Here is a 44,418-nt window from a genome sequence, read left to right as displayed (position 1 = left end):
GCTCGCTCCCACACGGGATTGCAGCGCCTCGAAGGTTCTTGTTTCCAAGGGTATGACCATGTCCCAAGACCGTCGCTACAGCTTCGAGTTCTTCCCGACCAAGACCGATGCTGGGCATGAAAAACTGCTCAACGTTGCCCGTCAGTTGGCAACGTACAATCCCGATTTCTTCTCCTGCACCTATGGCGCTGGTGGTTCGACCCGTGATCGCACCCTCAACACCGTTCTGCAACTGGAAAGCGAAGTCAAAGTACCGGCCGCACCGCACCTGTCGTGCGTCGGCGACAGCAAGGACGACCTGCGCGGCCTGCTGAACGAGTACAAGGCTGCCGGCATCAAGCGCATCGTTGCCCTGCGTGGTGACCTGCCTTCCGGCATGGGCATGACCAGCGGTGAGCTGCGTCACGCCAATGAACTGGTTGAGTTCATTCGTGAAGAAACCGGTGACCATTTCCATATCGAAGTTGCTGCGTACCCGGAGATGCATCCGCAAGCGCGCAACTACGGAGACGATCTGGCCAACTTCATTCGCAAGGCCAAGGCCGGCGCCGACAGTGCAATCACCCAGTACTTCTTCAACGCCGACAGCTATTTCTACTTTGTCGACCGTTTGCAGGCGCAGGGTGTGGATCTGCCGATCGTCCCGGGGATCATGCCGATCACCAACTACAGCAAGCTCGCGCGCTTCTCCGATGCCTGCGGTGCGGAAATCCCGCGCTGGATCCGCAAGCAACTGGAAGCCTACGGCGATGACACTCAGAGCATTCAGCGCTTTGGTGAGCAAGTCGTCAGCGAGATGTGCGAACGCCTGTTGCAGGGCGGCGCACCAGGGCTGCACTTCTATTCCATGAACCAGGCTGAGCCTAGCCTGGCGATCTGGAATAACCTGAAGTTGCCGCGTTGAAGCAGCTGCAAGCTTCAAGCTGAAAGCGACAAGCAAGATCAAGAGATCGCAGCCTTCGGCAGCTCCTGCAAGGGTTGTTGAAGTTGCGATTTTTTGCGTTTAAAGGCCCGAAACAGAGCTTGTGCAGGCACTTTCTGGCTCTTTCGCGTTTCTCGTCGTAATCTCAAGCCATGCCTTTGATCACGCAGTTATTCGCCGTGCTGGTTTTTGCTTGCCTGAGCTTCGCCGCTCGGGGCGAGAAGCTGCGTATTGTCACCGAGCCGTGGGCGCCGTACGTATATGAAGAAGGCGGCAAGAACCTCGGACTGGACTACGAAACCACAGCCATCGTCTTCAAACGTCTGGGCATTGAAGTCGAGTGGCAATTCCTGCCATGGAAGCGCTGTCTGTCGATGCTCGAGACCGGTCAGGCCGACGGTGCACTGGACATTTTTCACAGCGACGAGCGCGACGCCACCCTGCTTTACCCGGTCGAACCGCTGTCGGACGTCGAGTTCGTGATGTTCTATGCCAACGACCGGCCGCACCCGTTCAGCAAACTCGAAGAACTCAAAGGCCTGACCATCGGCACTTCGCCGGGCTATCTATACAGCCCGGACTTTCGCGAGTCGACGCTGTTTAACCGTGAACCGGCACCGACCCACGAAGCCAACTTCGGCAAACTGGTGCGTGGTCGAATTGACTTGCTGATCACTGATCGCCGCGTCGGTCAACATTTGCTCGATGAGCTGAACATTCGCGATCAGATCACTGAAAACCCCACCGTCATTAGCCGCCAAAGCCAGTTTCTGGCGGTTCGGCGCAATGCCGGCATGGATTTATTGGTGCAGCGATTCGGCGCCGAACTCAAGCGCTTCAAGCGCGAACCGGCCTACGCTGAGCTGAGCGCACGCTACGGTGCTGCACCCGACAGAAGCCCATCAATGAATTCAGCCACCGCCAACAGCAAAACCGTTGAGCAGCAGGAAAGCAGCGCGCAGTGATTGCTCTGTTATACTCCGGCGTTCCCGCCAGGCTCACGCCCGGACGCCCGGAACCGTAACAGGCCTCTCGACCCGCTACAGCGCAGCTTTGCAGCCCGCGCGAGCGCTCCAGACGTGCCTTCGGAACCGCAGCAGGACCGGACGGGATTGCGTCCTCTTAAACGCCATTCGCGCCAGGCAAGACTCCCATTGGGCCAAGCCCTAACTAAAACAGGATTACTCATGTCCTTTGCTTCCCTCGGTCTCTCCGAGGCTTTAGTCCGCGCCATCGAAGATGCGGGCTATACCGAGCCTACTCCGGTGCAACAGCGGGCCATTCCCGCCGTGTTGCAAGGTCGCGACCTGATGGTTGCGGCACAGACAGGTACCGGTAAAACCGGCGGTTTCGCCCTTCCGATCCTGGAGCGGTTGTTCCCCAACGGTCACCCGGACAAATCCCAGCGTCATGGCCCGCGCCAACCGCGCGTACTGGTCCTGACCCCGACCCGCGAACTCGCGGCCCAGGTTCACGAGAGCTTCAAGATCTACGCCCGTGACCTGAAATTCGTCAGCGCCTGCATCTTCGGCGGCGTCGGCATGAACCCGCAGGTTCAGGCCATGTCCCGTGGCGTCGACGTGCTCGTTGCCTGCCCGGGTCGTTTGCTCGATCTGTGTGGCCAGGGCAGCGTTGACCTGTCCCACGTGGAAATCCTCGTCCTCGACGAAGCCGACCGCATGCTCGACATGGGTTTCGTGCACGACGTGAAGAAAGTTCTCGCGCGTCTGCCGTCCAAGCGTCAGAACCTGCTGTTCTCGGCGACGTTCTCCAAGGACATCACCGACCTCGCCGGCAAGCTGCTGCACAACCCGGAACGCATCGAAGTGACGCCGCCGAACACCACGGTCGAGCGCATCGAACAACGCGTGTTCCGTCTGCCGGCCAGCCACAAGCGTGCGTTGCTGGCACACCTGATCACCGCTGGCGCGTGGGAACAGGTGCTGGTGTTCACCCGCACCAAGCATGGCGCCAACCGTCTGGCCGAGTACCTGGACAAGCACGGCCTGCCGGCTGTGGCGATCCACGGTAACAAGAGCCAGAACGCGCGGACCAAAGCGTTGGCCGACTTCAAGGCCAACCAGGTGCGTATTCTGGTTGCCACCGACATCGCCGCGCGCGGTCTGGACATCGATCAGTTGCCACACGTGGTCAACTTCGAACTGCCGAACGTCGATGAAGATTACGTGCACCGTATCGGCCGTACTGGCCGTGCCGGTCGTTCGGGCGAAGCGATCTCGCTGGTTGCCCCGGACGAAGAAAAACTGCTGAAAAGCATCGAACGCATGACCAAGCAGAAAATCGCCGACGGCGACCTGATGGGCTTCGACTCGAGCACCATTGAAGCCGAGAAGCCGGAAGTGCGTGAGCGTCCGGACGTGCGTAACCCGCGCAATCCACGTGGCCCACGCGGCGACGGCCCGAATGGCGGCGGCGGTGGTGGCGGTCGTAAAGACAAAGGCAAAGACAAGGGCAAGGAAAAACCGGCCGGTGAGCGTGGCGAGCGTCCTGCCCGTCAGCAGAAGCCGCGCGAAGGCACCCCAGCCCGCGAACAGCGTCCGAGCCAACCGCCACGTGCGGCAGCTGATCGCGCACCGGACGAGTTCCTCGACGACGACGTGGATAACTTCGGTAACCGCGTTGATTACGTGCCGAAGCCGGCTCCTGCTGGCGGCCGTGGTCGTCGTCCAGGCGCACCGGCTCAAGGTGCTGGCGCAGGTTCGGGCGCACCACGCGGCGGTCAGTCGCAAGGTCGTCAGAACGGTCCGCGCAACAGCAACGGTTCGAGCACCGGCACCCCGCCAGCCAAACGCAGCGGCCCGCGCAACGGCGCACCGCGTGATGGTCAGTCGGGTCGTCGCGACGAGTCCTCCTCGTCGTCGCGCAACCGTCGTCCAGCCCGTGACGACCAGCCACGCAGCGAGCCAGCCGTACAGAACCCGCGCAGCACCGGGCCGAAGATCATGCACAAGGAATCGAAAGCCGACCGCTTCCCGACGCCTGAGCAGCTCGATCAACTGCCAAGCCGCCCGCGTGGTGAAAAACCAGCACTGCTGACCCGCAATCGCTGATTTTACGCCGCAATAAAAAATGCCCCGACTCGCAAGAGCCGGGGCATTTTTTATGGCGCCACGAATCCCCCCTGAATCACCGCATATCCCGTGTGGGAGCGAGCCTGCTCGCGAAAGCGGTCATTCAGCCAACATCATTGCTGACTGACCCGCCGCCTTCGCGAGCAGGCTCGCTCCCACAGGGGATGTGTGTGACGCGCAATAAAAAACGCCCCCGGCCGTTCGACCGGGGGCGTTTTTATGTGGCGGGGGAAAGTTATTTAACTTTCACGCCTTCCAGCGAGATATCCAGATCCGCAGTTTGCGAGGTAGGACCTGGGCCTTTGATCCCGAAATCGTTCAGGTTGAGGGTGGTGGTGGCGTTGAAGCCAGCACGCTCGCCGCCCCAAGGATCCTTGCCTTCGCCGTTGAATGTGGCCTTGAAGGTCACAGGCTTGGTCACGCCGTGCAGGGTCAGATCGCCGGTCACGTCAGCAGTCTTTTCACCAGTCGATTTAACGGCGGTGGAGACGAACTTGGCATCAGCAAACTTGCCCACGTCCAGGAAGTCTTTGCTGGCGATGTGCTTGTCACGTTCAGCGTGGTTCGACCACAGGCTGGCGGTTTTCACATCTACCGAGATCTTGCTGGCTTCAGGCTTGGCCGAATCCCACGAGAACGTACCGTCGAAATCCTTGAAAGTACCGTGGATGAAGCTGTAGCCCAGGTGGCTGATTTTCCAGTCAACGAAGGCGTGCTGACCTTCCTTGTCGATTTTGTAGTCCGCTGCCATGGCCTGAGCCGAGAGCAGTGCAGAACCGATTGCCAGAGCGGCCAGAGTCTTTTTCAACATGCTTTCTTTTCCTTTGAGTCGAGGTTGAATTTCAGGCTTTGCGACCGAGCATTCGCGTCAGGGTCGCATCACGATCGATAAAGTGGTGCTTCAATGCTGCCAACGCATGGAGACCGGAAAAAATTACCAGCGCCCACGCCAGCCAGAGATGAATCACCCCAGCGGTATCTGCCTGATCCGGTAGCCCGGAAACCAGTGCAGGAACTTCAAACAGGCCAAACACCGGGATCCCGACACCGTCTGCGGTGGAAATCAGGTAACCGGCAAGCATCACAGCGAACAGCGCCAGATACAGAAACCCGTGGCCAAACTTTGCGCCGATACGGGTCATGCGGCTGTAGCTTTGCAGCGTCGGCGGCGGTGGGCTGATAAAGCGCCACAGCACCCGCAACACCATCACGGCCAGCAACACCAGACCGATGCTCTTGTGCAGATCCGGCGCCTCTTTGCGCCAGCTGCTGTAGTAATCCAGCCCGACCATCCACAGGCCCAGCGCGAACAGTCCGAAGACCACCAGCGCCACGCCCCAGTGCATGAAGATGCTGACCCAACCATAGCGCGAAGAAGAGTTACGTAGCTGCATTGCCCAAATCCTGTGAGAACTGCGAACCAAGACTAGCGAGTTATCTATCGAATTAAAGCGGAAAATTTTGCTTTGAAATATCGAGAAATACGATCAAGAGTCTGAAAGTGACGTGTTAAGGAAAGATTAAAGGCAGTTTTTCCGTACAACGCTCGGGCCATGCTACTCGATTCTCGCTGGCTGGGTCGGCGCTCCCCGGAGCAGGCATTGATCGCAGGAAGGTCGTCGACAGAGAAATGTTCAGTCGATAACTATGTATCGCTAGTTGTATGTCTGCACCTGTTCAAATGATGACTCAATCATTCTTTGAAAAGGTCAACAACATGGCTCTTCGTTACAGCCCCTTTCAAGCAAGTGGTACTTCCGAGTTACCGCCAAACCAGACTTTGACACCAGGCCAATACCTGCGATCCGAGAACGGTCGATTCCGCCTGATATTGCAGAGCGATGGAAATCTGGTGATCAAAGAAGGTGAAGCGGTAGTGTGGACTGCCGATAACCATCAGCCTTACAGTTTAACTTTGCACCCGAAAAAGATGCGTGAGCCGCTGCAGTTTGTCATCAGCAACAATGGCTTTCTCTACGACCCTTCCCGACGGCGTTTATGGATTGCTGAAAGCACGCACAGCCTCGACAAATCCCTGTGGCACAACACTTACATGACGATGCAGGACGATGGGAACCTGGTCATCTACGATCAGCGCAACGGGAATCTACGCTGGGCCCGCTCCGGATTTGTCCCTGGACGAATTCGAAAACCCAAGCAAAGATGGCTGAGGAAATTACCGAATGGAACAGAGTTCTTCAAATGGGACTTTTAACAAGCCTCAGTTATTTATTGATTAGTTGGTGAAAACCGCCGGCGGTTGCAAACAATCCGCGCTATACGGATCTATCTTGCATTGATGGGCAAGTTCAGAGTTATATCCTCCAGGAAAGAAACGCCCATTGGCACAACCGGAAAGTGTCATCAACAGAAGTATTACCGTAAGTCTTTTCATCGAGCGCCTCCAATTTCTTCAAGCATAAAGTTGGAGATCAGGCACCCGCTATCGTTTCGTTCTGATTGTGTTGTGGGAAGTGTCCTGCGCAGAGGTAAGCCTTGAGACTGCACCGGGAAGGATTGAAGTGCGCGCTTCCGGCAAAAAAAAACGCGGCCCGTATGGCCGCGTTCTTTATTGAAGCAAAGGCTTACTGCGCTTTGGTCTCAGTAGTGGCTGCCGGCTTGGCCGCTGGCTTCTTCGCCGGTTCGGCCTTTTTCGCTGCCGGTTTGGCCGGCGCCTTCTTCGCCTCGGTTTTAGCTGCAGGCTTCTTCGCCGCAGGCTTGGCCGCTGCTTTCTTCGCCGGTTCGGTTTTGACCGGAGCTGCAGGCTTCGGCGCTTCCACCGGAGCTGGCGCAGGTGCCGGAGTCGGCGCAGGTGCTGGCGCTACCGGAGCTGGAGCCGGCTCTGGCGCTTTCACAGGCTCTGGCTTCTTCTCGTCATCCGAACCACCGAACAGGTTGCTGAAGAAGTTGCCCTTCTTCGCCGCCACGGCACCCGCCGCGCCTGCCGCTGCAGCGGCCGGAACCACTTTGGCTGGTTCGAACGATTTGCCCGCCGCCAGATCTTCAACCTGACTGGCCGCACGCTGACCGGTGCGCAATGCACCTTCCAGCGTGCCCGGGTACAAGGTGTCGGTGTGTTCGCCGGCGAACGTCACGCGTTGCAGCGGACGTTCCCACAGGCGCCAGAACTTGCTGATCTGCCCCGGGCCGTAAGCCAGGTAAGCGCCGCCCATCGACGGGTCGGTGCTGTAGCGACGGATTTCATAACCGGTGAACGAGCCACGGGCCTGTGGATAAAACGCGTGCAGACGGATCAGCACCTGATCGACCATCTGCTTGTCGCCGAACGCCTGCATCACGCGGGCATTGTCGCCGGACAGGTTGATCACCACGTTGGCGCCGCCCTTGAGGGCTGGCTCGATCCAGAGCATGCCGAGACCGGTGTTGCTGTAGATCTCGCCGGACATGCGCGCCTTGCTTTCCCACACTGGCGTCTTGAATTTGAGCATGATCTGGTCGCGCCAGCCGTAGTTGGTGCCTTTGATCGCCGCCAGATGCTGGGCATCCAGCGCAGGCGTCAAAGCAATCTTGTTCAGGGCGCGCAATGGCACGGCCAGTACGACGTAATCAGCCTGGTAGCCAACACTGCCGACCTTGACGGTCACGCCGTCCTTGTCCTGATTGATCGCCGACACTGGCGAATTGGTCTTGATCGTCTTGATCTGTTTGACGAATGCCTGCGCCAGCACCTGGCTACCGCCGACCAGACGCGAAGCGCGCAGGTCACGGTCGGAAACGCCGCGATAGACACGGTTCTGCTGAGCGAAATACAGCAGCGACAGACGCGAAGGCTCGTCGTAATGAGTACGGATGTCCTGGTTGATCAACTGGCGCGCAGTGGCTGGCAGGTTCTGCTTGTCGAGCCAGCTCGATACGGTGATCTGGTCCAGCGCGTGCAGGGTGCTGGTCGCCGCCGGGTTCTGCGGGTCGTCGATCGAACGCGCCAGATCGTCGAGGGTTTTCTGATAGCGCTTCAAGGCGTCGGCGGTGGCCGGTTGCTTGGTCGCCAGATCGGCAGCGGAGAAATACTCGCCGTCGATCAGGTAACCCGGCGTACGCACGAATTCCGGAGCCGGCGTGGTGCCCAGCTTGAAGGTCGACACGTACTTGTTCAGCACCGGCTGCGTCTTGTCGTTGCCGATCCACTCGCTGGTGGCCATGCCGGAGCGACCGCCCATGCTCGGCTTGGCTTCCAGCAGGGTGACCTGCCAGCCTTTGTTTTGCAGCTCGTAAGCAGCGGTCAGACCCGACAGGCCGCCGCCGATCACGATTGCAGTTTTATCCTTGGCCAGCGCTGTAACGCTGAACAGCCCCAACATCACCAGCGCACAGGCGCGCAGCCAACCGACAGACATTCAGCGAACTCCGGAAATACACGTAGGAAAAAGCAGTTTTGCGGGTCAGACGACCCAAAGAACCGCGAAGAATACGTTAGCCATCAAAACGCCGCCAGCGACGTCTATCGGCTCATACAAAGTAGCTCAATCGACACAATGGGTTGTCCCCGCGCGACGCATTGCATAGGCTTGCGCGATTGTTTGCCCGCGCCTGTCGCGAGCCGCCTCGAGGAGACTGTAAATGGGCCTGAATAACCAATGGATGCAACGCGACCTCGCGGTGTTGTGGCATCCCTGCACCCAGATGAAAGACCACGAACAGCTGCCGCTGATCCCGATCAAGCGCGGTGAAGGCGTCTGGCTCGAAGACTTCGAAGGCAAGCGCTACCTCGACGCGGTCAGCTCCTGGTGGGTCAACGTGTTTGGCCACGCCAACCCGCGCATCAATCAGCGCATCAAGGATCAGGTCGATCAACTCGAGCACGTGATTCTCGCCGGCTTCAGCCATCAACCGGTGATCGAGTTGTCCGAGCGTCTGGTGAAGATGACGCCGGAAGGCCTGAACCGGGTGTTCTACGCCGATAACGGTTCGTCCTGCATCGAAGTCGCGTTGAAAATGAGCTTTCACTACTGGCTCAATCGCGGCCAACCGAATAAAAAGCGCTTCGTCACCCTGACCAACAGCTACCACGGCGAAACCATGGCGGCGATGGCGGTCGGCGACGTGCCGCTATTCACCGAAACCTACAAAGCGCTGCTGATGGACACCATCAAGGTGCCGAGCCCGGATTGCTACGGGCGCCCCGAAGGCATGAGCTGGGAAGAACATTCGCGCAACATGTTCGCCGCCATGGAACAGACCTTGGCCGAGAACCATGACAGTGTCGCGGCAGTGATCGTCGAGCCGTTGATCCAGGGCGCTGGCGGCATGCGCATGTATCACCCGGTGTATCTGACGTTGCTGCGCGAGGCCTGCGATCGCTACGGCGTGCACCTGATCCTCGACGAAATCGCCGTTGGTTTCGGCCGCACCGGGACCATGTTTGCCTGCGAACAGGCCGGCATTCGTCCGGATTTCCTCTGCCTGTCGAAAGCCCTGACCGGCGGCTATCTGCCGCTGGCCGCGTGCCTGACCACCGACGAGGTCTACAGCGCGTTCTACGACGACTATCCAACCCTGCGCGCGTTCCTGCATTCGCACAGCTACACCGGCAACCCGCTGGCGTGCGCGGCGGCACTGGCGACGCTGGATATCTTCGAGCACGACAACGTCATCGAGAACAACAAGGCGCTGGCTCAGCGCATGGCCTCGGCGACGGCGCATCTGGTCGATCATCCGAACGTCTCCGAAGTGCGCCAGACCGGCATGGTCCTGGCCATCGAGATGGTCAAGGATAAAGCCACCAAAGAGGCCTACCCTTGGCAGGAACGTCGCGGTTTGAAAGTGTTCCAGCATGCGCTGGAACGTGGCGCGTTGCTGCGCCCGCTGGGCAGCGTGGTGTATTTCCTGCCGCCGTACGTGATCACCCCGGAGCAGATCGACTTCCTCGCCGAAGTCGCCAGCGAAGGTATCGACATCGCTACGCGTGACAGCGTCAGTGTGGCCGTGCCGAAAGACTTTCACCCAGGGTTCCGCGATCCGGGCTGATTCAAAATTTGGGGCGCCTGAGCTACCGCTTTCGCGAGCAGGCTCGCTCCCACAGGGGAATGCATTTCAAATGTGGGAGCGAGCCTGCTCGCGAATGAAGTCGACACCGACCCACCTGATTCACATCTTTCCAGAGACCCGAAATGAGACTGTCCCGCTTCTTTATCGACGCCCCGCTGAGCACCGGCGAACACGAATTGCCGGAGGCCCAGGCGCATTACATCAGCCGCGTGCTGCGCATGGCCGAGGGCGATGCGGTGCAGTTGTTCGACGGTTCCGGCCATGAGTTTCGCGGCGCCCTGCTGGAAGTCGGCAAGAAGCGCGTGACCGTGCAGATCGACGAGCAATTCGCCGGCCAGGTCGAATCGCCGCTGCACATTCACCTCGGCCAGGGTCTGTCCCGTGGCGAGCGGATGGATTGGGCGATTCAGAAAGCCACCGAGCTGGGCGTGAATGAAATTACGCCGATCTTCAGTGATCGCTGCGAAGTCCGTCTCAAGGACGAACGCGCCGACAAACGCCTGCTGCACTGGCGTCAGGTGGCGATCAGTGCGTGTGAACAATGTGGTCGTTCGCGGGTGCCGGTGATTCATCCGCCGGTGTTGCTGGCGGACTGGATCAAGCAGACCGAAGCCGAGTTGAAACTGGTGCTGCATCCGGTGGCGGAGCCGTTGGTGAGTCATGCCAAACCGGCGACGCTGGCGTTCCTGATCGGGCCGGAAGGTGGTTTGACGGATGCGGAAGTCGAGCAGGCCAAAGGCAACGGCTTCCAAGCCGCCCGCCTCGGCCCACGGGTGTTGCGTACCGAGACTGCGCCAGTGGTTGCACTGGCGGTGGCTCAACAGCTTTGGGGTGATTTCTAAACCTTTTTGCCGAATTGATCGTTCCCACGCTCTGCGTGGGAATGCCGCCCGGGACGCTCCGCGTCCCAAACGGCGTGACGCAGAGCGTCACAGGAGGCGTTACCACGCAGAGCGTGGGAACGATCAGTCAGCCGGGCTAGAGGACATAAAACAGAATCGCGACAAAGTGCAGCAAACTCCCGGCGATCACGAACAAATGCCAGATCCCATGCGCATGCCGCAACCGGTGATCCAGGGCAAAAAAGATAATCCCCACCGTGTACAAAACCCCGCCCGACGCCAGCCAGGCAAACCCGGCCGTACCCAGCGCCGCAATCAAAGGCTTCACCGCCACCAACACAATCCAGCCCATCACCGCATAAATCACGATCGACAGAATCCGCGCTTCCGAACGCGGTTTGATTTCTTGCAGGATGCCGATCAGTGCCAGCCCCCAGACAATCCCGAACAACGTCCAGCCCCACGGCCCACGCAGGGTCACCAGACAGAATGGCGTGTAGCTGCCGGCAATCAGCAGGTAGATCGAAAAGTGATCAACCTTCTTCATGATCGCTTTCTTGCGCCCGCGCACGCTGTGGTACACGGTCGAGGCGCTGTAGAGCACCAGCAAGGTAAACGCGTAGATCGCCACGCTGACAATTTTCCACGGACTGCCGTCGAGGCTGGCAATCACCAGCATCCAGACGCCGCCGATAAATGCTGCCACTGCCCCGACCAGATGCGTCCAGGCGTTGAGTTTTTCTCCGTGATACATGTGTCGCTCACCTCAATATTCGTTACCGCAGCGCGCAAGGCTCGGGCCTTGAGCGTAAAAGCGCAATGTTTCTGTTCAACATCAGCCTGCGCGCGTCGTGGTAATTGGGCACAATCGGCCGATACCAAAAAGAGTCCGCGCCATGCTGATCGACGAAGAATTGACCCTGAAAAAACTCGAGGTGTTCCTCGCCTTCATGCGCACCGGCAACCTTGCCCGCGCTGCTGCCGAGTTGCAGACCAGCAACGTCAGCGTGCACCGCGCCATTCATTCGCTGGAAAGCGCCCTGCGCTGCCCGCTGTTCAAACACGAAGGCCGCAACCTGACACCGCTGGAAAGCGCTTATGTGCTTGAAGAACGCGCGCAGAAATTGATCAACGACGTCGTCGAAAGCGTACGCCTGACCCGCGAAGCCGCCGGGTTCTCGGCTGAACGCTTCAAACTCGGATCCCTGTATTCACTGACAGTGAAAACCGTGCCGCAATTGATCATGGGCCTGAAGATTCGCCGCAGTGAACTCAACATCGACCTGATCCTCGGCTCCAACATCGACCTGCTCTACAAGCTGAAGAACATGGAAGTCGACGCGATTCTGGTGTCGCTGGACGACAGCATCAACGACCCGGATTGCGAGCAGATTGCACTGTTTTCCGACGATATCTTCCTCGCCACCCCGGCGGATTCAAAGTTGGCCCAGCGCAGTGAAGTGGATCTGGCCGAGGTGCGTGACGAAACATTTATCACGCTGACCCAGGGCTTTGCCACGCATCAGGACGGTAACCGGGTATTCAAGCAGGCGGGGTTCGAGCCGAAGGTGGCGATGCAAGTGAATGACATTTTCACGCTGTTGAGCATGGTCAGTTCGGGGGTGGGTTATGCGTTGCTGCCGGGGCGGATTGCCGCGGTGTATGAGAATCGGGTGAAGTTGATTCCGTTGCAGGAGAAGTACCGGTTGCAGCAGCACATTGGTGTGGTGTTTTTGAAGGCCAAGGAAAGGGATCCGAATTTGTTGGCGTTGCTGGCGGAGTGTCGGATGTATGCGAATCGGCAGGCTGGGGTTTAGATCAAGATCAAAATCAAGAGCTACCCCCTCACCCCAGCCCTCTCCCCCAAGGGGTAGAGGGGGAAAGGGAGCAGACCGGGGGCTTTTCAGAACCTGAGTTCGACTCGGAAATTTCAGGTCGGCGTACCTCCAACATCCAACTCGGTCAGTCCCCTCTCCCTCCGGGAGAGGGTTAGGGTGAGGGCCGCTTTTGGCGATTAACCCACCAACCCGCGCATCGCCAAGAACAGCAGCGAAGGCCCAAGCAAACACCCGAGCGCCGTATAAAACGCCGCCGTCAGACACCCATAAGGCACCAGCTTCGGATCCGTCGCCGCCAACCCGCCGGCCACACCGCTGGACGTGCCCATCAGCCCGCCAAAAATCACCGCACTGCGCGGGTTGTTCAGGCCGATCATCGGCGCTACGAACGGCGTCATCACCATCACCAGAATCGCCTTGATCAGCCCCGCCGCAATCGACAGCGCCATCACCTCGGAACTCGCGCCAATCGCCGCACCGGTCACCGGGCCGACGATGTAAGTTACCGCGCCCGCGCCAATCGTGGTCAGGCTCACCGCGTCGGTATAACCAAACGCCATCGCCACACCGACCCCGGCGACAAACGACGTGCCGACACCCACAAACAGCGCCAGCACACCGACGAACCCGGCACGCTTGAGTTCATCGACACTCACGCCAAACGCCGTGGCGACAATCGCGAAATCGCGCAGCATCGCCCCACCGAGCAAGCCGATGCCCGACAGCAACGGAATATCCACCACGCCCTTCTGCCCACCGGTCAGCGCACCGCCGACATACGACAGCACCAGCCCGAGCAGAATGGCGATGGCCGAGCCGTGCAGGCGGCCCTTGGTAAAGGTGTTGGACATCCAGTAGGACACCCACATGGTCAGGCCGACAATCAGGAAACCGCTGATCAAACCGTAACCGGTGATGACTTTCATCATTGATTCGTACATGGCGCTTACCCCGCAGTCTTGGCTGGAGCGATCGGGGTCTGCTCCTTGTTGCCCATGCGCGTCAGCACTGGCACCAGGGCAAAAGCGATCACGACAGCAAGTGTGCCGGCGAGAATAGCCATCGGCCCGCCCTTGAGCGCGCCATAAACGTTTTGCTGGGCCGCCATGGCCACCACGATAGGAATGTAGACCGCGCTCCAGAACTCGACGCCCTGCTCGGTCTTGCCCTTGAGCCAGCCGCTTTTGTTCAGATAACTGCCCAGACCGATCAACAGCAGCATCGCAATGCCGACACCACCGACGTTGGCCGGCACGCCGATCAGCTTGCCGAGCAGCTCACCGACCCAAATACCCACCAGCGTACAAAAGGCGAGAAACGCCACACCGTAAATAATCATTGTTGTAGTCCTCAAAGTGCATCGTCGAATGTTGTTTTTGTTGTTCGAAGCTTGAGTCGCGGCGGTTTAGAGTTGGCGGCTTCCCTCCTCACGCAATAGCGCTTGCAAGGTGTCGAGACGCGCACTGTCGAAGGCAGTGACCGTGCCCTGCTCGAACACCCGGCGCGCCAGCCCGGTCAGCACCGAACCGGGCGGCAGTTCGATCTGTAAACGTACCCCGCGCTCGTAAGCGCTTTGCACGGTGCCGCGCCAATCCACCACACGGCACATGTTGAAGGCGAGGTCGTCGCGCAGCGCTTCTACTTTGGTCACAGGGCGCGCGCGACTGCCGCTCAGGTAAGCGATTTTCGGGGTTTTCAGTTCGACCTTGGCGAAGGCTTCGGCAAGGGTCTGCGCCGGTTTGTCCAGCAGCGGACAGTGCGACGGCACACTCACTGCCAGACGTTTCGCCAGACCGGCGCCACGACTGCGCGCCAGTTCAGCCACGGCTTGCATGGCCTTGTCGCTGCCGGCAATCACCACTTGGTTGTCGGCGTTGATGTTGGCCAGATACACCGGCGCATCCTCGCAGTGCACCTGCGCCAGCAACGTTTCGACTGTGGATAACTGCAGACCGATAATCGCGGTCATGCCGTAGCCTTGTGGATAAGCCTGTTGCATCAGCTCACCGCGCAGGCTGACCAGATGCAACGCGTCGCTGAAGCTCAAGGCGCCGGCAACCACCGCTGCCGGGTAAGCGCCGATGGACAAGCCGGCGACGTAATTCGCCGTGAGTCCGTCCTGCAATAACTGCCGTGAAGCCGCGACGCCGGCGATCAGCAGGCAGAGCTGAACCGCCCTCGTCGTGCGCAATGCTTGAGCAGAATCGAGCAGCAAAACATCTTCACCGAGCACATCGCTGGCCTCGGTTAACGCATCCCGAGGTAAGCGCTGCAGCATGCCCGCTTGCTGCGCACCCTGGCCGGGAAACACCAGCAAACTGCTCACGCTGCCTGCTCCTGCGGATTCCACGGATCAATCACCAGGCAAGCCTGATGAGCATTCTTCAGCAGCACGCGTGCCGAACCGCTGGCCCATTCACGCAACGCCACAGCACCGAACGGCGTCTGCAATTGCAGGTCGACCCGGCACACCGCCTGATCAAAAACCGCGACCAGTTTACGTGCCTGATTGCGGGTGATCAGTTGCGGTGTACGCAGAATCAGATCGAGGTCACTGGCCGCGTGCATCGCGGTAAAACCACTGGCCAGTTCAAACCCGACACTGCCGCTGATACCCCAGAGCCAACCGCAATCGTCGAGCATCGGCCGCAGTTGTTTGAGCGCCTGCATCACTGGCAGATCGCGCTCGCAATCGACATGACAAAGCGCCTCGGGACTGACCCGACAGGCAATCGAATCGACCAGCATAAACGCCGCCAGCCGCTGCTCGCGCAACACTCCTCGCACGCCCACTGCGATAAAACCTTCTTCGCTCAACGCCCGCCGCACTACCACCGGTTGCCCGGCGGCCAGCGACTCGACTGCCCACAACGGCGCATCCGCCGGCAACTGCGCCGGGGTCATGCCCCAGAGCAGATCGTGGGCCAGAGGCGTGTTCACCACTGCGCCCTCAGCAATTCACGAACCTTGCTGGAGGCAGCACGATTTTTTGCGCCAAGGCGATTGCTCAAGTCAGTGCTGGAGATATCGCTGATGGCTTGCTTGAGGCATTCCTTCACCCGTGCCAGATCCTCTGCGGTTGGCTGTTCAATCTGCTCCACCGACAAGGTTTCCCAGAGCAAACCGAGACTCGCATAGCTGTCGATGTCATACGCCATCGGCGGCACACTGGCGGCCAGCGCTTCCAGCTCTTCGACACTGCGCAACGTAACCCGCGCCGCCGACGCCTTGCCCATCGCATGCACCATCACACCGGGATCACGCAGCGCGATCAAACGATTGGCCTGATAACCATGAGCGAGAAACGCCCCGGACATCGCTTTACCCACCAGCAACGCAATCACCGGATGCCCGGCCAGACGCGCACGGGCATAACTGTCCGCCGCACCGGCCAGCGCCTGATGAATGCCGAGCGCTTCTTCGCGCCGACCGTAAGCCTGGCTCGGCACATCGACGATGGCGATGATCGGGCGCTTCTGTGCTTTGTCGCGGTCAGCGCTGATCGCGTCATCCACAGCCTTGGCCAGACCCCAGCCTTCAAGCAAACCGGCTTCGCCATTGCGAGCGCGCGGAAAACGATTGTCCGGATCAGCGACCACAGCGATAAAACGCCCCAGCTCACCGTCAGCCACCTTCAACGAGGCCGGCAGCCCTTCGACCGCGACAGCGCCAACGCTCAAGGCGTTGAACCAGTTCAAACCGCGCAATGAATAACCGTTCATGAGCGCTCTCCTTGATACAGATCGCGAACCACCGACGGTTCGATTTGCGGGTCAGTGTTCAGACTGCTCAGGCGCTGCAGAAACCAATCGGCACGTTGGCTGCGCGGTTGTTCCGGCAAACCTTGCTGCAGCAATTCGCCGACCTGCTGACGAATCTTCGCCACGTCATCGGCGACATAACGATCCACCAGACCACTGGCAAATCGCTGCTCGCCTCCAGTCAGGCTCCAGATAAACGGACGGTCGCGAGAATCGTATTCTTCGATCCCGGCTTCCTGCTCGATCACCTGCGGGCCGTTCAAACCAAGGCGTGCTTCCTGAGTCACCAGTAAATAGCTGCACAGCGCCGCCGCAATCGACATACCGCCGAAACACCCGACGCTGCCCGCCACCACCCCAACCACCGGTTGGTACTGCTGCAAATCGACAATCGCCGCATGAATATCGGCAATCGCCGCCAACCCGAGATTGGCTTCCTGCAAACGCACGCCGCCGGTTTCCAGCAGCAACACCGCGCGCGTCGGAATGCCTTTGCGGTTGTCTTCAGCCGCCAGTTCCAGCGCGCCGGCAATCTTCGCCCCGCCGACTTCGCCAAGACTGCCGCCCTGAAACGCGCCTTCAATCGCGGCAATCACCACCGGCAAACCATCGAGGCTGCCCTTGGCGATCACCACGCCGTCATCGGCCTGCGGCACCACGCCCTGGCGTTCGAGCCACGGCGACATCACCCGTTGAAACGGGTCGAGCAATTCGCGAAAGCTGCCGGCATCGAGCAAGGCTTTCGCCCGTTGCCGCGCGCCGAGTTCGACGAAGCTGTGTTTGTTGAGCAACGCTGCGCTGTCAGTCATGGCCGATCTCCTCGAAACCTTGTTCCAGACGCAAGCGCACCACCCCCGGTGTCGCGCCGAAGTCGTGGATATCGATGGCCATCGCCGGCGGTGTGGTGCCGTCGAACATCCGCGCAAACAGGTGCTGCCAGCGCAACTGCGCGCCGTTGACCGAGGTCTGCACATTGATCGTCAGCTTGCCGGCCAGACCCGGTTCGATCAGCACTTCCAGATCACCCGAACCGACACAACCGACCAGCGCGCGACCGCGTGGCGGATGCCCGGCGGGGAATTCAAACGATAGGGTTTCCATCAAAACGCTCCCTGAAGGATGCCGTCGCGCTCGATACGGTCGAGCAGCAGCGTGGCGGCGAGCAAGTCGGCGGCGCCACCGGGCGAGGCATTCAATGCGATGAGTTGTTGATCCAGTTCGTGCAAGCGCCGACGACCGCTGAGGCTGGCACTGCCGCCAGCGTCGAGCACCGCTTGCGCGCCGGAATGCATGGCGTGCAGGCCCTCTTCGCCGGCGCGGTAGAGCACGCAGGTGTCGGCCAGATTGGTCATGATTGCGAGCAAGGCATCGAGCCGGGCGTTCTGTTCGCCGTGGCCGTTGGCGCGGCTGCGCTTGAGTTGTGGCAGGCCGCGTTGCAACACCGAGGGGAAGCCGAGTTGCGCTTCTTCTCGGGCACCACGGGCGCCGTAACGCAGGGCGACTTGGGCGCCGTGGCTCAATGGCTTCGGCGCGTAACGGTCATCCAGCAAAGCCAGACGTGCAGCGCGCAGGGTTACGGCGTTGGCGCTGGAAGAATGCGGCTCCAGCGCAGCGGCGGTCACCAATAATCCCAAGGCCCAGATCGCCCCGCGATGCGTGTTCACACCGTTGGTGGTCGTGAGCATGGCTTGCTCGCCTTCGCGACCGATGCGGCCAATCGCTTCGCGCAACGTTGAATCGACTTCGCCGATTTCTACCGCCGCTTCAGCCATCTCCTTGAACGCCGGCCACAACGACAACGCCGAGGCATGCATCAAGCCCAGGTGCAGATCGGTGTGCGCGCCATTGCCGCGACGGTCGACCAGTGCCGGTTTCGGCGACAGATCGGCTTCGTCGATCAAGGCGTCCACCGCCAGATCGGCCAATCGATCAGCCAGGGACAGCGGTTTCGCTTGCAGGTTAAGTGCGTGCATTACCAGCTCCTGAATTTGGCGGGCGGGTTGTACAGGCCGCCGGACCACTCGACCAGATCGGCCACGCTCTTCGCTGCGAGCAGTTCGCGGGTGGCGTCGGTGCGGCGGATGCCGAGGTCTTCGGGCAAGGCGATCAGGCCTTCGCGGCGCATGCGTTCGGTGTCTTTCGGGTTGTGGCGCAGGCCGATGGCGGTGACGCCGGCGACCGCTGCGATCATTGCCTGACGTTCTTCCAGCGAGCGCGCCTTGTACAGGTAGGCGATGCCTTCTTCGGTGAGCAGGTGGGTAACGTCGTCGCCGTAGATCATGATCGGCGCCAGCGGCATGCCGCTTTTCTTCGCCACTTCGACCGCGTCGAGGGTTTCGACGAAGGTCGGTTTGCCGCCCTCCTGGAACGTCTCGACCATTTGCACCACGAGTTTCTTGCCGCGTTCGAGCATCGGTTGCTGCGCATCGTCATGACGCATATCGAGCCACGCCGGGGTGCCGTGACGGCGACCGCGCGGGTCATGGCCCATGTTCGGCGCACCGCCGAAGCCGGCGAGGCGGCCACGGGTCACGGTTGAGGAATGGCCATCGCCATCGACCTGCAACGTCGCACCGATAAACAGATCCACCGCGTATTGCCCGGCCAGTTGGCAGAACATTCGGTTGGAACGCAGCGAGCCGTCGCGGCCGGTGAAGAACACATCCGGGCGTGCGGCGATGTAGTTTTCCATGCCCAGTTCGGTGCCGAAGCAATGCACGCTTTCGACCCAGCCGCTCTCGATCGCCGGGATCAGCGTCGGGTGCGGGTTGAGCGTCCAGTTACGGCAGATCTTGCCTTTGAGGCCGAGGGATTCGCCGTAGGTCGGCAGGATCAGCTCAATGGCAGCGGTGTTGAAACCGATGCCGTGGTTGAGCGACTGCACGTTGTGTTTTTCGTAGATGCCACGGATCGCCATCATCGCCATCAACACGTGCACAGGCTTGATATGACGTGGGTCGCGGGTGAACAGCGGTTCGATGTAGAACGGTTTGTCGGCGACCACGACGAAATCGACCCATGACGCGGGGATGTCCACACGCGGCAGTTCGCTAACGTCGTCGACCAATTGGTTGACCTGGACGATGACAATGCCGTCGCTGAACGCGGCCGGTTCGATCAGTGCCGGGGTGTCTTCGGTGCTCGGGCCGGTGTAGATGTTGCCGGCGCGGTCGGCCATGAACCCGGCGGAGAGCACGACATTGGGGATCAGATCCACCACCAGTCGGGCGTAGAGTTCTATGTAGGTGTGGATTGCGCCGATTTCCAGCAGGCCGTCTTCGAGCAACTGGCTGATGCGCAGGCTCTGGGTGCCGGCGAAAGAGAAATCCAGCTTGCGGGCGATGCCGCGTTCGAACAGGTCGAGGTGCTCCGAGCGGCCGACGCTGGGCATGATCATGTGCAGGTCGTGGAGCTTTTCCGGGTCGGCCTTGGCCAGCGAGCGCGAAAGAAAATCCGCTTGCTTCTGGTTGTTGCCCTCCAGCACCACACGGTCGCCGGGATGAATCAGCGCTTCGAGCGCGGCGACGATCTTGTCGGTGGGCAACACCACACCGTCGGCCAGCCCGCGCACCTTGTCGAGGCGGCGCTGCTTCTCATCGCGCCGCCGCGTCCAGCGCGAGTCGGGGGAAATTGTTGTTGTCATGCTCACTCCACGGGGTTCGCTGTCGTGGAGCTAAGGTAGGCGTGTGGGGTGGGGGCATCAATCAAGCGCGGTGGTGAATCATTACGCTCAGGGTAACGATCAAGAGCCGCCCTCACCCTAGCCCTCTCCCGGAGGGAGAGGGGACTGACCGAGGTGTCTGGCGCCATACATCGACCTGCCCCACCGAGTCGATTATGGATTCACAGCGGTACTTTCAGGTCGGCGTAACTTGTGAGCATCCCGCGGTCGGCCCCCTCTCCCTCCGGGAGAGGGCTGGGGTGAGGGTCAGCATTTAAGTCACTCCGTCGGCACCAACCGATCCAACAAACGGTTGACGGCCATCTCCGCCACCATCACCACCTGCGCAATACCCTGCACAGTCTTGCGGTGCGTACCCTCCACCATTGCCGCATGGTTATTGAGCAACACCGTGGCCGAGCCGAGGGTTTCACTGGCGTCGGCCAGCAGGAATTCGGTGTCCGCATTGGGGTTGGCCATGTACAGCGTGTTGGGGGTGTAAGGCGTGGCCATCAGATCGGCGTTGGTCGGGCCGAGGTAATGGTCGAGGGCGCGCTCGGCGGCTTCGTGGAATTTCTTCGAATCGGGGGATTCGTAGGGGGATGCGGGATCTGCGAGCGGGGGGTTAGGCGTTGGTTTAATCATCTTCAGGTTCCGAAATAAAGCTGGAACCGCTTCTCTGCTAAAAGAAGGGGTGGCAGCTGAACGCAGGTTAGCAGACCGGGGAACCTAAGGAAGCCGGCGCGCCGAAGCGCCCTGCGCACAGCCGCCATCGAATGCAGGCGCTGAGCCTGACGATGATGCATGTGCACCCTTAGATTAACCATGGGCTGCTAAACCCGATCACTGGAAATCAGTGACGGGATCAAGTTACGCAGGATGCCGAGGGTGCACAAGCCGGCGGATTCTGGTGCATGCGTAGGCAGCGGCGCAAGGATTTGTAGGCTAGGGAGCCGTAACACCGGGTGTCTTTAAACATCTGCGCTGGAAGGTGTTTATTGCGCACAGAGATTGAGGACTTGTCTGTCGGACTGAGGTGTGGCGACTGGCGCTTTCGCGAGCAGGCTCGCTCCCACAGGGGATCTGGGTCGTGTCCAAAATCTGTGTTCACTGAAGATCCAATGTGGGAGCGAGCCTGCTCGCGAAGAGGCCAGTCACAGTACCGAAAAGGCTGGATCAGCCCGCGAATGATCGTTCCCACGCTCTGCGTGGGAATGCCTCAACGGACGCTCTGCGTTCGGCTTTTTGGGACGCGGAGCGTCCCGGGCTGCATTCCCACGCAAAGCGTGAGAACGATCAATCAGTGGACGAGACCCGCATCCACCAACAACTTCTCCAGCCCCAACAAATCCGGCACCTTCGCCACCTGCTCCCCGACCTGCACCGCCGCCCGCTCCAGCGCACACAACGGCACATCGACATAACTCAACTGACTGTCGAGCTTGTACGACCGCGGAATCCCCTGCACCAGCAGCGCAATGAACTTCAGCTCCGGCAACCCGCCCAGCGCATTCAAAATCACGATCCGCGCGCGCTCGCCAATGACGATTTTCTGCCCGCACGCCGATTCAAAACTCAGCAGCGGAATCTGCCGCTCGCGCCACTTCACGCGCCCCAGATACCACGGCGGCGTGTCCAGATCGAACGCACTGGCCTGATAGTCGATCAGCTCAGCGACAGCGACGTTAGGCAGGATCAAATTGCGATCCGCCAACGGCAGCAGCAGCCCGGTCAGCTGACTGCTGCGCTGATTATGCCGGCGCTCATGCATGTTTCTTGCTCCACTGGGCAATGCTTTCAAGCAGCACCGACTCTTGATACGGCTTGCCGAGGTAGTCGTTGACGCCGATAGCCATGGCGCGGTCGCGGTGTTTCTGCCCGGTGCGTGAGGTGATCATGATGATCGGCAGGTGTTGCAGGCGCTCGTCGTTGCGCACCTGGGTGGCGACTTCGAAGCCGTCCATGCGCGGCATTTCGATGTCGAGCAGCATCAGGTCGGGCATGTGCTCTTCGAGCAGCAGCATGGCGTCGACACCGTCCTTGGCGGTCAGCACGTTCATGCCGTGGCGTTCGAGCAAGCGGCTGGTGACCTTGCGCACGGTGACCGAGTCGTCGACCACCATTACCAGTAGCGGTTTGTGCGGTTCGCTGTCGATCTCCGGCAGTGACGGCGGCTGCACAACCCGTGCTTGCATCGCGCGGATCGGAGCGAGCAGATCGAGAATCAGCACCACTCGACCATCGCCAAGAATCGTCGCGCCGGACACGCCCTGTACCGCCGCGAATTGCGCGCCGAGACTCTTCACCACGATCTCGCGGGTGCCAGCCATGGTATCGACCAGCACCGCGATGCGCCGGTCGTTGTAGTGCACCAACAGCACCGGCAACGGCAGGTTCTGGCCGAGCAATTTCGGCCGTGGCGCGGTTTTCAGCAGTTCGCCGAGGTAGCACAGTTCGTAGGTCTGGCCGCCGTACTGATAACGCGGCGGATCAACCCGGAAGTGAGCTTCCAGATCATTCGGCAACACGCGAACGATGCCTTCGATGGTGTTCAGCGGAATCGCATATTGATCCTCGCCACACTGCACCATCAACGCGCGGTTGACCGACACGGTGAACGGCAGACGAATACGGAAATGCACGCCCTGCCCCGGCACCGAGTCGATGCTCATGGTCCCGCCCAACTGGCGGACTTCTTCATGCACCACGTCCATGCCGACGCCGCGTCCGGAAATCTGCGTGATCTTTTCCGCCGTGGAAAACCCCGGCTGGAGGATGAACTGCAACACGTCGCGGTCGCTGATCTCGGCTTCCGGCGCGAGCATGCCGCGCTTGATCGCCTTGCGCCGCACGGCTTCCAGCGGCACCCCGGCGCCGTCATCGCGGATATCGAAAACAATGTCGCCGCCCTCGCGGGACAGGTCGAGGCTGATCTGTCCTTGCGCCGGTTTACCCGCCGCCAGCCGCACTTCGGCGGACTCCAGACCATGATCAACGGCGTTGCGCAACATGTGTTCCAGCGGCGCCGCCATACGCTCCAGCACGTTGCGATCCATCTCGCCTTCAGCGTTGCCGACGACAAACGCGACGTCTTTATTCAGCTCTTCAGCGACTTGGCGAACGATGCGTTTCAGGCGCGGCAACATGCGTTCGAACGGCACCATGCGCGTGCGCATCAGGCCTTCCTGCAATTCGGTGTTGATGCGGCCCTGTTGCTGCAACAGGTTCTCGGCGTCGTGATTACGGCGGTCGAGGGTTTCCTTGAGGTCGAGCAAGTCGGAGGCCGATTCGAACAGCGCCCGCGACAGTTGCTGCAACTGCGAATGGCGGTCCATTTCCAGCGGGTCGAATTCCTCGTAGCCGAGACGTTCGGCATCGACTTGCTGGCGGCTGAGAATCCGCCCCTGGGTTTCGGTATCGAGACGACGCAACTGATCGCGCATGCGTTCGATGGTGGTTTCCATCTCGTTCAGGGCGATCTGCGCGTCGTTGACCTGCTGCTCGATACGGCCACGGAAGATCGAGGTTTCCCCGGCCAGATTGACCAGCTCATCAAGCAGTTCGGCGGAGACTTTGACCATGTCCGCGCCAGCGTCGGCAGCCGGCGGCGCCGGGTCAGTCTTGACCGGAACAGGTAGCACTGGCGGCGTTTCTGCCGTCACCGGGTGACTGAAATTCTGGATCGCGCTGATCAGCCGATCGGCCGGTGGACACGGCTGGCCCGCGCGCACGCCATCGAGCATTTGCGCCAAGCGGTCATGCCCGCGCTGCACCAGTGCAAACAGTTCCGCCGACGGCTGCAAAACGCCGCTGGAAAGACTTTCGTAAAGGTATTCCAGCTCATGGGCGAGGTCGCCGATCGGGCCGATCTCGACCATCCGTGCGCCGCCCTTGAGGGTGTGAAGGTCACGCAGCAGGGTTTCCACTTCCTGACGGTTGCCCGGCTCGGCCTGCCAGCGCAACAGTGCGGCGCCGGAGTTTTCGATGATGTCGAAACCTTCTTCGAGGAAGATTTCCAGCAGTTCGGGATCGTGGCCAGCGCTGTCGTGATCGACAGGTGCTGGCGGCGCTTCGGCAACGTTCTGGCCTTGGCGGACCTGACGGATCGCTTCGATCAGATCCTGCGCTGGGGTCAGTGGCTGATGGCTTTGCAGTTGATCAAGCATCAACGCCAAGCGGTCATGACTCTTGAGCAGCAAGCGCCCCAGGCTTTCGCTGTAGTGGTAGCGACGATCGACCAATCCTTCGTAAAGGCTTTCCAGCTCTTGGGCCAGATCGCCGATGACCTCGACTTCGGCCATCCGCGCGCCGCCCTTGAGCGTGTGCAAATCCCGTTGCAACGAGGACAGCGGCGCGACGTTGTCGGTGTCGCTCAGCCAGCGCTGCAAGGCTTGGCCGGAGCTGTCGAGAATGTCGACCGCTTCTTCAAGGAAGATCTCGACGATCTCGTCATCGGGCTCAAGCGCCGTTGCCTTTTGCTGCAACTCAGCGGTGGCGCTGCCCAGTTCACGGATGCTCAGGGTGCGGCTGCCGTCGCTGCGAATCAGGCCCATGGACGACGGATCGAGGCTCTCATCGAGCAGATCATGCAAGGCGCGAATCCGTGCCGGCTGCGGCGTGATTTCCTGCCCGGCAGCCAGTTCGTCGAGCATATTGATCAGTGCTTCGTGGGCATTCTGCGCTTCCTGGAAAAACCGCTCGCTGACCGCCAGGCTGCTTTCTTCGACCGCGCCATACAGGTCGAGCAAGGCTTCACAGAGCACGTCGACCGGCAGCAGATCGGCCATGTGCGCGCCTTCGCCGAGGGTGGTCAGTTCATCCAGCAACGCGCTGAGTTCCTGACGCTCGCCGGGATGTTTCTGCCATCGCTGCAAGAGGTTTTCGGCGTCGAGGAGGATGTCCATGCCCTGGGCGAGGAAGTTGTTGATCAGTTGTGGATCACGCTTGATCCGCAGGCCGGTGTTCGGCGCACTGAGGATGGCTTCCAAGCGTTCGGCGAGCAGCGTGTCGGTGCGTTTGATCAGCGATTGCGCACCGACAATCGGCGCCAGCGGATCGTGCTTGAGCTGACGCAGGCCAATACGAAACAGGCCCTCGGCTTCCAGCAGCAATTCCACTTCGTCGAGATCCAGCGGCAACTGATGCGCCTTGAACTCGCGGGCCAACTGATCAAGTGATGCGGCGAGTTCGGCAATCGGCAGCACACCGGCCATCGATGCGCTGCCCTTGAGCGTGTGCAAAGCGCGCTGCAACTCATCGCTGGCCTGTAGCGGCACATGCTCGGCGGCCTGATCGAGAAAGCGGTTGAGGCTGGCGAGGTGGGTTTCGGCTTCTTTGCGGAAAATTTCCAGCAGCAGCGGGTCGAGCGCCGCGACATCGTCGACGTCTTCGGCGGCCAGCGGCTCGTCGCCCTTGGCCAAGGAGTGAGCACGGGCGGCGAGTTGATCGACATCGCTGCGCTGACGCTGGTTATTGGTGGCGAATTCGCTGATCAACTCGGGCAGCAACAGCACGGTGTCGGTCAGCAGTTGCTGCACCACCGAACCGGGCTCGACGCTTTGCTCCAGCACGCGGTTGAGCAGGTTTTCCACCGACCATGCCAGCTCACCGAGAATCAGCGCGCGGACCATGCGCCCGCTGCCCTTGAGGGTGTGGAAGGCGCGGCGCAGTTCGGTCAGCGCATCGCGATCCTGCGAATTGGCGATCCAGCGCGGCAGGTATTCGTGAAGGACTTCGAGGACCTCGTCGGTTTCTTCGAGGAACACCTCGCGCAGTTCATCGTCGACCGGTTCTTCATCGGCCGGCGGCGGCATCAGGCTGCCGGGGGTGATCAGCGCTGGCGGGTTGAGCGCTGAAACCGGGCTGGCCAGAACGTCGGCCAGCGACTGCACGATCTCGGGATCGTCGAGCGCCTGCATGTCCTGCATCACCAGCGCTTCGCTCGGGCTGAGCACGTCGTCGAGCACCGGTACATGCGGCTCATTTGGAAAGAAACCCAGACTGGCGAGGGATTTCTGCGCAACATCCAGCAGCTGTTCGCCCGCTGCCTGTGGGTCATCGCTCAAGCGTTCGAGGTAATACTCCAGGCTGCTGATGACATCGGCCAGATGATCAAGTTGTTCCCAGCCCGGCTCATGCGGATCAAGCAGCAAATGTTCGCGGATAAAACCGTTGCACGCCTCGACCAGACTCGCCGCACGATTGAGCGGGATCATCGCCAGCGCACCGCGCACCTGAGTCAGCAGCGCCGGCAATGGTTGCAGGTGCTGGCGATCCCAGTCGGCGTCGATGTAGTCGACAATCATGTCCTTGGCCTGTTGCAGGCAGATGCGCGCTTCCTTGATGACGATCTGATGGATCTGCGTCAGGTCGGTGGTCGGCAGGCGCGCATCTTCCGGGCTTTCCGGCTCGACGGTGCCGACCATCCCGGCCAGCGTCGCTTCGACGTAGAGCAGCGCGCCGGCAACGTCCATCAGGATCGCATCGTTCGGTTCACGCTGGCCTTGGGCGAGGCTGAGCACCACGGCCAATTGATCGATGATGACTTTGCGCGGCTGGCCAAAACCGAGCACGGCGAGGGTGTCGGCGATCTGTCGCAGCGGTGCGAGCAGACTTTCCAGATCGGAGGTGTGCTGGCGGTCGCTGCGCACGAACAGGTCGAGGCGTTCCTTGACCCGCACCAGCTCTTCACACAGCGCCGCCAGCACCGAGCGCATCGCATCGCGGTCGGGGCCGGCCAGGCGCGCGCGTTCTTCGTCGACCATCGCGCTGTCGGGCAACGCGTCGTCCAGCGAGTAGCGATCTTTCATGGTCAGCATCTGCCCGGTGGGATGTTCGGCTTTGGCAATATAGAACAACAGGCTTTTCAGCAGCTCCGCCGGCGCCGGCTGATTGAGGCCGGCCAGGCCTTGCTCGAGAAGGCGCTTGAGCTCTTTGTCGGCGTCCTTGAACAGGCTGCGTAGCGCCGGGCTGTTGGCGATGACGCCTTCGCCCATGCCCTCGACCAGCGCCGAGGCGACTTGCCACAACGGGCTGATGGGTGCGTCGTCGCTCAGGGCTTCTAGGCGGGTAAAGACTTTGGCCAAGTATTCGAGGTGCGTCTGGTCGTCCTGCTCACGCAGTAAACCGACCAAAGCCATTTGCAGCATCTGGCGTAATTTGCGCAGGACGTTGGGCAGTTCCGCCGGCTCCAACAGCGCCAGTTCATCGGCGCTCAAGGTCGGTAGTTCAGGCAATTGCGGACTGAACAGGCTGGTTTCCGAGAGCAGGCTTTCGCCGCGAGCGCTGCGCAGATCGTTGATCAGTGGCAGCACCACCAGCGGCAAATCTCGGCGCGCGCTCTGCACGCGGTCGAGGTAGATCGGTAATTGCCCAAGCGCCTGCAGCAACAGGTGCAGGGCTTCGTCGCGATGGCTGACGCGCTCGTGCTGCAAGGCTTCGACCAGATGTTCCATTTCTTCGGCGAGCAACGCTGCGCCGTAGAATTCGACCATCTGCAAACTGCCGTGGACCTGATGGATGTAATCGTGGCACTCATCCAGCCCGGGGAAGGCCTGCGGATCTTCGAGCACGGCTTCAATCGCCTGATGCGCCTGCCTCAGCGTTTCGGCAATTTCGCCTTTGACCCATTCGAGGGCCACGTAGTCATGCCGGTCACCCATAACCGCTCCGATCACACTTTTTCCGCCGCCGGCAAGGTGAAGCCGGACACCGAACGGCGCAACTGACTGGCCATTTTCGCCAGGTTACCGATGCTCTCTGCAGTAGCCGTGGAGCCGGACGAAGTCTGCGAAGTGATCTGCTGGATCACGTTCATCGTCAGCGAGATCTGCCCGGCCGAGGACGTCTGTTGCTGCGCCGCGTTGGAGATGCTTTGAATCAGCGCCGCGAGGGTCTTGGAGACGCCTTCGATTTCTTCCAGGGCCACACCGGCATCCTGCGCCAGTCGCGCGCCGCGCACCACTTCGGTGGTGGTCTGTTCCATCGAAATCACGGCTTCGTTGGTGTCAGTCTGAATTGCCCGCACCAGGGTTTCGATCTGCCGGGTGGCGGCGGACGAGCGTTCGGCCAGCCGCTGCACTTCATCGGCGACCACAGCAAAACCGCGTCCGGCATCGCCGGCCATCGACGCCTGAATCGCGGCGTTGAGGGCGAGGATGTTGGTCTGATCGGCGATGTCGTCGATCAGGCTGACGATGTCGCCGATTTCCTGCGACGACTCGCCCAGACGCTTGATGCGCTTGGCGGTGTCCTGAATCTGTTCGCGAATGTTGTCCATGCCATGGATGGTGTTGTGCACCACCTCGTTGCCCTTGTTGGCGATTTCCACGGAGCGCTCGGCTACCGCCGAAGACTCGGCGGCGTTGGCTGAAACCTGATCGATGGATTCGGCCATGTCGCTGATCGCCGTCGAGGCTTCGGAAATCTGCTGGGCCTGATGCTCCGAGGCCTGCGCCAAGTGCATCGCGGTGGCCTGGGTTTCCTGCACGGCGGCAGCGACCTGGCCGGCAGTGAGGTTGATCGTCGCGACGAGATCGCGCAGTTGGTCGACGGAGTAGTTGATCGAATCGGCGATGGTGCCGGTGAAGTCTTCGGTCACCGAGGCGGTCACGGTGAGGTCGCCGTCGGCGAGGTCTTCGATTTCGTCGAGCAGGCGCATGATCGCGTTCTGGTTGCGCTCGTTCTTCTCGGCGGTTTCACGCAACTGGCGATTGGTTTCGCGGACCATGACCATGCCGATCAGGATGATCGAGGCCAGCGCCAGCAAACCGAGGACGTAGCCACCGATGGTGTCGGTGTTGCGCCCGCCGGCAAGGTTTTCGAAACCGGTGGCCAGGTGCGAGGCTTCGTCGAGCAGGGTTTGCGAGAGGCTGAAGATGTTGCTCGCCGATTCGCGAACCTTGAACAGCTCGGGCGAGGTTTCGAGGATTTCATCAACGGAACCGGAAACAAACTGGAACAGCTCGGAGATTTCGCTCAAACGGGCACGGGCGTCGCGATCTTCGACCTGGCTGATTTTCAGCGTCGGGTTGCCTTGCAGCATGCCGTTGAGCACTTGGCCGAAACGGGTGGCGTCGCGGCCAAAGGCATCGGCGGCTTGCTGCGAGTTTTCGTCGCCGGCGAGCACGGTGTTGACCGCACCAAGGATGCGTTCAGCCAGCAACGACTGACGCTGGGCCATGGCGACCTGCGCGGCCGGAGCGCCGCGCTGGAGGAGGATTTCGACGACTTTCTCGTATTCGATCTGCAACTGCGGCACGGTTTCGGCCAGCGTTGCGGCGACCTGATGCAATGACAGCACGGTCTGTTCGCTGGAAAGAATCGCGTCGGTGTTTTTCAGCAGGCGTTCCCAGTCGAGCTGCACGGCGCGCATTTCCGGGCGCACCGTGGCGGGGGCTGGAGGCAGGCCGGTGGCCGGATCGCCCTTCTTCAGGTAACCCCAGCGCTGGGCGAAATCGTTGCGCGCATCGCTGAGCAGCTTGAACGCGGCAGCCTTGCCGGCGGCGGCTTCGGTGGCGTTCTTGGCAATGCGTTGCGAGAGCACGCGCAGTTCACCGGCGTGGCCGATGTACTGTTTGTCGTAGTTCGCCTGGGTATTGAGGTAAGCGAAGTTGGCGAACAGCAGCATGATGAACACGATCAGTGCGATAAACAGCACGATGATCTGCGAGCGACTGCGCGAGCCTTCCGCCGGCTTGCCTGTTTTTGCTTTTGTCATCGGTCCTCGCCTAATTTGAAGCTCACCGAAGAACCTGTAGGAGTGAGCCTGCTCGCGATTGAACGATAACGCGGTGTACTTGATATACCGCGGTGCCTGAATCGCGAGCAGGCTCACTCCTACAAGGGATCTTTGTTGTAACGGCTATATCGCGACGCTCATGAACACCGGGGATTTGGCCAACGCAAACAGGCTGAACACCCGCCAGTTCTGCTCGCGCCGAAAATAGCCTTTGACGAACTCGGCCTTCGAACCCTGGCGTTTGCTGATCGACAGCGGTTCAAAGCTGTTCTGCTCAAAGTGCTGCAAGCCAATGACTTCATCGACCATCAACCCGGCAAACACGTCCCCATGCTCGACCACCAATACCCGTCGCTGTTTACGCAACGGCGACAGCTCATGCCCGAAGAAACCGCACAGATCCATGATCGGCAACAGCCGCCCGCGCAGGTTAGCCACGCCTTTGACCCACGGTTTGACCCCGGGCAACTGAGTGAAACGCGGTTCGTGCAGCACTTCGCTGACTTCGCCCATCGGCGCCACATACCAATGCTCGCCGAGGCGAAAGCCGATGCCGCTCCAGCGATCCTGGCGCGCCGGTTGCGACGGCAGGTCTGCCGCCAGCAAGCGGCAGCGCTGGTCGATTTGCCAGAGCAGTTCGAACGCGGTCAGCGATTCGCTCATGGTTGCGCGATCAGCCTTTGAGCACGTTGTTCAGGGTCTTGATCAGGGTGTCTTCGTCGACCGGTTTGGTCAGGTAGTCCTTGGCGCCCTGACGGGTGCCCCAGACCTTGTCGGTTTCCTGATCCTTGGTGGTGATGATGATCACCGGGATATGTCCGGTTTCCGGGTCTTTGGTCAACTGGCGGGTGGCCTGAAACCCGTTGAGGCCGGGCATGACGATATCCATCAATACCGCGTCAGGTTTTTCCTGACGGGCCAGCGCCACACCATCGGCGCCATTCTCGGCCTTGAGCACTTCATGGCCGTGCTTTTCCAGCATGCCGGTGAGTTTGTACATTTCAGTCGGCGAATCATCGACGATCAGGATACGTGCCATGGTTTTCCCCATTTTTCTTGTCGACGTGCGGCCCGCTGGCCGAGCGTCTCTGTACGTGTCTTACTGCGGCAAAACGGCGGCAAAGCCCGGAACATGGGCCTGAATTGCGTTGAGCAGTTCTTCCTTGCTGAAAGGCTTGGTCAAAAATTGATCGGAACCGACAATCCGCCCCTTGGCCTTGTCGAACAGCCCGTCACGCGATGACAGCATGATCACCGGTGTGGCCTTGAACGCGCTGTTGTTCTTGATTAAAGCGCAGGTCTGATAACCATCCAGACGCGGCATCATGATGTCGACAAAAATGATTCCGGGATGGTTGTCGGCGATCTTCGCCAGGGCGTCGAAACCGTCGATCGCCGTGATCACTTCGCACCCGACATTCTTCAACAATGTTTCGGCGGTGCGACGAATCGTTTTCGAGTCGTCGATCACCATGACCTTCAAGGCGCTGGACTGCTGTTCCATAAGAGGGCTCTACCGTCGCCTTTGCGAATCAATTTGTCCGTTTTGCGGTTATCAATGGCTCGAAACCCTTGATGTTCAAGGGCCAGCACGCTACGCCAGCCTTTTTAGCACAGTCTCCAGATGCAATCTATCGACGGGTTTTTCCTTGACCGAAAACCCGCCCGGCGCCACTCTGGCGGCACTTTTTCAATACCGATCCGGTAGCCAATTTTCGAGGAAAACCCAATGAGCGTTCGCGTCGGGATTGTCATGGACCCTATCGCCAGCATCTCCTATAAAAAGGATAGCTCGCTGGCCATGCTGCTGGCCGCGCAAAAGCGTGGCTGGGAACTGTTCTATATGGAACAGCGCGACCTGTATCAGGGTGAAGGTCAGGCCCGGGCGCGGATGAAGCCGCTGAAAGTCTTCGCCAACCCGGAAAAATGGTTCGAACTGGACGCCGAACAGGACAACCTGCTGAGCGATCTCGACGTGATCCTGATGCGCAAGGATCCGCCGTTCGACATGGAGTTCGTTTACTCCACCTACCTGCTCGAACAGGCCGAAACCGCTGGCGTACTGGTGGTGAACAAGCCGCAGAGCCTGCGCGACTGCAATGAAAAACTGTTTGCCACGCTGTTCCCGCAGTGCACGCCGCCGACCGTGGTCAGCCGCCGCGCCGACGTGCTGCGTGAATTCGCCGCCAAACACGGCGACGTGATCCTCAAGCCGCTGGACGGCATGGGCGGCACCTCGATCTTCCGTCACCGTGCGGGCGATCCGAACCTGTCGGTGATTCTGGAAACCCTGACCGCCCTCGGTGGCCAGCAGATCATGGGCCAGGCCTACCTGCCGGCAATCAAGGACGGCGACAAACGCATCCTGATGATCGACGGCGAGCCGGTGGATTACTGCCTGGCGCGGATTCCGGCGCAGGGCGAAACCCGTGGCAACCTCGCCGCCGGTGGCCGTGGTGAAGCGCGCCCGCTGACCGACAAGGATCGCTGGATCGCTGCCCAGGTCGGCCCGACGCTGCGTGAGAAAGGCCTGCTGTTCGTCGGTCTCGATGTGATCGGCGAAAGCCTCACCGAAATCAACGTCACCAGCCCGACCTGCATCCGTGAAATCGACAATGCCTTCGGCACCGACATTGGCGGCATGCTGATGGATGCGATCGCCAAGAAGCTGCAAGCCGCCGGCAAAAAGCCACAAGCTTGATGCACGTCACATGCAGTCTGTCGCTTGAAGCGTGAAGCCCAAGGCGCGAAACCAACATTGCGTTATCATGCGCAGCCTCTGAAAAACGCGATGTTGGTTTTCTTGTCATGACCCTCCCGTCCGATCTGCCCGCAGAACTCGCCCACCGTGGCGTGCGCCCGGCCGATCGCCTCGGATTTACCCTGTTTCTCGCGGCGCTGATCCATTTGGCGCTGCTGCTCGGCGTCGGCTTCACGATGGTCGAGCCCAAGCAGATCAGCAAAACCCTGGAAATCACCCTCGCCACCTTCAAGAGCGAAAAGAAGCCGGAGAAGGCTGACTTTCTCGCCCAAGAGCATCAGGAAGGCAGCGGCACGCTGGACAAGAAGGCGATCCCCAAAACCACCGAGGTGGCGCCATTCCAGGACAATCAGGTCAAAAAAGTCACTCCGCCACCGGCCGCCAAGCCGCAAGTGCAGGAGGCCGCGCCCAAGGCTGCGGTGACCACCGTCGCGCCGAAGCCGAAAAAGGCGCCAACCAAGAAAGAAGAAAGCAAGACCGAGATCAAACCGACGGTCGACGCGCCGGAATTCGATAGCTCGCAACTGTCCAGCGACATCGCCAGCCTCGAAGCCGAACTGGCCAAGGAACAACAGCTGTACGCCAAGCGCCCGCGAATTCACCGTTTGAGCGCGGCGTCGACCATGCGCGACAAGGGTGCCTGGTACAAGGACGACTGGCGCAAGAAGGTCGAGCGCATCGGCAACCTCAATTATCCCGAAGAAGCACGGCGCAAGCAGATCTACGGCAATTTGCGCCTGATGGTCTCGATCAACCGCGACGGTTCGCTGTATGAAGTGCTGGTGCTGGAGTCGTCCGGCCAGCCGCTGCTGGATCAGGCGGCGCAGCGCATTGTCCGACTGGCGGCACCGTTTGCCCCGTTTACCGGGGACTTGTCGGATATCGATCGCCTGGAAATCATTCGTACCTGGAAATTCGCCCGGGGCGACAAGCTCTCGAGCAATTAAAAGACACCGCAAATCCCCCTGTGGGAGCGAGCCTGCTCCGGGCGGCGTTCCGACGAATGCGGTGGATCAGCTACATCAATGTTGAATGACACACCGCTTTCGCGAGCAGGCTCGCTCCCACATTGGATCGGTATGTTGCTTACATCTCCAGCTTGTCAGTTTGCCCCCCGAACGCCACACTAGCGCACATGAAAAACGTCAGCCCCAGCTACCTCAAGCATCAATTCCTGATCGCCATGCCACACATGGCCGACCCGAACTTTGCCCATACCTTGACCTACATCGTCGAGCACACGGCCAATGGCGCTATGGGGATTGTGGTCAACCGGCCGCAAGAGCTGAATCTGGCCGACATCCTTGAGCAGCTGCGCCCGGACATCGACCCGCCAGCACTCTGCCAGCACGTGCCGATCTTCATCGGCGGTCCGGTGCAGACCGATCGTGGCTTTGTCCTGCACCCGGCGGGCAAGACCTTTCAGGCCACCGCGCAACTGGACGGCGATCTGGCCCTGTCGACCTCTCAGGATGTGCTGTTCGCCATCGCTGACGGCGTCGGTCCGGCGAAAAGCCTGATTGCCCTCGGTTACGCCGGTTGGGAAGCCGGGCAACTTGAAGCGGAACTCGCCGACAACGCCTGGCTGAACTGCCCGTACGACGCCGACATCCTGTTCAACACCAGCAGCGAACTGCGCCTCGAAGCGGCGGCCAGGCACTTGGGGATCAACCTCAGCCTGCTGACCAGCCAGGCAGGACACGCCTGATGGCCCTGCGCCTGATTCTCGGCTTCGACTACGGCACCAAACAGATCGGCGTCGCGGTCGGCCAGGTGATTACCGGCCAGGCCCGTGAGCTGTGCACGCTGAAAGCGCAAAACGGCATTCCCGACTGGAATCAGGTGGAAGCGCTGTTCAAGGAATGGAAACCCGACGCCGTGGTGGTCGGTCTGCCGCTGAACATGGACGGCACGCCGAGCGAAATGTGCCTGCGCGCGGAAAAATTCGCCCGCCGCCTCAACGGCCGCTTCAATGTGCCCTTCTATACCCACGACGAACGCCTGACCACCTTCGAGGCCAAGGGCGAGCGTCTGGTGCGTGGCGGCCAGAAAGGCAGTTACCGCGACAACCCGGTGGACGCCATCGCCGCCGCTCTGCTGTTGCAGGGCTGGCTCGATGAAAACACTGCATTGTTTGAATCCTGACAAGCGCTTCGGCGCTTTTCTTTTGAGTGAAAAACCGAGCCGCGTCCAAGGACCCGGCTCGTCCCCAACAAGGAGCAACCATGAGCCTGCCAAATCCCGCCGATCTGATCAGCCAGATGGCGACCCGCCTCAAGGCGCACCTTGCCCAGCGTGAAATATCTGAACCGCGTTACATCGGCATTCGCACTGGCGGCATCTGGGTCGCGCAGGCTCTGCTCAAGGAATTGGGCAGCGACGCGCCACTGGGCACGCTGGATGTGTCCTTCTACCGCGACGACTTCAGCCAGAACGGCCTGCACCCGCAAGTGCGCCCGTCCGCCCTGCCCTTCGAGATCGAAGGCCAGCATCTGGTGCTGATTGACGACGTGCTGATGAGCGGCCGCACCATCCGCGCCGCCATGAACGAATTGTTCGACTACGGCCGCCCGGCCAGCGTGACCCTGGTCTGCCTGCTGGACCTGGACGCCGGCGAGCTGCCGATCCGCCCGAACGTGGTCGGTGCGACGCTGTCGCTGGCCGCTCATGAACGGGTCAAGCTGTCCGGCCCCGAGCCGCTGACGCTCGAACTGCAAGACTTCAACCTTTAATCCGCCCTATTGAGAGTCCCCTTCGCGATGACGCCTCTAGATACCAAGCGCCCGCTGCAGCTCAATGATCAGGGCCAGCTGCGCCACTTCCTCTCGCTCGACGGCCTGCGCCGCGAGTTGCTGACGGAAATCCTCGACACTGCCGACTCGTTCCTCGAAGTCGGTGCCCGGGCGGTGAAGAAAGTCCCATTGCTGCGCGGCAAGACCGTGTGCAACGTGTTCTTCGAAAACTCCACGCGCACCCGCACGACCTTCGAACTGGCGGCCCAGCGGCTGTCGGCGGACGTGATCACCCTGAACGTGTCGACCTCATCGGCGAGTAAAGGTGAAACGCTGCTCGACACCCTGCGCAACCTTGAAGCCATGGCTGCCGACATGTTCGTCGTGCGCCACGGTGATTCCGGCGCCGCGCACTTCATCGCCGAGCATGTTTGCCCGCAAGTGGCGATCATCAACGGCGGCGACGGCCGTCACGCCCACCCGACGCAGGGCATGCTCGACATGCTCACCATCCGTCGCCACAAGGGCGGTTTCGAAAATCTCTCGGTGGCCATCGTCGGCGACATCCTGCACTCGCGGGTGGCGCGCTCGAACATGCTCGCGCTGAAGACCCTCGGTTGCCCGGACATCCGTGTGATCGCGCCGAAAACCCTGCTGCCGATCGGCATCGAGCAATACGGCGTGAAGGTGTACACCGACATGACCGAAGGCCTGAAAGACGTCGACGTGGTGATCATGTTGCGCCTGCAGCGTGAACGCATGACCGGCGGCCTGCTGCCGAGCGAAGGCGAGTTCTACCGCCTGTTCGGCCTGACCACCGCGCGTCTGGCCGGGGCCAAACCCGATTGCATCGTCATGCACCCGGGGCCGATCAACCGCGGCGTCGAAATCGAGTCCGCAGTGGCCGACGGCCCGCACTCGGTGATCCTCAATCAGGTCACCTACGGCATTGCGATTCGTATGGCTGTGTTGTCCATGGCCATGAGCGGACAAACCGCGCAGCGTCAATTCGAGCAGGAGAACGCCCAGTGAAGCTCAGCATTCTCGGCGCACGCGTCATCGATCCAAGCAGCGGCCTGGATCAAATCACCGACATTCACGTTGAAGCCTGCAAGATCGTTGCCCTCGGCGCCGCTCCAGCGGGTTTCACGGCAGTGGAAACCATTGATGCCCAAGGTCTCGTCGCCGCTCCGGGCCTGGTCGATCTGAACGTGGCCCTGCGCGAGCCGGGTTACAGCCGTAAAGGCTCGATCATCAGCGAAACCCGCGCGGCCGCCGCCGGCGGCGTGACCAGCCTGTGCTGCCCGCCGAAAACCAAACCGGTGCTCGACACCTCCGCCGTGGCCGAGCTGATCCTCGACCGCGCTCGCGAGGCCGGCAACACCAAGGTGTTCCCGATTGGCGCGCTGAGCAAAGGCCTGGATGGCGAGCAACTGGCTGAATTGGTTGCGCTGCGCGACGCTGGTTGCGTGGCGTTTGGCAACGGTCTGGAGAGCTTTCGCAATACGCGCACCCTGTGCCGGGCGCTGGAATACGCGGCGACGTTTGATCTGACGGTGATTTTCAACTCGCAGGATCACGATCTGGCCGAAGGTGGCTTGGCTCACGAAGGCGCAGTGGCCAGCTTCCTCGGTCTGCCGGGGATTCCGGAAACCGCTGAAACCGTGGCCCTGGCTCGGGATCTGCTCCTGGTCGAGCAGACAGGCGTGCGTGCGCACTTCAGCCAATTGACCAGCGCTCGCGGCGTTGCCCTGATCGCTCAGGCACAGGCCCGTGGCTTGAAGGTGACGGCGGATGTCGCGCTGTACCAGCTGATTCTGACCGACGAAGCATTGATCGACTTCAGCAGTCTGTATCACGTGCAGCCGCCGCTGCGCACTCGCGCTGACCGTGATGGTCTGCGGGCAGCGGTGAAGTCCGGCGTGGTCTCGGCGATTTCCAGCCATCACCAGCCGCACGAGCGCGATGCCAAACTGGCACCGTTCGGCGCGACCGAGCCGGGCATCAGCAGTGTTGAGTTGCTGCTGCCGCTGGCAATGACGCTGGTAGAGGATGGTTTGCTCGATCTGCCGACGCTGCTGGCGCGTTTGAGCGCAGGCCCGGCTGAAGCGTTGCGCTTGCCGGCGGGCAAACTGGCGGTGGGCGGGGCGGCGGATATCGTGCTGTTCGATCCACAGGCTTCGACGGTAGCCGGCGAAGGCTGGTTGTCGAAGGGTGAGAACTGCCCGTTCATCGGGCACACGTTGCCGGGTGTGGTTCGCTACACGCTGGTGGATGGGCGGATCAGTCACCAGGCTTGATACCGCGTCGCCCCATTCGCGAGCAGGCTCGCTCCCACAAGGATCACCGCGAACCCTGTGGGAGCGAGCCTGCTCGCGAAGACTTACTGGAAGGCGCCTCTGCCTTCGGCGTTACGCACCGAGACCTGATCATTCAGCGTCCAGAAGTCATACAGAACCCCCAGAAAGAACAACCCGCCCGTGAGCAGATAGATCAGTCCGCTGATCCACTTGCCTTGATACATCCGGTGCACGCCCAATGCTCCGAGGAACGTCAGCAGAATCCACGCCACGTTGTACTCGATCGGTCCTGCGGTAAAACGCAGATCCGCCTCGCGATCCATCGCCGGGATCAGAAACACGTCGATCAGCCAGCCAATACCCAGCAAACCGAAGGTGAAAAACCAGATCGTCCCGGTCACCGGTTTGCCGTAATAGAAGCGATGGGCCCCGGTAAAACCGAAAATCCACAGCAGATAACCGATGATTTTGCTGTGCGTATCTTGCTGCTGAACGAATTGTTGATAGGGGTTCATGAAGACCTCGATTCACACGATAGATAAATATTCTTGAATTCTTTGTGACTTTTTTACAGGTAGCCGACGTACGGCAAATGTTACCGTTGCTACCGTCAAAGCCTTATAGCACCTGACTTCTGTCCGACAATTGCGTCCATTTGCCGCTTATTTGGTTCCGTTGGCTGCCAACTGAATCGACCAACGGACTCGGAATGAAAAAAAACTCTGTTATAAAGTTGCGCGCTATCACTGAAGAGCCACGCCTAATGCGACCATTTTTCAAGACATGGCTAACCATCTGCCTATTAATGCCACTGGCCGCCCACGCCACCAATCGTGAGCAACGTCTTCCTAACGTTAACGGCTTTACCCCTAAATCCCATGCTTCGGCTCCATCGAGCAAAAGCAGCAAAAGCAAAACCACCACGCTGAGCAGCAAGAGCCACAGCAAGCTGGTGCCACCGATGGCGAGCAAGGAAAGCAGCAATGTGCTGAGCCGTGCGGTCAACGTCCTCGGTACACCTTATCGTTGGGGCGGCAGCAGCCCAAGTAAAGGTTTCGATTGCAGCGGTCTGGTGAAATACGCGTTCAACGACGCTACGTTCGACCTGCCACGCACCTCCAACGCCATGGCCAGCGGTCACGGCGAGAAAGTCGAGCGCAAGGATCTGAAACCGGGCGACCTGATTTTCTTCAACATCAAGAGCCGTCGGGTCAACCATGTTGCCATCTACCTGGGCAACGACCGCTTCATCCACGCGCCACGGCGTGGTAAAGCGGTGAGCATCGATACGCTGAACAAGCCGTATTGGGAACAGCATTACGTGGTTGCCAAGCGAGTATTGCCGAAAGAACAAAGCCAGATGCGCGTCGTTCAGCGCTAACACCATACCGATCATTCCCACGCTCCGCGTGGGAATGCCTCAATGGACGCTCCGCGTCCGCTTCGGCAGGGACGCAGAGCGTCCCGGGCTGCATTCCTTTGCTGCGCGTGGGAACGATCACTCCCTCAGAAATTATCCGGCGTACGCGCCTTCTCTCGCGCATGCTCGCGGCTGATCAAACCCTTGGTCACCAGATCCTTCAGGCACATGTCCAGTGTCTGCATCCCCAACGACCCACCGGTCTGAATCGCCGAATACATCTGCGCCACCTTGTCCTCGCGGATCAGGTTACGGATCGCCGACGTCCCCAGCATGATCTCGTGCGCCGCCACCCGCCCGCCGCCGATCTTCTTGATCAGCGTCTGCGAAACCACCGCCAGCAACGACTCCGACAGCATCGAGCGCACCATCGACTTCTCGTCACCGGGGAACACGTCCACCACCCGGTCGATGGTTTTCGCTGCAGATGTGGTGTGCAGCGTGCCGAACACCAAATGCCCGGTTTCGGCGGCGGTCAGCGCCAGGCGAATGGTTTCCAGATCGCGCATCTCGCCTACCAGTATCACATCCGGGTCCTCGCGCAGCGCCGAGCGCAAAGCCGTGGCGAAACTGCGGGTATCACGATGGACTTCGCGCTGATTGATCAGGCATTTGCGCGATTCGTGGACGAATTCGATCGGGTCTTCAATGGTCAGGATGTGGTGATGGCGATGGGTATTGAGGTAATCGATCATTGCCGCCAGCGTGGTCGACTTGCCGGAACCGGTCGGCCCGGTCACCAGCACCAGCCCGCGCGGCGCATCGGTGATCTTGCGGAAGACGTCGCCCATGGCCAGGTCTTCCATGCTCAGCACCTTCGACGGAATCGTACGAAACACTGCCCCGGCGCCACGGTTCTGGTTGAAGGCATTGACCCGAAAGCGCGCGACACCGGGGACTTCGAAGGAAAAGTCGGTTTCCAGATGTTTCTCGAAGTCGACCCGCTGGGTGTCGTTCATGATGTCGTAGATCAATTCGTGCACTTGCTTGTGATCCAGCGCTGGCAGATTGATCCGCCGCACATCGCCATCGACACGGATCATCGGCGGCAGACCGGCCGACAGGTGCAGGTCGGAAGCGCCTTGTTTGGCGCTGAAGGCCAGCAGTTCAGTGATATCCATAGCGCTCCTCAATTCCAGTAGAATGCCGCGAACCTTCAGACCGCTGGCGCCTCTTGATGTCCACGATAGCAGACAACATTCAACTGGTTAGTTCGCGCATCCAGGCAGCGGTAAAAGCTGCAAACCGCGCTGAAAACAGCGTCCAGCTGCTCGCCGTGAGCAAAACCAAACCCGCTGAAGCCCTGCGCGAAGCCTATGCCGCCGGCCTGCGCGACTTTGGCGAGAACTATCTGCAGGAAGCCTTGAGCAAACAGCTCGAACTGGCGGATCTGCCCTTGATCTGGCACTTCATCGGCCCCATTCAATCGAACAAGACTCGTGCGATTGCCGAGCATTTCGACTGGGTGCACTCCGTGGATCGCCTGAAAATCGCTCAACGCCTGTCCGAACAGCGCCCGGCCGAACTGCCGCCGCTGAATATCTGCATTCAGGTCAACGTCAGCGGTGAGGCCAGCAAATCCGGTTGCACGCCGGCTGACCTGCCGGCATTGGCCGCCGCGATCAGCGCACTGCCACGGCTGAAACTGCGCGGCTTGATGGCAATTCCCGAGCCGACCGACGATCGCGCCGAGCAAGACGCGGCCTTCGCCGCTGTGCAGAAATTGCAGGCGAGCCTCGATTTGCCGCTCGACACACTTTCCATGGGCATGAGCCACGACCTCGAGTCGGCCATTGCCCAAGGCGCCACCTGGGTGCGTATCGGTACGGCCCTGTTTGGCGCCCGCGATTATTCCCAATCTTGAACGTTTCCAGATAAGGACCACACATGAGCAACACACGTATTGCGTTTATCGGTGCGGGCAACATGGCGGCCAGTCTGATCGGCGGCCTGCGCGCCAAAGGTCTGGAAGCTGCCCACATCCGTGCCAGCGATCCGGGCGAAGAAACCCGCGCCAGGGTCAGCGCTGAACACGGCATCGAGACCTTCGCCGACAACGCTCAGGCCATCGACGGCGTCGATGTGGTCGTACTGGCGGTCAAGCCGCAGGCGATGAAATCCGTGTGCGAGGCGATTCGCCCGAGCCTGAAACCGAATCAACTGGTGGTATCGATTGCCGCCGGCATCACTTGCGCAAGCATGACCGCGTGGCTCGGCGAGCAGCCGATCGTGCGCTGCATGCCGAACACCCCGGCGCTGCTGCGTCAGGGTGTCAGCGGTTTGTACGCGACCAGCGAAGTGACCGCCGAGCAACGTCAGCAAGCTGAAGAGCTGCTGTCCGCTGTCGGCATCGCCCTGTGGCTGAACGAAGAACAGCAACTCGATGCGGTGACCGCTGTGTCCGGCTCCGGCCCGGCGTATTTTTTCCTGCTGATCGAAGCCATGACCGCCGCCGGCGTCAAACTGGGTCTGCCAAAGGACATCGCCGAGCAACTGACTCTGCAAACGGCGCTGGGCGCGGCACACATGGCCGTCTCCAGCGATGTCGATGCTGCCGAACTGCGTCGTCGCGTGACCTCGCCAAACGGCACCACGGAAGCTGCAATCAAATCATTCCAGGCCAATGGCTTCGAAGCCCTGGTCGAAACCGCACTCGGCGCCGCCGCGCACCGCTCGGCCGAAATGGCCGAACAACTGGGCAAATAAGGAGCCTTACATGATTGGATTGAACACTGCAGCGGTTTACGTGCTGCAAACCCTCGGCAGCCTGTACCTGCTGATCGTGCTGCTGCGCTTCGTCCTGCAACTGGTACGGGCAAACTTCTACAACCCGCTGTGCCAGTTCATCGTCAAAGCCACCCAGCCGCTGCTCAAGCCACTGCGCCGGATCATCCCGAGCCTGTTCGGCCTCGACATGTCGTCGCTGGTATTGGCGATTCTGGTGCAACTGGCGTTGATGGCGCTGACCTTGCTGCTGACTTACGGCACCACCGGTAACCCGCTGCAACTGTTCATCTGGTCGATCATCGGCGTAACCGCGCTGTTCCTGAAGATCTTCTTCTTCGCCCTGATCATCAGCGTGATCCTCTCGTGGGTCGCGCCGGGCAGCCACAATCCGGGCGCTGAGCTGGTCAACCAGATCTGCGAGCCGGCCCTGGCACCGTTCCGCCGCTTCCTGCCGAATCTTGGTGGTCTGGACCTGTCGCCGATCTTCGCCTTCCTCGCGCTGAAGCTGATCGACATGCTGGTGATCAATAATCTGGCGGCGATGACGATGATGCCGGAAATCCTCCGACTGCTGATGTGAGCTGGTTCCGTTGGGACGGTGACGACTTGATCCTCGAGTGTCACCTGCAACCGGCAGCCCGCAGCGATGACTTCGCCGGGCTGCACGGCGATCGTCTGAAAATTCGCCTGACTGCGCCGCCGGTCGAGGGCAAGGCCAATGCTTATCTGATGGGCTTTCTGGCCAAAGCGTTCGGGGTTTCCAAGAGCCAGGTCAGTTTGCTCAGCGGTGAGTTGAACCGGCAGAAGCGCGTGAAGATCTGCTCGCCGAAGAAGTTGCCGGATCTGCCGGGGTTGGTTGGGCGCTTGTCTTGAGTTTTGCGGCGCCTGTACCCCTCACCCCAGCCCTCTCCCCCTGGAGAGGGAGCCGATCTATGGTGTTTTCAAAACCTGAGTTCGACTCGATAGCTCAGGTCGGCGTATCTCGAACATCCACCCCAGTCAGTCACCTCTTCCTCCGGGAGAGGGAGCCGATTTGGGTGGTTTTCAAAACCTGAGTTCAACTCGATAGCTCAGGTCGGCGTAGCTCAAAAGAACACCTCGGTCGGTCCCCTCTACCTCTGGGAGAGGGTTAGGGTGAGGGCTGCTTGCCGCTAACCCCCCCGGTCTTTAGACTTACGCCTCATTTCAACGAGAGCAGGGTCGATGCCAACTGCCTTTCCCCCCGATTCTGTTGGTCTGGTGACGCCGCAAACCGCGCACTTCAGCGTTCCGCTGGCGCTGGCCTGTGGCCGTTCGCTGAGCGCCTATGACCTGATCTACGAAACCTACGGCACGCTGAACGCGCAAGCGAGCAACGCCGTGCTGATTTGCCACGCCTTGTCCGGCCATCACCACGCCGCCGGTTATCACAGCGTCGACGACCGCAAGCCCGGTTGGTGGGACAGCTGCATCGGCCCCGGCAAACCAATCGACACCAACAAGTTCTTCGTGGTCAGCCTGAACAACCTCGGCGGCTGCAACGGTTCCACCGGCCCGAGCAGCGTCAACCCGGAAACCGGCAAACCGTTCGGCGCCGACTTCCCGGTGCTAACCGTGGAAGACTGGGTGCACAGCCAGGCGCGTCTCGCTGACCTGCTCGGCATCGGCCAGTGGGCGGCGGTGATCGGCGGCAGCCTCGGCGGCATGCAGGCGCTGCAATGGACCATCACTTATCCGGATCGCGTGCGGCACTGCCTGGCCATCGCCTCGGCACCGAAGCTGTCGGCGCAAAACATCGCCTTCAACGAAGTCGCGCGTCAGGCGATACTCACTGATCCGGAATTCCACGGCGGTTCTTTCCAGGAAGCCGGCGTGATCCCCAAACGCGGCTTGATGCTGGCGCGCATGGTCGGCCACATCACTTACCTGTCCGACGATTCGATGGGCGAGAAATTCGGCCGTGGCCTGAAGAGCGAAAAGCTCAACTACGACTTCCACAGTGTCGAGTTCCAGGTTGAAAGCTACCTGCGTTATCAGGGCGAAGAGTTCTCCGGACGCTTCGACGCCAACACCTATCTGTTGATGACCAAGGCGCTGGACTACTTCGATCCGGCGGCGAACTTCGACGATAACCTGGCGAAAACCTTTGAAAACGCCACGGCCAAGTTCTGCGTGATGTCGTTCACCACCGACTGGCGTTTCTCCCCGGCCCGTTCGCGCGAACTGGTGGATGCGTTGATGGCGGCGCGCAAAGACGTCAGCTATCTGGAAATCGACGCACCACAGGGCCACGACGCCTTCCTGATTCCGATCCCGCGCTACTTGCAGGCGTTCGGCAATTACATGAACCGCATCACGCTGTGAGAAAGCCATGAGAGCTGATCTGGAAATCATCCAGGAATGGATCCCCGCCGGCAGCCGCGTCCTCGACCTCGGTTGCGGTGACGGCGAGCTGCTGACCTGGCTGCGCGACAACAAGAATGTCACCGGTTATGGCCTGGAAAACGACGCCGAGAACATCGCCGAGTGCGTGGCCAAGGGCATCAACGTCATTGAGCAGGATCTGGACAAGGGGCTGGGCAATTTCGCCAGCAACAGTTTCGACATCGTCGTCATGACCCAGGCCCTGCAAGCCGTG

At 60.6% G+C, this 44,418-nt stretch carries 43 protein-coding genes (1 of these 43 cut by a window edge); 21 read left to right on the top strand and 22 right to left on the bottom strand.

What is annotated here, in order from left to right:
• The first annotated feature begins 58 nt into the window (after positions 1 to 58).
• From metF to L8H52_RS16095, 3 genes are all read left to right on the top strand, one after another.
• Positions 59 to 904 carry a methylenetetrahydrofolate reductase [NAD(P)H] gene (gene metF / locus L8H52_RS16105; RefSeq protein WP_242207816.1) on the top strand — a complete coding sequence of 282 codons (846 nt, stop codon included), beginning with the start codon at positions 59 to 61 and terminating at the stop codon, positions 902 to 904.
• Between the two features lie 170 nt (positions 905 to 1,074).
• Positions 1,075 to 1,887, top strand: a complete 813-nt coding sequence (locus L8H52_RS16100) for a transporter substrate-binding domain-containing protein (RefSeq protein WP_242207807.1) — start codon at positions 1,075 to 1,077, stop codon at positions 1,885 to 1,887.
• A 222-nt stretch (positions 1,888 to 2,109) separates the two neighbouring features.
• Positions 2,110 to 3,993 carry a DEAD/DEAH box helicase gene (locus L8H52_RS16095; protein ID WP_242207806.1) on the top strand — a complete coding sequence of 628 codons (1,884 nt, stop codon included), beginning with the start codon at positions 2,110 to 2,112 and terminating at the stop codon, positions 3,991 to 3,993.
• A 256-nt stretch (positions 3,994 to 4,249) separates the two neighbouring features.
• Here L8H52_RS16095 and L8H52_RS16090 read toward each other — a convergent pair whose 3' ends face one another.
• Positions 4,250 to 4,825 carry a YceI family protein gene (locus tag L8H52_RS16090; RefSeq protein WP_159811867.1) on the bottom strand — a complete coding sequence of 192 codons (576 nt, stop codon included), beginning with the start codon at positions 4,823 to 4,825 and terminating at the stop codon, positions 4,250 to 4,252.
• Positions 4,826 to 4,856: 31 nt separating this feature from the next.
• Positions 4,857 to 5,408, bottom strand: a complete 552-nt coding sequence (locus L8H52_RS16085) for a cytochrome b (RefSeq protein ID WP_007913713.1) — start codon at positions 5,406 to 5,408, stop codon at positions 4,857 to 4,859.
• A gap of 269 nt (positions 5,409 to 5,677) precedes the next feature.
• Between L8H52_RS16085 and L8H52_RS16080 the strand changes: the two genes are divergently transcribed.
• A complete protein-coding gene (locus tag L8H52_RS16080) occupies positions 5,678 to 6,229 on the top strand; it encodes a hypothetical protein (protein ID WP_242207805.1) in 552 nt (183 codons plus the stop codon).
• Between the two features lie 370 nt (positions 6,230 to 6,599).
• Here L8H52_RS16080 and L8H52_RS16075 read toward each other — a convergent pair whose 3' ends face one another.
• Positions 6,600 to 8,369, bottom strand: a complete 1,770-nt coding sequence (locus L8H52_RS16075) for a flavin monoamine oxidase family protein (RefSeq protein ID WP_242207804.1) — start codon at positions 8,367 to 8,369, stop codon at positions 6,600 to 6,602.
• Between the two features lie 223 nt (positions 8,370 to 8,592).
• Here L8H52_RS16075 and L8H52_RS16070 point away from each other — a divergent pair, with 223 nt between their 5' ends.
• Positions 8,593 to 9,999 (top strand): adenosylmethionine--8-amino-7-oxononanoate transaminase, encoded by a 1,407-nt coding sequence (locus L8H52_RS16070; protein ID WP_095121486.1) that lies wholly within the window; start codon positions 8,593 to 8,595, stop codon positions 9,997 to 9,999.
• A gap of 143 nt (positions 10,000 to 10,142) precedes the next feature.
• Positions 10,143 to 10,862: a 16S rRNA (uracil(1498)-N(3))-methyltransferase gene (locus L8H52_RS16065; RefSeq protein WP_242207803.1), complete on the top strand. Its 720-nt coding sequence runs from the start codon at positions 10,143 to 10,145 to the stop codon at positions 10,860 to 10,862.
• Between the two features lie 136 nt (positions 10,863 to 10,998).
• Here the strand turns inward: L8H52_RS16065 and L8H52_RS16060 are convergent, their stop codons facing one another.
• Positions 10,999 to 11,616 (bottom strand): hemolysin III family protein, encoded by a 618-nt coding sequence (locus tag L8H52_RS16060; protein ID WP_007964065.1) that lies wholly within the window; start codon positions 11,614 to 11,616, stop codon positions 10,999 to 11,001.
• Between the two features lie 142 nt (positions 11,617 to 11,758).
• Between L8H52_RS16060 and L8H52_RS16055 the strand changes: the two genes are divergently transcribed.
• A complete protein-coding gene (locus L8H52_RS16055) occupies positions 11,759 to 12,679 on the top strand; it encodes a LysR substrate-binding domain-containing protein (protein ID WP_242207802.1) in 921 nt (306 codons plus the stop codon).
• A 197-nt stretch (positions 12,680 to 12,876) separates the two neighbouring features.
• Here the strand turns inward: L8H52_RS16055 and madM are convergent, their stop codons facing one another.
• From madM to pilG, 16 genes are all read right to left on the bottom strand, one after another.
• Entirely contained in the window at positions 12,877 to 13,641 is a 765-nt protein-coding gene (madM, locus tag L8H52_RS16050; RefSeq protein WP_016984761.1) for a malonate transporter subunit MadM, read from the bottom strand.
• A 5-nt stretch (positions 13,642 to 13,646) separates the two neighbouring features.
• Positions 13,647 to 14,039 (bottom strand): malonate transporter subunit MadL, encoded by a 393-nt coding sequence (gene madL / locus L8H52_RS16045; RefSeq protein WP_129395884.1) that lies wholly within the window; start codon positions 14,037 to 14,039, stop codon positions 13,647 to 13,649.
• Positions 14,040 to 14,105: 66 nt separating this feature from the next.
• Complete coding sequence (gene mdcH, locus L8H52_RS16040) at positions 14,106 to 15,026, bottom strand: malonate decarboxylase subunit epsilon (RefSeq protein ID WP_242207801.1); 921 nt, start codon at positions 15,024 to 15,026, stop codon at positions 14,106 to 14,108.
• On the bottom strand, positions 15,023 to 15,643 hold the full coding sequence (locus L8H52_RS16035) for a malonate decarboxylase holo-ACP synthase (protein WP_242207800.1): 621 nt from the start codon (positions 15,641 to 15,643) through the stop codon (positions 15,023 to 15,025). Before L8H52_RS16035 ends, mdcH begins: the two co-directional genes overlap by 4 nt.
• Complete coding sequence (gene mdcE / locus L8H52_RS16030; RefSeq protein ID WP_242207799.1) at positions 15,637 to 16,422, bottom strand: biotin-independent malonate decarboxylase subunit gamma; 786 nt, start codon at positions 16,420 to 16,422, stop codon at positions 15,637 to 15,639. Before mdcE ends, L8H52_RS16035 begins: the two co-directional genes overlap by 7 nt.
• Complete coding sequence (locus tag L8H52_RS16025; protein WP_175555540.1) at positions 16,419 to 17,270, bottom strand: biotin-independent malonate decarboxylase subunit beta; 852 nt, start codon at positions 17,268 to 17,270, stop codon at positions 16,419 to 16,421. The genes mdcE and L8H52_RS16025 overlap by 4 nt, the downstream gene beginning before the upstream one ends.
• Positions 17,263 to 17,562 carry a malonate decarboxylase subunit delta gene (locus tag L8H52_RS16020; RefSeq protein ID WP_242207798.1) on the bottom strand — a complete coding sequence of 100 codons (300 nt, stop codon included), beginning with the start codon at positions 17,560 to 17,562 and terminating at the stop codon, positions 17,263 to 17,265. The genes L8H52_RS16025 and L8H52_RS16020 overlap by 8 nt, the downstream gene beginning before the upstream one ends.
• Positions 17,562 to 18,434, bottom strand: coding sequence for a triphosphoribosyl-dephospho-CoA synthase (locus L8H52_RS16015; protein ID WP_242207797.1), 873 nt, complete (start codon positions 18,432 to 18,434; stop codon positions 17,562 to 17,564). Before L8H52_RS16015 ends, L8H52_RS16020 begins: the two co-directional genes overlap by 1 nt.
• Entirely contained in the window at positions 18,434 to 20,104 is a 1,671-nt protein-coding gene (gene mdcA / locus L8H52_RS16010) for a malonate decarboxylase subunit alpha (protein ID WP_098966058.1), read from the bottom strand. The genes L8H52_RS16015 and mdcA overlap by 1 nt, the downstream gene beginning before the upstream one ends.
• A 297-nt stretch (positions 20,105 to 20,401) precedes the next feature.
• Positions 20,402 to 20,767, bottom strand: a complete 366-nt coding sequence (locus L8H52_RS16005) for a DUF6124 family protein (protein WP_242207796.1) — start codon at positions 20,765 to 20,767, stop codon at positions 20,402 to 20,404.
• 655 nt (positions 20,768 to 21,422) lie between these two features.
• Entirely contained in the window at positions 21,423 to 21,893 is a 471-nt protein-coding gene (locus tag L8H52_RS16000) for a chemotaxis protein CheW (protein ID WP_236427396.1), read from the bottom strand.
• Entirely contained in the window at positions 21,886 to 27,783 is a 5,898-nt protein-coding gene (locus L8H52_RS15995; protein WP_242207795.1) for an Hpt domain-containing protein, read from the bottom strand. Before L8H52_RS15995 ends, L8H52_RS16000 begins: the two co-directional genes overlap by 8 nt.
• Before the next feature lie 11 nt (positions 27,784 to 27,794).
• Positions 27,795 to 29,840, bottom strand: coding sequence for a methyl-accepting chemotaxis protein (locus tag L8H52_RS15990; protein WP_242207794.1), 2,046 nt, complete (start codon positions 29,838 to 29,840; stop codon positions 27,795 to 27,797).
• A 144-nt stretch (positions 29,841 to 29,984) separates the two neighbouring features.
• Positions 29,985 to 30,524, bottom strand: a complete 540-nt coding sequence (locus tag L8H52_RS15985) for a chemotaxis protein CheW (RefSeq protein ID WP_095049470.1) — start codon at positions 30,522 to 30,524, stop codon at positions 29,985 to 29,987.
• 10 nt (positions 30,525 to 30,534) lie between these two features.
• Entirely contained in the window at positions 30,535 to 30,900 is a 366-nt protein-coding gene (gene pilH / locus L8H52_RS15980; protein WP_026000666.1) for a twitching motility response regulator PilH, read from the bottom strand.
• A 60-nt stretch (positions 30,901 to 30,960) separates the two neighbouring features.
• Positions 30,961 to 31,365 carry a twitching motility response regulator PilG gene (gene pilG / locus L8H52_RS15975; RefSeq protein WP_007913673.1) on the bottom strand — a complete coding sequence of 135 codons (405 nt, stop codon included), beginning with the start codon at positions 31,363 to 31,365 and terminating at the stop codon, positions 30,961 to 30,963.
• Positions 31,366 to 31,590: 225 nt separating this feature from the next.
• Between pilG and gshB the strand changes: the two genes are divergently transcribed.
• The 7 genes from gshB to L8H52_RS15940 all read left to right on the top strand — a co-directional run bounded on the left by gshB (position 31,591) and on the right by L8H52_RS15940 (position 37,654).
• Positions 31,591 to 32,562, top strand: a complete 972-nt coding sequence (gshB, locus tag L8H52_RS15970; protein WP_242207793.1) for a glutathione synthase — start codon at positions 31,591 to 31,593, stop codon at positions 32,560 to 32,562.
• Between the two features lie 107 nt (positions 32,563 to 32,669).
• Positions 32,670 to 33,569, top strand: a complete 900-nt coding sequence (locus tag L8H52_RS15965) for an energy transducer TonB (protein ID WP_242207792.1) — start codon at positions 32,670 to 32,672, stop codon at positions 33,567 to 33,569.
• A gap of 188 nt (positions 33,570 to 33,757) precedes the next feature.
• Positions 33,758 to 34,330: a YqgE/AlgH family protein gene (locus L8H52_RS15960; RefSeq protein WP_016985971.1), complete on the top strand. Its 573-nt coding sequence runs from the start codon at positions 33,758 to 33,760 to the stop codon at positions 34,328 to 34,330.
• Positions 34,330 to 34,767 carry a Holliday junction resolvase RuvX gene (ruvX, locus tag L8H52_RS15955; protein WP_007913667.1) on the top strand — a complete coding sequence of 146 codons (438 nt, stop codon included), beginning with the start codon at positions 34,330 to 34,332 and terminating at the stop codon, positions 34,765 to 34,767. The genes L8H52_RS15960 and ruvX overlap by 1 nt, the downstream gene beginning before the upstream one ends.
• Before the next feature lie 80 nt (positions 34,768 to 34,847).
• The gene (gene pyrR / locus L8H52_RS15950) at positions 34,848 to 35,354 is read left to right on the top strand and encodes a bifunctional pyr operon transcriptional regulator/uracil phosphoribosyltransferase PyrR (RefSeq protein ID WP_016985973.1); all 507 of its coding nucleotides are present in this window, start codon (positions 34,848 to 34,850) and stop codon (positions 35,352 to 35,354) included.
• A 27-nt stretch (positions 35,355 to 35,381) separates the two neighbouring features.
• Positions 35,382 to 36,386 (top strand): aspartate carbamoyltransferase catalytic subunit, encoded by a 1,005-nt coding sequence (locus L8H52_RS15945; protein WP_007913665.1) that lies wholly within the window; start codon positions 35,382 to 35,384, stop codon positions 36,384 to 36,386.
• Complete coding sequence (locus tag L8H52_RS15940) at positions 36,383 to 37,654, top strand: dihydroorotase (protein WP_236427400.1); 1,272 nt, start codon at positions 36,383 to 36,385, stop codon at positions 37,652 to 37,654. The genes L8H52_RS15945 and L8H52_RS15940 overlap by 4 nt, the downstream gene beginning before the upstream one ends.
• An 83-nt stretch (positions 37,655 to 37,737) precedes the next feature.
• Here L8H52_RS15940 and L8H52_RS15935 read toward each other — a convergent pair whose 3' ends face one another.
• Positions 37,738 to 38,169 (bottom strand): TM2 domain-containing protein, encoded by a 432-nt coding sequence (locus tag L8H52_RS15935; RefSeq protein WP_242207791.1) that lies wholly within the window; start codon positions 38,167 to 38,169, stop codon positions 37,738 to 37,740.
• 248 nt (positions 38,170 to 38,417) lie between these two features.
• Between L8H52_RS15935 and L8H52_RS15930 the strand changes: the two genes are divergently transcribed.
• Positions 38,418 to 39,035, top strand: a complete 618-nt coding sequence (locus L8H52_RS15930) for a C40 family peptidase (RefSeq protein WP_242207790.1) — start codon at positions 38,418 to 38,420, stop codon at positions 39,033 to 39,035.
• A 125-nt stretch (positions 39,036 to 39,160) separates the two neighbouring features.
• On the opposite strand, the gene L8H52_RS15925 is transcribed toward L8H52_RS15930, so the two are convergent.
• Positions 39,161 to 40,195 (bottom strand): type IV pilus twitching motility protein PilT, encoded by a 1,035-nt coding sequence (locus L8H52_RS15925; RefSeq protein ID WP_007953348.1) that lies wholly within the window; start codon positions 40,193 to 40,195, stop codon positions 39,161 to 39,163.
• A 56-nt stretch (positions 40,196 to 40,251) separates the two neighbouring features.
• On the opposite strand from L8H52_RS15925, the gene L8H52_RS15920 reads away from it, so the two are divergent.
• From L8H52_RS15920 to metW, 6 genes are all read left to right on the top strand, one after another.
• A complete protein-coding gene (locus L8H52_RS15920; protein WP_242207789.1) occupies positions 40,252 to 40,938 on the top strand; it encodes a YggS family pyridoxal phosphate-dependent enzyme in 687 nt (228 codons plus the stop codon).
• Positions 40,939 to 40,961: 23 nt separating this feature from the next.
• Positions 40,962 to 41,780 (top strand): pyrroline-5-carboxylate reductase, encoded by an 819-nt coding sequence (proC, locus tag L8H52_RS15915; protein WP_242207788.1) that lies wholly within the window; start codon positions 40,962 to 40,964, stop codon positions 41,778 to 41,780.
• A 10-nt stretch (positions 41,781 to 41,790) separates the two neighbouring features.
• Complete coding sequence (locus L8H52_RS15910; RefSeq protein WP_221732387.1) at positions 41,791 to 42,381, top strand: YggT family protein; 591 nt, start codon at positions 41,791 to 41,793, stop codon at positions 42,379 to 42,381.
• Positions 42,378 to 42,674 carry a DUF167 domain-containing protein gene (locus L8H52_RS15905; protein WP_007913642.1) on the top strand — a complete coding sequence of 99 codons (297 nt, stop codon included), beginning with the start codon at positions 42,378 to 42,380 and terminating at the stop codon, positions 42,672 to 42,674. Before L8H52_RS15910 ends, L8H52_RS15905 begins: the two co-directional genes overlap by 4 nt.
• A 330-nt stretch (positions 42,675 to 43,004) precedes the next feature.
• A complete protein-coding gene (locus tag L8H52_RS15900) occupies positions 43,005 to 44,144 on the top strand; it encodes a homoserine O-acetyltransferase (RefSeq protein WP_242207787.1) in 1,140 nt (379 codons plus the stop codon).
• 7 nt (positions 44,145 to 44,151) lie between these two features.
• Positions 44,152 to 44,418, top strand: the start of a protein-coding gene (gene metW, locus L8H52_RS15895) for a methionine biosynthesis protein MetW (RefSeq protein ID WP_242207786.1). The gene runs 354 nt beyond the window's last position; 267 of the gene's 621 nt are visible here — the first part of the coding sequence; the start codon lies at positions 44,152 to 44,154; its stop codon lies off the right edge, out of view.

Origin of the sequence: Pseudomonas sp. CROZ-RG-20F-R04-15 (assembly GCF_022662375.1) — a bacterium.
Classification (GTDB): Bacteria; Pseudomonadota; Gammaproteobacteria; order Pseudomonadales; family Pseudomonadaceae; genus Aquipseudomonas.
The sequence above is the reverse complement of the archived record's forward strand: the minus strand, read 5'-3'. Positions and strand labels throughout refer to the sequence as shown.

Coding starts and splice junctions, on each gene's coding strand:
- L8H52_RS16060 (WP_007964065.1), bottom strand. CDS start 11,616: ATGTATCACGGAGAAAAACTCAACGCCTGGACGCATCTGGTCGGGGCA.
- L8H52_RS15935 (WP_242207791.1), bottom strand. CDS start 38,169: ATGAACCCCTATCAACAATTCGTTCAGCAGCAAGATACGCACAGCAAA.
- L8H52_RS15925 (WP_007953348.1), bottom strand. CDS start 40,195: ATGGATATCACTGAACTGCTGGCCTTCAGCGCCAAACAAGGCGCTTCC.
- L8H52_RS15930 (WP_242207790.1), top strand. CDS start 38,418: ATGCGACCATTTTTCAAGACATGGCTAACCATCTGCCTATTAATGCCA.
- L8H52_RS15900 (WP_242207787.1), top strand. CDS start 43,005: ATGCCAACTGCCTTTCCCCCCGATTCTGTTGGTCTGGTGACGCCGCAA.
- mdcE (WP_242207799.1), bottom strand. CDS start 16,422: ATGAACGGTTATTCATTGCGCGGTTTGAACTGGTTCAACGCCTTGAGC.
- L8H52_RS16025 (WP_175555540.1), bottom strand. CDS start 17,270: ATGACTGACAGCGCAGCGTTGCTCAACAAACACAGCTTCGTCGAACTC.
- pyrR (WP_016985973.1), top strand. CDS start 34,848: ATGAGCCTGCCAAATCCCGCCGATCTGATCAGCCAGATGGCGACCCGC.
- L8H52_RS16015 (WP_242207797.1), bottom strand. CDS start 18,434: ATGCACGCACTTAACCTGCAAGCGAAACCGCTGTCCCTGGCTGATCGA.
- madL (WP_129395884.1), bottom strand. CDS start 14,039: ATGATTATTTACGGTGTGGCGTTTCTCGCCTTTTGTACGCTGGTGGGT.
- L8H52_RS16070 (WP_095121486.1), top strand. CDS start 8,593: ATGGGCCTGAATAACCAATGGATGCAACGCGACCTCGCGGTGTTGTGG.
- madM (WP_016984761.1), bottom strand. CDS start 13,641: ATGTACGAATCAATGATGAAAGTCATCACCGGTTACGGTTTGATCAGC.
- L8H52_RS16075 (WP_242207804.1), bottom strand. CDS start 8,369: ATGTCTGTCGGTTGGCTGCGCGCCTGTGCGCTGGTGATGTTGGGGCTG.
- L8H52_RS15965 (WP_242207792.1), top strand. CDS start 32,670: ATGACCCTCCCGTCCGATCTGCCCGCAGAACTCGCCCACCGTGGCGTG.
- pilG (WP_007913673.1), bottom strand. CDS start 31,365: ATGGAACAGCAGTCCAGCGCCTTGAAGGTCATGGTGATCGACGACTCG.
- L8H52_RS15990 (WP_242207794.1), bottom strand. CDS start 29,840: ATGACAAAAGCAAAAACAGGCAAGCCGGCGGAAGGCTCGCGCAGTCGC.
- ruvX (WP_007913667.1), top strand. CDS start 34,330: ATGGCCCTGCGCCTGATTCTCGGCTTCGACTACGGCACCAAACAGATC.
- L8H52_RS15985 (WP_095049470.1), bottom strand. CDS start 30,524: ATGAGCGAATCGCTGACCGCGTTCGAACTGCTCTGGCAAATCGACCAG.
- mdcA (WP_098966058.1), bottom strand. CDS start 20,104: ATGACAACAACAATTTCCCCCGACTCGCGCTGGACGCGGCGGCGCGAT.
- L8H52_RS16085 (WP_007913713.1), bottom strand. CDS start 5,408: ATGCAGCTACGTAACTCTTCTTCGCGCTATGGTTGGGTCAGCATCTTC.
- L8H52_RS15995 (WP_242207795.1), bottom strand. CDS start 27,783: ATGGGTGACCGGCATGACTACGTGGCCCTCGAATGGGTCAAAGGCGAA.
- L8H52_RS15920 (WP_242207789.1), top strand. CDS start 40,252: ATGTCCACGATAGCAGACAACATTCAACTGGTTAGTTCGCGCATCCAG.
- L8H52_RS16020 (WP_242207798.1), bottom strand. CDS start 17,562: ATGGAAACCCTATCGTTTGAATTCCCCGCCGGGCATCCGCCACGCGGT.
- L8H52_RS16090 (WP_159811867.1), bottom strand. CDS start 4,825: ATGTTGAAAAAGACTCTGGCCGCTCTGGCAATCGGTTCTGCACTGCTC.
- L8H52_RS16055 (WP_242207802.1), top strand. CDS start 11,759: ATGCTGATCGACGAAGAATTGACCCTGAAAAAACTCGAGGTGTTCCTC.
- L8H52_RS15960 (WP_016985971.1), top strand. CDS start 33,758: ATGAAAAACGTCAGCCCCAGCTACCTCAAGCATCAATTCCTGATCGCC.
- L8H52_RS16000 (WP_236427396.1), bottom strand. CDS start 21,893: ATGCATGAGCGCCGGCATAATCAGCGCAGCAGTCAGCTGACCGGGCTG.
- L8H52_RS15945 (WP_007913665.1), top strand. CDS start 35,382: ATGACGCCTCTAGATACCAAGCGCCCGCTGCAGCTCAATGATCAGGGC.
- proC (WP_242207788.1), top strand. CDS start 40,962: ATGAGCAACACACGTATTGCGTTTATCGGTGCGGGCAACATGGCGGCC.
- metF (WP_242207816.1), top strand. CDS start 59: ATGTCCCAAGACCGTCGCTACAGCTTCGAGTTCTTCCCGACCAAGACC.
- L8H52_RS16100 (WP_242207807.1), top strand. CDS start 1,075: ATGCCTTTGATCACGCAGTTATTCGCCGTGCTGGTTTTTGCTTGCCTG.
- L8H52_RS16080 (WP_242207805.1), top strand. CDS start 5,678: ATGTCTGCACCTGTTCAAATGATGACTCAATCATTCTTTGAAAAGGTC.
- L8H52_RS16005 (WP_242207796.1), bottom strand. CDS start 20,767: ATGATTAAACCAACGCCTAACCCCCCGCTCGCAGATCCCGCATCCCCC.
- L8H52_RS16065 (WP_242207803.1), top strand. CDS start 10,143: ATGAGACTGTCCCGCTTCTTTATCGACGCCCCGCTGAGCACCGGCGAA.
- pilH (WP_026000666.1), bottom strand. CDS start 30,900: ATGGCACGTATCCTGATCGTCGATGATTCGCCGACTGAAATGTACAAA.
- L8H52_RS16095 (WP_242207806.1), top strand. CDS start 2,110: ATGTCCTTTGCTTCCCTCGGTCTCTCCGAGGCTTTAGTCCGCGCCATC.
- L8H52_RS15910 (WP_221732387.1), top strand. CDS start 41,791: ATGATTGGATTGAACACTGCAGCGGTTTACGTGCTGCAAACCCTCGGC.
- gshB (WP_242207793.1), top strand. CDS start 31,591: ATGAGCGTTCGCGTCGGGATTGTCATGGACCCTATCGCCAGCATCTCC.